The sequence below is a fragment of the Methanomassiliicoccales archaeon genome, from assembly GCA_036504055.1.
Taxonomy (GTDB): domain Archaea; phylum Thermoplasmatota; class Thermoplasmata; order Methanomassiliicoccales; family UBA472; genus DASXVU01.
This window is the reverse complement of record DASXVU010000034.1, coordinates 1-56,536: the sequence shown is the minus strand read 5'-3', so window position 1 is coordinate 56,536 and position 56,536 is coordinate 1. Positions and strand designations below refer to the sequence as shown.

Annotated in this window: 62 protein-coding genes (1 of these 62 cut by a window edge); 36 read left to right on the top strand and 26 right to left on the bottom strand. The window is 55.0% G+C overall.

From position 1 onward, the window contains the following. Positions 1–641 carry the 5' portion of a hypothetical protein gene (locus tag VGK23_08260; protein ID HEY3420530.1) on the bottom strand. Its footprint begins 28 nt before the window's first position, so 641 of the gene's 669 nt are visible here — the first part of the coding sequence; its start codon is at positions 639–641; the stop codon falls past the left edge of the window. A 316-nt stretch (positions 642–957) separates the two neighbouring features. Between VGK23_08260 and ccmA the strand changes: the two genes are divergently transcribed. The 14 genes from ccmA (at position 958) to VGK23_08190 (ending at position 15,052) form a co-directional block, all read left to right on the top strand. Beyond that, entirely contained in the window at positions 958–1,671 is a 714-nt protein-coding gene (gene ccmA / locus VGK23_08255) for a heme ABC exporter ATP-binding protein CcmA (GenBank protein HEY3420529.1), read from the top strand. Further along, positions 1,668–2,348, top strand: coding sequence for a heme exporter protein CcmB (locus VGK23_08250; GenBank protein ID HEY3420528.1), 681 nt, complete (start codon positions 1,668–1,670; stop codon positions 2,346–2,348). The genes ccmA and VGK23_08250 overlap by 4 nt, the downstream gene beginning before the upstream one ends. 1 nt (position 2,349) lies before the next feature. Next, positions 2,350–3,423: a cytochrome c biogenesis protein gene (locus VGK23_08245; GenBank protein ID HEY3420527.1), complete on the top strand. Its 1,074-nt coding sequence runs from the start codon at positions 2,350–2,352 to the stop codon at positions 3,421–3,423. Beyond that, positions 3,423–3,572, top strand: coding sequence for a CcmD family protein (locus tag VGK23_08240; protein ID HEY3420526.1), 150 nt, complete (start codon positions 3,423–3,425; stop codon positions 3,570–3,572). The genes VGK23_08245 and VGK23_08240 overlap by 1 nt, the downstream gene beginning before the upstream one ends. Next, positions 3,562–3,987 carry a cytochrome c maturation protein CcmE gene (locus VGK23_08235; protein ID HEY3420525.1) on the top strand — a complete coding sequence of 142 codons (426 nt, stop codon included), beginning with the start codon at positions 3,562–3,564 and terminating at the stop codon, positions 3,985–3,987. The genes VGK23_08240 and VGK23_08235 overlap by 11 nt, the downstream gene beginning before the upstream one ends. Before the next feature lie 65 nt (positions 3,988–4,052). Next, the gene (locus tag VGK23_08230; protein ID HEY3420524.1) at positions 4,053–5,327 is read left to right on the top strand and encodes an MFS transporter; all 1,275 of its coding nucleotides are present in this window, start codon (positions 4,053–4,055) and stop codon (positions 5,325–5,327) included. Between the two features lie 39 nt (positions 5,328–5,366). Next, positions 5,367–7,352, top strand: a complete 1,986-nt coding sequence (gene ccsA, locus VGK23_08225) for a cytochrome c biogenesis protein CcsA (protein HEY3420523.1) — start codon at positions 5,367–5,369, stop codon at positions 7,350–7,352. Between the two features lie 173 nt (positions 7,353–7,525). Then, on the top strand, positions 7,526–9,550 hold the full coding sequence (gene hyfB / locus VGK23_08220; protein ID HEY3420522.1) for a hydrogenase 4 subunit B: 2,025 nt from the start codon (positions 7,526–7,528) through the stop codon (positions 9,548–9,550). Positions 9,551–9,556: 6 nt separating this feature from the next. Then, positions 9,557–10,504 carry an NADH-quinone oxidoreductase subunit H gene (locus tag VGK23_08215; protein ID HEY3420521.1) on the top strand — a complete coding sequence of 316 codons (948 nt, stop codon included), beginning with the start codon at positions 9,557–9,559 and terminating at the stop codon, positions 10,502–10,504. Positions 10,505–10,514: 10 nt separating this feature from the next. Next, the gene (locus VGK23_08210) at positions 10,515–11,174 is read left to right on the top strand and encodes a hydrogenase (protein HEY3420520.1); all 660 of its coding nucleotides are present in this window, start codon (positions 10,515–10,517) and stop codon (positions 11,172–11,174) included. Further along, the gene (locus VGK23_08205) at positions 11,174–12,634 is read left to right on the top strand and encodes a hydrogenase 4 subunit F (GenBank protein HEY3420519.1); all 1,461 of its coding nucleotides are present in this window, start codon (positions 11,174–11,176) and stop codon (positions 12,632–12,634) included. The genes VGK23_08210 and VGK23_08205 overlap by 1 nt, the downstream gene beginning before the upstream one ends. Then, positions 12,631–14,217, top strand: a complete 1,587-nt coding sequence (locus VGK23_08200) for an NADH-quinone oxidoreductase subunit C (protein HEY3420518.1) — start codon at positions 12,631–12,633, stop codon at positions 14,215–14,217. Before VGK23_08205 ends, VGK23_08200 begins: the two co-directional genes overlap by 4 nt. Before the next feature lie 9 nt (positions 14,218–14,226). Next, positions 14,227–14,562, top strand: a complete 336-nt coding sequence (locus tag VGK23_08195; GenBank protein ID HEY3420517.1) for a 4Fe-4S binding protein — start codon at positions 14,227–14,229, stop codon at positions 14,560–14,562. Further along, positions 14,546–15,052: an NADH-quinone oxidoreductase subunit B family protein gene (locus VGK23_08190; protein ID HEY3420516.1), complete on the top strand. Its 507-nt coding sequence runs from the start codon at positions 14,546–14,548 to the stop codon at positions 15,050–15,052. The genes VGK23_08195 and VGK23_08190 overlap by 17 nt, the downstream gene beginning before the upstream one ends. Before the next feature lie 11 nt (positions 15,053–15,063). Here the strand turns inward: VGK23_08190 and VGK23_08185 are convergent, their stop codons facing one another. From VGK23_08185 to VGK23_08170, 4 genes are all read right to left on the bottom strand, one after another. After that, positions 15,064–15,441, bottom strand: coding sequence for a universal stress protein (locus VGK23_08185; GenBank protein ID HEY3420515.1), 378 nt, complete (start codon positions 15,439–15,441; stop codon positions 15,064–15,066). A 166-nt stretch (positions 15,442–15,607) separates the two neighbouring features. Next, positions 15,608–15,997, bottom strand: coding sequence for a universal stress protein (locus tag VGK23_08180; GenBank protein HEY3420514.1), 390 nt, complete (start codon positions 15,995–15,997; stop codon positions 15,608–15,610). Next, positions 15,997–18,741, bottom strand: a complete 2,745-nt coding sequence (locus VGK23_08175) for a PAS domain S-box protein (GenBank protein ID HEY3420513.1) — start codon at positions 18,739–18,741, stop codon at positions 15,997–15,999. The genes VGK23_08180 and VGK23_08175 overlap by 1 nt, the downstream gene beginning before the upstream one ends. Positions 18,742–18,809: 68 nt before the next feature. Beyond that, complete coding sequence (locus VGK23_08170; GenBank protein ID HEY3420512.1) at positions 18,810–19,253, bottom strand: GNAT family N-acetyltransferase; 444 nt, start codon at positions 19,251–19,253, stop codon at positions 18,810–18,812. 131 nt (positions 19,254–19,384) lie between these two features. Between VGK23_08170 and VGK23_08165 the strand changes: the two genes are divergently transcribed. After that, positions 19,385–20,809, top strand: coding sequence for a radical SAM protein (locus VGK23_08165; protein ID HEY3420511.1), 1,425 nt, complete (start codon positions 19,385–19,387; stop codon positions 20,807–20,809). Between the two features lie 7 nt (positions 20,810–20,816). Here the strand turns inward: VGK23_08165 and VGK23_08160 are convergent, their stop codons facing one another. The 3 genes from VGK23_08160 to VGK23_08150 all read right to left on the bottom strand — a co-directional run bounded on the left by VGK23_08160 (position 20,817) and on the right by VGK23_08150 (position 23,543). Next, a complete protein-coding gene (locus VGK23_08160; GenBank protein HEY3420510.1) occupies positions 20,817–21,428 on the bottom strand; it encodes an HNH endonuclease in 612 nt (203 codons plus the stop codon). A gap of 25 nt (positions 21,429–21,453) precedes the next feature. Continuing rightward, positions 21,454–22,653 (bottom strand): DUF362 domain-containing protein, encoded by a 1,200-nt coding sequence (locus tag VGK23_08155; GenBank protein HEY3420509.1) that lies wholly within the window; start codon positions 22,651–22,653, stop codon positions 21,454–21,456. Between the two features lie 125 nt (positions 22,654–22,778). After that, the gene (locus VGK23_08150; GenBank protein ID HEY3420508.1) at positions 22,779–23,543 is read right to left on the bottom strand and encodes an exodeoxyribonuclease III; all 765 of its coding nucleotides are present in this window, start codon (positions 23,541–23,543) and stop codon (positions 22,779–22,781) included. A 116-nt stretch (positions 23,544–23,659) separates the two neighbouring features. Between VGK23_08150 and VGK23_08145 the strand changes: the two genes are divergently transcribed. After that, positions 23,660–25,108, top strand: a complete 1,449-nt coding sequence (locus tag VGK23_08145; protein HEY3420507.1) for a tetratricopeptide repeat protein — start codon at positions 23,660–23,662, stop codon at positions 25,106–25,108. 54 nt (positions 25,109–25,162) lie between these two features. Here VGK23_08145 and VGK23_08140 read toward each other — a convergent pair whose 3' ends face one another. Next, the gene (locus VGK23_08140; GenBank protein ID HEY3420506.1) at positions 25,163–25,471 is read right to left on the bottom strand and encodes a hypothetical protein; all 309 of its coding nucleotides are present in this window, start codon (positions 25,469–25,471) and stop codon (positions 25,163–25,165) included. A gap of 53 nt (positions 25,472–25,524) precedes the next feature. After that, positions 25,525–25,968 (bottom strand): PPC domain-containing DNA-binding protein, encoded by a 444-nt coding sequence (locus VGK23_08135; protein HEY3420505.1) that lies wholly within the window; start codon positions 25,966–25,968, stop codon positions 25,525–25,527. A 223-nt stretch (positions 25,969–26,191) separates the two neighbouring features. Between VGK23_08135 and VGK23_08130 the strand changes: the two genes are divergently transcribed. Further along, on the top strand, positions 26,192–26,698 hold the full coding sequence (locus VGK23_08130; protein ID HEY3420504.1) for a hypothetical protein: 507 nt from the start codon (positions 26,192–26,194) through the stop codon (positions 26,696–26,698). On the opposite strand, the gene VGK23_08125 is transcribed toward VGK23_08130, so the two are convergent. Both VGK23_08125 and VGK23_08120 read right to left on the bottom strand, forming a co-directional pair. Next, the gene (locus tag VGK23_08125; GenBank protein HEY3420503.1) at positions 26,699–27,019 is read right to left on the bottom strand and encodes a rhodanese-like domain-containing protein; all 321 of its coding nucleotides are present in this window, start codon (positions 27,017–27,019) and stop codon (positions 26,699–26,701) included. Between the two features lie 16 nt (positions 27,020–27,035). Further along, a complete protein-coding gene (locus VGK23_08120; GenBank protein HEY3420502.1) occupies positions 27,036–29,411 on the bottom strand; it encodes an AAA family ATPase in 2,376 nt (791 codons plus the stop codon). Positions 29,412–29,518: 107 nt separating this feature from the next. On the opposite strand from VGK23_08120, the gene VGK23_08115 reads away from it, so the two are divergent. The 3 genes from VGK23_08115 to VGK23_08105 all read left to right on the top strand — a co-directional run bounded on the left by VGK23_08115 (position 29,519) and on the right by VGK23_08105 (position 31,973). Then, positions 29,519–30,274, top strand: a complete 756-nt coding sequence (locus VGK23_08115; GenBank protein ID HEY3420501.1) for a hypothetical protein — start codon at positions 29,519–29,521, stop codon at positions 30,272–30,274. Positions 30,275–30,376: 102 nt separating this feature from the next. After that, entirely contained in the window at positions 30,377–31,168 is a 792-nt protein-coding gene (locus VGK23_08110; GenBank protein ID HEY3420500.1) for an ATP-binding cassette domain-containing protein, read from the top strand. Continuing rightward, entirely contained in the window at positions 31,125–31,973 is an 849-nt protein-coding gene (locus VGK23_08105) for an ABC transporter permease (protein HEY3420499.1), read from the top strand. Before VGK23_08110 ends, VGK23_08105 begins: the two co-directional genes overlap by 44 nt. Here the strand turns inward: VGK23_08105 and VGK23_08100 are convergent. Beyond that, on the bottom strand, positions 31,950–32,906 hold the full coding sequence (locus VGK23_08100; GenBank protein ID HEY3420498.1) for a DUF523 and DUF1722 domain-containing protein: 957 nt from the start codon (positions 32,904–32,906) through the stop codon (positions 31,950–31,952). The genes VGK23_08105 and VGK23_08100 overlap by 24 nt on opposite strands. A gap of 277 nt (positions 32,907–33,183) precedes the next feature. On the opposite strand from VGK23_08100, the gene VGK23_08095 reads away from it, so the two are divergent. The 3 genes from VGK23_08095 to VGK23_08085 all read left to right on the top strand — a co-directional run bounded on the left by VGK23_08095 (position 33,184) and on the right by VGK23_08085 (position 35,804). Beyond that, a complete protein-coding gene (locus VGK23_08095; protein HEY3420497.1) occupies positions 33,184–34,185 on the top strand; it encodes an SRPBCC family protein in 1,002 nt (333 codons plus the stop codon). Positions 34,186–34,257: 72 nt separating this feature from the next. Continuing rightward, the gene (locus VGK23_08090) at positions 34,258–34,821 is read left to right on the top strand and encodes a dihydrofolate reductase family protein (GenBank protein HEY3420496.1); all 564 of its coding nucleotides are present in this window, start codon (positions 34,258–34,260) and stop codon (positions 34,819–34,821) included. Positions 34,822–34,991: 170 nt separating this feature from the next. After that, on the top strand, positions 34,992–35,804 hold the full coding sequence (locus VGK23_08085; GenBank protein ID HEY3420495.1) for an NYN domain-containing protein: 813 nt from the start codon (positions 34,992–34,994) through the stop codon (positions 35,802–35,804). Positions 35,805–35,806: 2 nt separating this feature from the next. Here VGK23_08085 and VGK23_08080 read toward each other — a convergent pair whose 3' ends face one another. The 3 genes from VGK23_08080 to VGK23_08070 all read right to left on the bottom strand — a co-directional run bounded on the left by VGK23_08080 (position 35,807) and on the right by VGK23_08070 (position 38,191). Further along, positions 35,807–36,232 (bottom strand): universal stress protein, encoded by a 426-nt coding sequence (locus tag VGK23_08080; protein ID HEY3420494.1) that lies wholly within the window; start codon positions 36,230–36,232, stop codon positions 35,807–35,809. A 248-nt stretch (positions 36,233–36,480) separates the two neighbouring features. Beyond that, positions 36,481–37,422, bottom strand: a complete 942-nt coding sequence (gene ligD, locus VGK23_08075) for a non-homologous end-joining DNA ligase (protein ID HEY3420493.1) — start codon at positions 37,420–37,422, stop codon at positions 36,481–36,483. Position 37,423: 1 nt separating this feature from the next. Then, a complete protein-coding gene (locus tag VGK23_08070; protein HEY3420492.1) occupies positions 37,424–38,191 on the bottom strand; it encodes a Ku protein in 768 nt (255 codons plus the stop codon). Positions 38,192–38,303: 112 nt separating this feature from the next. Between VGK23_08070 and VGK23_08065 the strand changes: the two genes are divergently transcribed. Then, complete coding sequence (locus VGK23_08065) at positions 38,304–38,636, top strand: hypothetical protein (protein HEY3420491.1); 333 nt, start codon at positions 38,304–38,306, stop codon at positions 38,634–38,636. Positions 38,637–38,717: 81 nt separating this feature from the next. Then, positions 38,718–39,833, top strand: a complete 1,116-nt coding sequence (locus tag VGK23_08060; protein HEY3420490.1) for an acyltransferase family protein — start codon at positions 38,718–38,720, stop codon at positions 39,831–39,833. Between the two features lie 92 nt (positions 39,834–39,925). On the opposite strand, the gene VGK23_08055 is transcribed toward VGK23_08060, so the two are convergent. After that, the gene (locus tag VGK23_08055; protein ID HEY3420489.1) at positions 39,926–40,387 is read right to left on the bottom strand and encodes a GyrI-like domain-containing protein; all 462 of its coding nucleotides are present in this window, start codon (positions 40,385–40,387) and stop codon (positions 39,926–39,928) included. Positions 40,388–40,580: 193 nt separating this feature from the next. Here VGK23_08055 and VGK23_08050 point away from each other — a divergent pair, with 193 nt between their 5' ends. The 3 genes from VGK23_08050 (at position 40,581) to VGK23_08040 (ending at position 43,676) form a co-directional block, all read left to right on the top strand. Then, a complete protein-coding gene (locus VGK23_08050) occupies positions 40,581–41,129 on the top strand; it encodes a TATA-box-binding protein (GenBank protein ID HEY3420488.1) in 549 nt (182 codons plus the stop codon). 198 nt (positions 41,130–41,327) lie between these two features. Continuing rightward, positions 41,328–41,984 (top strand): TetR/AcrR family transcriptional regulator, encoded by a 657-nt coding sequence (locus VGK23_08045; protein HEY3420487.1) that lies wholly within the window; start codon positions 41,328–41,330, stop codon positions 41,982–41,984. A gap of 24 nt (positions 41,985–42,008) precedes the next feature. Further along, a complete protein-coding gene (locus tag VGK23_08040; GenBank protein ID HEY3420486.1) occupies positions 42,009–43,676 on the top strand; it encodes an MDR family MFS transporter in 1,668 nt (555 codons plus the stop codon). An 80-nt stretch (positions 43,677–43,756) separates the two neighbouring features. Here the strand turns inward: VGK23_08040 and VGK23_08035 are convergent, their stop codons facing one another. Then, on the bottom strand, positions 43,757–44,047 hold the full coding sequence (locus tag VGK23_08035; GenBank protein HEY3420485.1) for a DUF2769 domain-containing protein: 291 nt from the start codon (positions 44,045–44,047) through the stop codon (positions 43,757–43,759). Positions 44,048–44,350: 303 nt separating this feature from the next. Here VGK23_08035 and VGK23_08030 point away from each other — a divergent pair, with 303 nt between their 5' ends. From VGK23_08030 to VGK23_08020, 3 genes are read left to right on the top strand one after another with little or no spacing between them, the layout of a single operon-like run. After that, positions 44,351–45,001, top strand: coding sequence for a hypothetical protein (locus tag VGK23_08030; protein HEY3420484.1), 651 nt, complete (start codon positions 44,351–44,353; stop codon positions 44,999–45,001). Positions 45,002–45,008: 7 nt separating this feature from the next. Beyond that, complete coding sequence (locus tag VGK23_08025) at positions 45,009–46,406, top strand: cytochrome c biogenesis protein CcdA (protein ID HEY3420483.1); 1,398 nt, start codon at positions 45,009–45,011, stop codon at positions 46,404–46,406. Between the two features lie 55 nt (positions 46,407–46,461). Next, entirely contained in the window at positions 46,462–47,142 is a 681-nt protein-coding gene (locus VGK23_08020) for a phosphoribosyltransferase family protein (protein ID HEY3420482.1), read from the top strand. A 38-nt stretch (positions 47,143–47,180) separates the two neighbouring features. Here VGK23_08020 and VGK23_08015 read toward each other — a convergent pair whose 3' ends face one another. Further along, the gene (locus VGK23_08015; GenBank protein ID HEY3420481.1) at positions 47,181–47,966 is read right to left on the bottom strand and encodes an SDR family NAD(P)-dependent oxidoreductase; all 786 of its coding nucleotides are present in this window, start codon (positions 47,964–47,966) and stop codon (positions 47,181–47,183) included. Positions 47,967–48,092: 126 nt separating this feature from the next. On the opposite strand from VGK23_08015, the gene VGK23_08010 reads away from it, so the two are divergent. After that, on the top strand, positions 48,093–49,049 hold the full coding sequence (locus tag VGK23_08010; protein HEY3420480.1) for an endonuclease III domain-containing protein: 957 nt from the start codon (positions 48,093–48,095) through the stop codon (positions 49,047–49,049). 21 nt (positions 49,050–49,070) lie between these two features. On the opposite strand, the gene VGK23_08005 is transcribed toward VGK23_08010, so the two are convergent. The 3 genes from VGK23_08005 to VGK23_07995 all read right to left on the bottom strand — a co-directional run bounded on the left by VGK23_08005 (position 49,071) and on the right by VGK23_07995 (position 51,040). Then, complete coding sequence (locus VGK23_08005) at positions 49,071–49,820, bottom strand: RIO1 family regulatory kinase/ATPase (GenBank protein HEY3420479.1); 750 nt, start codon at positions 49,818–49,820, stop codon at positions 49,071–49,073. 173 nt (positions 49,821–49,993) lie between these two features. Next, a complete protein-coding gene (locus tag VGK23_08000; protein HEY3420478.1) occupies positions 49,994–50,416 on the bottom strand; it encodes an SHOCT domain-containing protein in 423 nt (140 codons plus the stop codon). Between the two features lie 60 nt (positions 50,417–50,476). Then, positions 50,477–51,040 (bottom strand): DUF998 domain-containing protein, encoded by a 564-nt coding sequence (locus VGK23_07995; protein ID HEY3420477.1) that lies wholly within the window; start codon positions 51,038–51,040, stop codon positions 50,477–50,479. A gap of 140 nt (positions 51,041–51,180) precedes the next feature. Between VGK23_07995 and VGK23_07990 the strand changes: the two genes are divergently transcribed. After that, complete coding sequence (locus VGK23_07990; protein ID HEY3420476.1) at positions 51,181–51,645, top strand: GNAT family N-acetyltransferase; 465 nt, start codon at positions 51,181–51,183, stop codon at positions 51,643–51,645. 79 nt (positions 51,646–51,724) lie between these two features. Here VGK23_07990 and ygiD read toward each other — a convergent pair whose 3' ends face one another. Together ygiD and VGK23_07980 are read right to left on the bottom strand one after the other, a co-directional pair. Beyond that, positions 51,725–52,528 (bottom strand): 4,5-DOPA dioxygenase extradiol, encoded by an 804-nt coding sequence (ygiD, locus tag VGK23_07985; GenBank protein ID HEY3420475.1) that lies wholly within the window; start codon positions 52,526–52,528, stop codon positions 51,725–51,727. 34 nt (positions 52,529–52,562) lie between these two features. After that, on the bottom strand, positions 52,563–53,438 hold the full coding sequence (locus VGK23_07980; GenBank protein ID HEY3420474.1) for a pirin family protein: 876 nt from the start codon (positions 53,436–53,438) through the stop codon (positions 52,563–52,565). 107 nt (positions 53,439–53,545) lie between these two features. Between VGK23_07980 and VGK23_07975 the strand changes: the two genes are divergently transcribed. Next, positions 53,546–54,115 carry a flavin reductase family protein gene (locus VGK23_07975; protein ID HEY3420473.1) on the top strand — a complete coding sequence of 190 codons (570 nt, stop codon included), beginning with the start codon at positions 53,546–53,548 and terminating at the stop codon, positions 54,113–54,115. Positions 54,116–54,126: 11 nt separating this feature from the next. Here the strand turns inward: VGK23_07975 and VGK23_07970 are convergent, their stop codons facing one another. Further along, positions 54,127–54,540, bottom strand: a complete 414-nt coding sequence (locus tag VGK23_07970; GenBank protein ID HEY3420472.1) for an SRPBCC domain-containing protein — start codon at positions 54,538–54,540, stop codon at positions 54,127–54,129. Between the two features lie 81 nt (positions 54,541–54,621). On the opposite strand from VGK23_07970, the gene VGK23_07965 reads away from it, so the two are divergent. Both VGK23_07965 and VGK23_07960 read left to right on the top strand, forming a co-directional pair. Further along, positions 54,622–55,380 (top strand): DNA/RNA nuclease SfsA, encoded by a 759-nt coding sequence (locus tag VGK23_07965; protein HEY3420471.1) that lies wholly within the window; start codon positions 54,622–54,624, stop codon positions 55,378–55,380. Beyond that, entirely contained in the window at positions 55,377–56,195 is an 819-nt protein-coding gene (locus VGK23_07960) for a pyrroline-5-carboxylate reductase dimerization domain-containing protein (GenBank protein HEY3420470.1), read from the top strand. Before VGK23_07965 ends, VGK23_07960 begins: the two co-directional genes overlap by 4 nt. A 47-nt stretch (positions 56,196–56,242) precedes the next feature. On the opposite strand, the gene VGK23_07955 is transcribed toward VGK23_07960, so the two are convergent. Next, positions 56,243–56,536, bottom strand: a 294-nt coding sequence (locus tag VGK23_07955; protein ID HEY3420469.1) for a DUF2299 family protein, incomplete at its 5' end; no start/stop codon positions are given.

The window sequence follows — 56,536 nt, the reverse complement described above, 5'->3', positions numbered from 1 at the left end:
CTCACGATGATTGCCAACATGATCACGACCGTTGCCACAATGGCAAAGATCCCCGGACTTATGGGGGTGGAGGACTGCGTGGTCGATCCACCATTCGATGGAGTTGTCGACGCAGAGACAGTGAATGCAATTCCCAGAGAATAGGTCGTAAAGCTCGGCCCGTCGTGGAAGGCCTGAGCTACGAGCTTGTAGCTACCCGCCGTCGAGGGAGCCTTCAGCACCCAGTGGTAGGGGGTCGGTCCGGTACCTGCATTCCGCTGGTTCTCGTTGAACCCTGTACCGTCAGGATCGCTGACAATGGACCATCCTGCCGAGAGGGGGTCTGTTCCATTCCCGGTGGTCGTCCCTGATAACAAGATGACCGCCAGGGGGCTGGTCTCCTCATTGCCTCCCTCTCCACCGGCCCCGTTCCGGGTGACGTTGACCCATACAGAGACGGTCTGGTTGGCGGTCAATGAGGTCGATGAGGCCTGCATGGCCATGGTTAACGAGTTGTCAGGTTGATGGCATCCGGGCTGGAAACCGCAATCGGCACCCCTGTTGGAGTTCGGCACACCGGTCTCCGGGAATGCGGCAACGGTCATCATCGTCGCTAGAACGGCAAAAATGGTAATCAACGATATCGCGACCTTCCTTTTCATCGGGGTTCAGCCTCTGGTCGCTGATTACCATTCGAGCCTCATCTTTAAAATGTCTTTGCCTCGGATGGCGATACATCCGGTCGCAGGATGGTGTGTGGATGCTCGGTTTCAGGCTGTAATATTGTAGTCAGTGATGTGCTACATTCTGTGTATGTCGATCATACTGCACATCGAGATATGCCTGCCAAAAGGGGATCGATCGAGCCGACCTTCACATCGTGATCATCGATGCACGCCCCTGTCCATATCATATACCAGGAAAGATTTGATAACTGAATAGCTGTAATACGAACCTTCTGAGGAGAAAAGGCCATACATGTTGCAGGTGAAGGACCTATGGAAGTCCTATGGCAGGAAAGAAGTCCTGAAAGGCGTCAGTCTTTCCCTTGAGAGCGGGAAAATGATGGCGATCCTGGGGCCGAACGGGGCTGGAAAGACCACGCTACTCAGGATCATAGCCACCTTATCGTCAGCTGACAAGGGGCAGGTCCTGATCGACAGTATCGACATCAGGGCGGATCCGGTGGAGGCCCGGCGAGCCATCGGGGCGGTGATGCATGCTCCGTTGATATACGACGAGCTCACCGTCATAGAGAATCTACGTTTCTTCCATTCGATGGCAGGCCGACCATCATCACAGTTCATGCCCCGAGCGGAGGCTCTCCTGGAGGATCTGGGCCTTGGCCTGAGGAAGAACGATATCAGCGCGACCCTTTCGATGGGGATGAGCAGGCGCCTGTCCATAGCCAGGGCGCTCATAACCTCGCCCCGATTGCTACTGCTTGACGAACCATTCTCCGGTCTAGACCTGAAGAGCATAGATCTTCTTTCCGCCATCCTACAAAGGGAAAAGAACGATTGCGGCGGGGGTTTGCTGGTGACCCACGATCTGGAGCTGGCCTCATCCTTTGCTGACCAAGGTGCGGTGCTCGATGGAGGCGTCATCACGGCGACCTTCTCCCGGGAAGAGATGGCAGCGCCCGATTTTCGTAGGTCCTACCAGAGCTCCTTGCGGACGGTGGAGCCATGAGAGGGACGCTTGCCCTGACCGCAAAGGACCTTCGGGTCGAACTCCGCTCGAAGGAGATGCTGGGAGTGATGTTGCTGTTCTCCCTTCTGATCATCCTTGCTTTTCGGTTCGCCTTCACCGACTCAGTGCGGGCCGGCACCATCGACATGGCCGAGCTTTCTGCCGCTTCCCTATGGATCTGCTTCTCGTTCGCCGCCGTCACTGGCATATACGCCACGTTCGAGAAGGAACGACAGAGGGGTACGATGGAGGCGCTCATGCTGTGTCCAGTGGACCGGGGGACTTTGTTCGCCGGAAAGGCGCTGACCAACTTCTTGCTTGTAACCGTGGTCAACTCGTTCTCCCTGGTCATGTTCTCGGTATTCTTCGATTACGGCTACTCGGGGGCGGCGGTCGATCTATACCTGGTCATGATGGCGGGCACGGCGGCGATCGTGGCTATAGGCACCCTGGTGGCGGCGATCGTCTCGGCAACGCGCTCAGGGGCTGCGCTTTTCCCCATCGTGTCCATACCGTTGGTCATCTTCGCCGTCATCCTTCCGGCCGTCTCGGCCACCAGATTTGCCATAAAAGGGGATACATCGGCGATGCTGTCTCAGCTGCAGCCAGTACTAGGATTCGCAGTCCTTTTCGCCGTGGTTGGATACTTGCTCATCGATTATGTTCTGGAGGTATGAGATGAACTTCAAGAGGCTATTCATTCCGCTGGTCGCAATCTCGGCCGTTCTGATACTTCTCACCGTATATCTCGCCATGTTCTACGCCCCTATTCCGACCAGCGGGGTCAGGTCAGCTGACAAGGTGCTGCAGTCGGTGGAAGGGTCCCGAATGAAAGTGACCGGTGTTGCGATGTTCACCGAACAGAACGCTGGCGGATCGGACTATGAGTTCTTGCTCATCGACCACTCCGATTATCTCCTTTGGAAAGGCAGCAACTACACCAGCGGTTCGATAGCCCGGGCGGACGGATACTTCTACGGTCATCCGTTCTTCACAGCACAACCGGTGCTCGTTGTCCTTCCCTATGATCCAAACTACTCCATCCAAGCCGGAACGAATCTGACCGTCGACGGCAAGGTCACATCATCCGGTGCGATCTCCAGCGACAGGAACGGCATCGATTCATCGTTGGCCGGGGCTAATCCCGAGGTCCTTACCGCCCCGCTCGCGCAGAAGATATTCTACTTCCATATGCCAGTGGCCTGGGTGTCCTATCTTGCCTTCTTCATCACTTTCATTTGCAGCATCGTCTATCTATGGAAGAGGGACGAGAGGGCGGACACGATCGCTTTTGCGGCCGCCGAGATAGGTATCGTGTTCGCCACCCTGGCCCTGCTCACCGGGCCGGTATGGGCAAAGGAAGAATGGGGCGTCTATTGGCGCTGGGAGGATACGAAGCTGGTGACCACTTTCATACTGTGGGTCGCATACGTCGGTTACCTGATACTGCGTCCATCGATCAGTGAAACGGTGCGCCGTGCCAGGGTCAGCGCGGTATACGGCATAGTGGCGTTCCTCACTGTTCCGATCAGTCTCTTGTCCGCCCGCATAGCCCCGCTCCTTCAGTCTAGCCATCCAGAAGTGATCGCGTCCAGCACAGGGAGTCTATCCTTAGAGGCAGGAATGACCGTCATGGTATCTGTGATAGGTTTTTCTTTCCTTTTCTTTGCGATGCTTCTGAAAAGGGTTGAAATAGAAGAGATGAGAATCGAACTTGAGGACATGAAGCAGAAGATGGGGGGCGAATCCTGATGGCCAATGAACTGGTCCCGATCTACATCGCCTACTCCCTGGTCTGGGTCGGACTGTTCCTGTATCTGTTCTACATCGACCGAAAACAAGGCTCGCTCAAAAGGGAATTGATGGAGCTGAAGCAGAGGTTCAAGCAAGATGGAAAGTGAGCCGAAGTCGAAAAAAAAGGGCATGCCTCGCAAGAGGAAACGCCTCCTGATGGCAGTGGCCGTGATCGCCCTGGCCATGGTGATCATATTCTGGGGCTGGGACACGACCGGAAAGAGCTTCCTTGAGGTCACCTCCGTAACGTCGGACGCCATCGCCATCGGGGCCGGGACCTCCCATTATGTCGGCAAATACCTGGAGGTCCAAGGCAATGTCAACAACTGGTTCGGGACCGGGAACTTTACGTTGACTGACAGGACGAACCTTAACGACACGATCCATGTGACCATGAATGGGACGCTGCCTTCGGGGTTTGAGAACGGAAAGAGCGTGGTCGTCAAAGGCATCATATCTGCCGGGCTGCCGGTGACTTTCCATGCCAACGAGGTCACCGTGGGTTGCGCCTCCAAGTACTGACCGCAGTTAGACTTATCAGGTCGCCAACGGCTCCGGTCAATGTATAACGGACCGAGGCGTTCAGGTTGATAGACAGGCTCCTACTGCGGTACATCATAAACCAGGCGGTGCACTGGTTCATACCGGGCATGTTCACGCCGGTTATGGTGCTGCTACTTTTAGACCAAGGGCTTGGCCTGATCGAGGTGGGGACGGTGTTGGCCCTTTATTCAGGAACTGTGATCATCCTGGAGTTGCCCACCGGCGGAATGGCCGATGCGATCGGGCGGAAGAGGGTCTATACCGCATCTCTTGGCGTCTCGATGCTGGCCCTCATCTTCCTTCTGTTCGGTCGGGACTTCATTTCCCTTGCCATCGGGTTCGTGATCTATGGGGTTGCCCGGGCCCTTTCCTCCGGCTCCATCGATGCCTGGTTCGTGGACGAGTTCAACCGGGAGCATCCTGAAGGCAATCTACAGAAAGCCCTCGGTACCGCCAATGTCTTCATCCCGATTGGTCTGGCCCTGGGCGCTTTGGTCGGTGGGCTCATCCCTACATTGTTTGGTGAAGCGGCATCCGGTCTCACCGGAATGGGAAGGTACTCTGCGAACATTCTGGCCATGATGCTGATGGTAGTGGTCCAGATATTGCTTACCTCCGTTCTGATAAAAGAGAACATGATCAAGGTTGGCCGAAAAAGCGTTGCCCAGGGTTTCAAGGACGTTCCCCATGTACTGCATGACGCGGTCGAGTTCGGCATCCGCGACAGGAACACCCGACTCCTCCTGACCGCGACTCTGGCGTTCGGGTTCGCACTGTTCAGTCTGGAGCTGTTATGGCAACCGCGCCTCAAGGGGATCATAGGGTCCGACTCTCAGTCCTGGATATTCGGAGTGGTAGCTGCTGGATACTTCGCCATGGCCTCAGTGGGCAGTGCCCTCTCTGGCAAACTGGCGGACCTTTTCAAAGGGAACCTATACCTGACCCTCGTGGTCGTTGCGGTCGGGATATCGGCATCGATAACCATCCTGGCCCTTCAAGAATCGGTCATCGGTTTTGTCGCGTTATATTTCATTGTTTACATGCTGATAGGTCTGATGGGCTCTCCTCACGCCGCAGCCTTTAATGCCGGAATTCCTTCTGAGAAGCGCTCGACATTGATGTCCTTCGATTCTCTGGTCTCCCAACTAGGAGGGGTGGTGGCCTCGGTCACCCTGGGTGTGGTGTCCGGTCTCTTTTCGATCGAGGTCGCCTGGTTCATCAGTTCCATTGTGCTTGTCGTCTCCTTTTTGGCATATTTTGTGCTCTGGCGCGGATCGTTGGGTGAAGGGATGCCGAAGCCCAAAACAGGGGAACATTGATTTGATAGATGATGCAATCTAGTGGCTGGCGGTTGATTCATGGGACTGGGAGACATGTTACTGATATTGGGAGCGGCCTTGATGGTCGCTTCCGCCCTATGCGGGATCGCCAAATTGTATCTGAAGGCGGACAGGCTGTCAAGGATATTCGACCTCACATTGGTCCTCTCCTTCATCGCGTTCACTCTGTCCATGTTCTACCTTATCTACGCATTCCTGATGACCGACACCTCGCTGGCGTATGTCTGGTCTAACTCGTCCACCGACCTCGATGTCGTGTACAAACTATCAGCGATCTGGTCCGGCCCTCCAGGTTCATTCCTCCTGCTCACGTGGCTCATGTCGCTGGTTATTGTTTTAGAGCTCCTCAGAGAAAGAAGGGCTAAATCGGATGCTGTTGTTTTCAGCATAAGGTTGAGGCTGATCGCCATATCGGTCACCGCAATATTCGCCATTGTGCTCTTGACGGTGAACCTCTTCGCATCGAGCGACCCGTCGTTGGTGGCACTCTACCCCAACGGCCAGGGAATGGTCCTGTCACTGCAGACACCGGAGATGGCGATCCATCCGATACTCGTCTTCGCCGCCTACGCGTTGCTTATGGTGGTGTTCGCAGCTGCCCTGTCTAACCAGTTGGGCAAGGATGAAGGCTGGACCAGGATCGCCCTCTCATGGGCCAGGCCAGCATGGCTTTTGCTGACCCTCGGGATCGTCATAGGCGCCGTTTGGGCTTACTACGTCATAGGGTGGGGCGGATACTGGGGCTGGGACCCGGTAGAGACCTCCTCGCTTTTGGCATGGTTGATGGCGACCGCCCTGGTCCATGTCCTGCTGCGCAACCTGACAGGAAAGCAATACCCGGTCGTGGCAGCACCGCTAGCGATGATAACGTTCTCATCCGCTCTACTGGTGACATTCATTACTCGGGCAGGTGGGATATGGGCGGCTTCGGTGCATTCGTTCGGGACCGGTGCGGTGACTTCCGCCCCAGAACGGTTGTCTGCGGCCCTTCAGAAGGATGCAGTTGTCGCGGTCACCTTCGCGGTCTTGATGATGATCTTCCTGGCCGGGCTGTATTTCCTCTATCGTAACTATCGTGCCGTCCCGAGGTCCGATGAGGAGGAGGGGGAGCTTTTCACCGACCGGTCCCTCATGACACTGGCGGTCGTTATAATGGTATTGGCGGCAGCAGTCATCCTGCTCATAATGGTCAAGAACGTGGACATGACCATGTCCTCGAACTTCGCAGAGTTCAACCAGAAGATGTCGTTCTTCATCGCGGCCATCCTGATCGCTATGTCCCTGTGCCTGATCCATCGGTGGGTTAAGGGTAGATGGATGACCTGGCTGGCGGTCGGTCTGGTCGTCTCGTCGATCGTGCTGGGAACGGTCATGTCCCTGTTCGGTTATGGCCTGGAGATCGGCCTGGTTGTGCCGTCAGCCCTCACGGCGATCGCGATATCCGTCGAACGCATAATGCGTTCCGGGGTACCTGGTTCTTTACGCAAGACGCTATACCGGGCCGGACCCCAGGTCATGCACTTCGGTGTGGCCTTAATGCTCCTGACATTCGTCGTCTCGAACAACGCCCAATCATTGCCTGCATCAGGCGAGTTCAATAAGGTGCCGATCGGAGGAAGCGTCGGCGTTGGAGGCTACACCGTCACAGTGACCGGGATCGATATCGTCAACGTGACAGGAGTGGCCGGACAAAGGTATGATCAGGTCCGAGAGGCGACGGTCGACCTCTACCGCTCCGGGCAACTGATCCAAGGCGGAGTGGTCCTCAAGGCCATGTATCTGTCGTTGTTCGGGGATCTGGGAAAGGTCGATGTCATGGTGTTCGTCTACAGTGCATCTTTGGAGGACATCTACCTCACATATGACTGGGTCGACAATTCCACCGCTAATATCCAGATGAAGGAGATACCGCTGATGTCGTTCCTCTGGACCGGAGCAGGGCTATTGGCGGTCGGAATGGCCATGAGGTTCTTTGCTGCGGGAAGGGCTCCAACTGAACAGTAATGCCGAGAACCGAACAGACGAAATGTTTGAAACTGGGTAATTTAGCAACGAAAGGTTAAAGGTCAGAATTGATTTTGCCCTAAAAACACAGAAGGTCTTCACAACGAGTGCGAACTTCAATTGGACGTTGGATACGCAAGAAGAGACCATGATGAGAGCAGAGGGGGCATCCTTTGGACGCTGATCTGTTCTTCTTTCTACTCATAGCAACAGGTATGGCCGGTGCCTTATTGGCGGTGGTCCTGAGGCATCAGGACAGGACATGTGCCTCGGCATCGTTCGGTGCCGCTGCCCTATCGGCGCTCTTCGGGACCATCGTTTCAATCCTGGTCCTTACGGGTTCGCCGATGAGTCTGCAGTTGCCGTTCGACACTCCGTTCGGGCATTTCGGTTTCACTCTGGACCGGTTAAGCGCATTCTTCCTCCTTGTGATCTCGGTGGTTTCGTTCGCAGTATCCATCTATTCGATAGGATACTCGAAGGAATATGACGGCAAATACAGCATCGGTTTGCTGGGATTTCTCTTCAACCTATTCCTGCTGTCCATGACCTTCGTCATATCAGCGAGCAACGCCATCTTCTTCCTGATCGTGTGGGAGGCGATGTCCCTTACCTCTTACCTTCTGGTGGTGTATGAGAACCGGAAGGATGGGATCGCGTCTTCCGGTCTGCTTTATGTCGTGATGACCCACCTTGGAACGGCGCTGATCATGATCGCCCTCATCATGATGGGCCTATACACTCAAGACCATTCGTTCGATTTCTCTTCCTACTCAGGGGTCGGGGCACTGATGCCCAGTGCGCTCAAGAGCACGCTCTTCGTGCTTCTTTTCATCGGTTTCGGAACCAAGGCCGGGATAATACCGTTGCATGTGTGGCTGCCCTACGCGCACCCCGCCGCTCCGTCGAACGTTTCGGCGCTTATGTCCGGTGTGATGGTCAAGACCGCGATCTTCATGATGATCCGCACGTTCTTCGACTTCCTCGGCGTCACCGATACCTGGTGGGGCCTGCTCGTCCTGCTCGCTGCGTCGATCTCTGCCTTGCTGGGGGTGATGTACGCCTTGATGGAGACGGACATCAAACGGGTGCTAGCCTACTCCACCGTGGAGAATGTGGGCATAATCCTCATCGGTCTCGGCGCGGCAATGGTCTTCCAGTCCTACAATCTGTCCTTGCTGGCTGGATTAGCGCTCATCGCAACCCTTCTGCATGTCATGAACCATGCCTTGTTCAAAGGGGCCCTGTTCATGGGAGCAGGTTCTATCCTCTTCGCCACCCACACCAGGGACATGGAGAAGCTTGGAGGGTTGGCGAAGAGAATGAAATGGACCGGGATAATATTCTTCATCGGAGCTTTGTCCATCGCTGCCATTCCCCCGTTCAACGGGTTCGTGAGCGAGTGGTTGATATTCCAATCGCTGCTTCAGTCCTTCCAGATAGCGGACGTGACGGTCAAGATCCTGTTACCGGTGGCCATCGCCGTACTGGCGCTGACCGGCGCGTTGGCGGCGGTGTGTTTCGTCAGACTGTTCGGCATCACCTTCCTGGCAAAACCCAGGAGCGAGCACGCTGAACACGCCAAGGAGGTGCCCAGGACCATGCTGGTCGGCTCCGGGATAGTTGCCTTCCTCTGCATCGCCACCGGTGTGATGTCCTTCGCCATCATACCCTACGTGGACCAGGTGACCACTCCGCTGGTGGGAGTTTCTGCGGCCTCTTCTATAGTGAACGGTTTCGTCATCAGCCCTACCAATGACCAGTTCTCGACCATGTCGCCGTTCGCGGTGGCCATACTCATAGCCATCATGGTCCCGCTGGTCATTGTGATCTCCAATCGATACGGTGGTAAACGCACGACAGTGGTGGAAGACACCTGGGATTGTGGCACTCCGCTTACCGCCCATAATCAGTACACCGGGACCGCTTACTCAAACCCACTGGTCAGGGTCTTCAGCTACATCTACCGGCCCAGGCCTGAGGTCAGGACCGAATCTACATCCTCACCCTATGTGAAAAAGAAGGTATCCTATGCCTTCGTTGTCGTGCCAGTCTTCGAAAAATACCTGTACCAGCCGGTGGTAGGCTCGATGGTCTTCATTGCGCGCCGGGTCACGAGGATCCAAGCGGGCAGCATCCAGGCCTATCTGGCCTATATCTTCGCCACGCTGGTGTTCCTATTGATAATATTCAGGTGATGTGAATTGGACCAGATTTACATCGATATAGTGTTGAGCGTTCTGCAGGCTCTTCTCCTGCTCGCCGTGGCCCCACTGATCACCGGCATCATCAGGAAGATCAAAGCATACGCTCAGCAAAGGCAAGGGGCGAGCATCCTGCAGCCGTACCGTGACATCGCCAAATACTTCCACAAGGATTCGGTCGTGTCCAGGGAGACCTCCTGGATATTCTCGGTCACTCCGTACATCTCCATGGCGGCGGTGCTGATCGCCGCACTTATTGTCCCGGTATTCATAACCAGGACCCTCGGCTTCGTCGGCGACCTCATCGTCGTGGTATATCTTCTGGGGACTGTACGGTTCTTCACCGCATTGGCCGCGCTAGACGCGGGCAGCGCCTTCGGAGGTATGGGCTCCAGCAGGGAAATGATGGTCTCATCGATCGTCGAACCGACCATGCTGCTCTCGATATTTGCCATGGGCCTCATATCTGGCACCACCAGCCTGGGATCGATCGCCAGCGCCCTCTCCATCTCGGGGATCGACCTGGTTCGCCCGGCACTCTTCCTGGCGTCCGCCGCCTTCCTCATATCGACCATTGCCGAGAACGCACGTGTGCCCGTCGACAACCCGACCACGCACCTCGAACTTACCATGATCCACGAGGGCATGATCCTCGAGTACTCCGGCAAGAAGCTGGGCCTGATGGAACTCTCCAGCATGACCCGGTTGGTCCTATACTTCACGATACTCTCCAACGTGTTCTTCCCCTGGGGCATCGCCAACGACCTGTCCGTCATCAGCCTCGGTGTCGGTCTCGTCGCCATCCTGGGAAAGGTGCTGTTCCTGGCTCTGGTCATCGCCATCATAGAATCGTCGATATCGAAGCTTCGGCTGTTCCGTCTGCCCAACCTATTGACCGTATCGTTCACCCTTGCGCTGCTGGCGGTGATGTCATTCTACATTCTATGAGGCGAACAAGATGAGCGACGTACTCCTGACCGATGTGATCAACGGGCTGGCCGCCCTGATCTTGCTGTTCGCGTTCGTCATGGTCGCTGGCGCCCGGATGCATCAGATCATCCGGGCCTATACCCTCGGGTCACTGGCATTAGGTCTATTGGCCGCAGCGGTGGCGTACTATACCCAGGCGGACCACATATACATCGTGGCGATATTGACCATCGTGCTGAAGGTCATCGTGATCCCCCGGTTCCTGGACTACACGGTGGACCGCATCAAGGTGAAGAAGGAGGTAGAACCGCTGGTAAGCATACCTGGGTCGCTTTTGATCTGCGGGGCGCTCACCTTCATCGCCTATTACATCACCTCACCCATCATAGCCCAGGGAAGCGTCATCACCAAGAACTGCCTGGCTATCTCACTAGCGGTGGTATTGATCGGATTCTTCGTGATCATCGCCCGGCGCAAGGCGATGACCGAGATCGTCGGGCTGCTGATGATGGAGAACGGTCTCTTCCTGGCAGCGATCTCGCTCACCTATGGTATGCCGATGATCGTCGAGATAGGCATCTTCTTCGACGTGTTGGTGGCAGCGATCATAATGGGAATATTCGCCTTCAAGATCAACCACACCTTCGAGACGGTCGATACCACTTTCATGAGGAGGCTGAGGGACTGATGATGATCGAACTGATGGTGGCCATCCCCATTGTTACGGCGTTTGTGCTCTTCTTCACCAGGACCCGCCGCCAGATGGAACTGGTCTCCACGGCGGGGATAATCGCGCTGTTTGGCCTAGCCTGCTACCTGGTCTACGATGTCATGACCAATGGCAACATCGGGTACAGCATCTGGTACATGGATTCGCTGAGCGCGTACATGCTCTTCATCATCTCTTTCATCGGCCTGATGGCCGCCATCTACTCGATACCGTACATCGGTCACGAGGTCAAGGAGAAGGAGCTGACGGTGGACCGGGTCAAGTATTATTACATGCTGTTCCACATCTTCATGTTCACCATGCTGATGGTGGTCGTCAGCAACAACCTGGGGATCATGTGGATCGCCATCGAGGCGACCACGCTCGCCTCAGCCTTCTTGGTCGGTTTCACGGAGAACGACACAGCCGTGGAGGCGGCGTGGAAATACCTGATCATCTGCTCGGTCGGGATCACCCTGGCGCTGTTCGGCACGATCCTGGCCTATGCATCGTCCGTCGGATATCTGGGCGAATCCTCCGACGCTCTCAACTGGTCCACGTTGATGGCCAACGCATCCCATCTTGACCCGACGCTTCTGAAGATATCGTTCATCCTGATCATGGTCGGCTATGGCACGAAGGTGGGTCTGGCTCCCATGCACACCTGGCTTCCGGACGCTCATTCACAGGCACCGACTCCGGTCAGCGCGCTTCTTTCCGGCGTCCTGCTGAACTGTGCCATGTATGGCATTATCCGATTCCACCTGATCACCTCGGTCACCGTTCCCGGATTCTCATCCACGCTGCTTGTGATCTTCGGACTGGTTTCGATCGCGGTGGCTGCAGCATTCATCATCATGGCCAGGGATTTCAAGCGGCTTCTGGCATATTCGTCGATCGAGCATATGGGCATCATCGCCTTCGGTTTCGGGATCGGGGGGTTCCTGGGCATATTCGGTGCACTACTGCACATGCTGAACCATGCCCTCACCAAATGCCTTCTTTTCTTCGGCGCGGGCAACCTGTTGCAGAAGTTCAAGACCCGGGAGATCGCCGGTATCAGAGGCGTTTCCTCGCTGATGCCGATGACCGCCGTCCTGTTCATTGCAGGTGCACTTGCCATAACCGGATCTCCGCCGTTCAGCATATTCCTGTCAGAGGTGACGATATTGACCGGAGGCCTCTCCGCGCCCAACTATCTCGCGGCCGGAATCTATATTGTGTTGCTGTCGATGATCTTCGCAGCCTTCATGTACCATGTGAGCAAGATGATGTTCGGTGAGCCGACGGAAGGCATAGCCAAGGGAGAATTGGAGCGTTCCAGGTTCCTGCCGATGGGCGTGCTGCTGGTCATGATACTCGTCATGGGCATCTTCATCCCCTCCCAGCTTCATGATCTGCTTGAGAATATCGCGAATTTGTTCGGGGTGCATCCATGAGCGAAGAGTATCTGACCGAGATCGTGGAGGACCTGCCGCCGAACGTCGCCGTCGGGGTGACCTCCACATCGTTCGAGGGCAAGAACCTGCGTATCGATGTGACCAAGGACTCGCTCCTCAACATGGTGGCCCATCTGAACCGGCGCTACCATGTGACCCTGATCTCGCAGCATGCCACCGATGAGCGGGAGTTCACATCGAACTTCTGCCTCTATACCATATTCTCCCTTCCCAAGAAGGACCTGTTCCTTACCCTGGCAACGAAGATCGATGAGTCCTTGCCCGCCTACCGCACGCTGACCTCCGAGGTATTTGCCGCCTACTGGTACGAACGCGAGATCATGGACATGTTCGGAATAACCGCCCTCGGCCATCCAGACCCCAGGCCCTTGGTGCTTTGGGATGACTGGCCCCTTGGTTATTATCCCCTGCGCAAGGACTTCGACATAGAGTCGAAGGTGGAGAGGATCAAGACCGATTATCCCTATCGCCCGGTCGAAGGGGAGGGGGTGTTCGTCATACCGGTCGGTCCGGTCCATGCGGGAGTCATCGAGCCGGGACACTTCCGATTCAGTGTCGCTGGCGAACCGATCATCAATCTGGAGATCCGGATGGGCTATGTCCACCGCGGCGTGGAGAAGTTGTCCGAATCCACCTCCTACCACCGCGGCACTTTCCTGGCGGAGCGGATATCGGGGGACAACGGCTTTGCCCATTCGACCGCCTACTGTCAGGCCCTGGAATCGATAGCCGGGGTCCAGGTGCCCGAAAGGGCGGAGAACATAAGGACCACGATGCTGGAACTGGAGCGCATATACAATCACCTTGGTGACCTGGGCGGGATCGCATTGGACACCGCCTTCAACGTCGGTGCGCAGCAGGCCTACATCCTCAAGGAACGCATTATGGACCTGAACGATTGGCTTACCGGGAGCCGATTCTTGCGCTCGGTCAACGCTCTGGGCGGCGTTCGGAAGGACATCAGCAAGGAGCAGGCGGTCAAGCTCGAGTCCACCCTGGTCAAGACGAAGCTGGAGCTCTCCGAATGGGTGTCCATGATAAACGACATGCCCTCGCTAATGGACCGGATCGAGGTCACTGGGACGATCTCCTATGATATCGCCAAGAACATGGACCTGGTGGGGCCGGCGGCCCGCGGGAGCGGTGTAGACCGGGATGTCAGGCGAGACCATCCATATGCAGCATACAAGCACATTAGCTTCACGGTGCCAGTTTACCGGGAGGGAGACATACTGGCCAGAACGAAGGTAAGGATCGACGAGATCAACGAGTCGGTGAGCATCATCGAGCAGGCGCTTGACCTGATGAAGGGCTCGGAGATAGCCGTAAAGATTGGCGATGTGCCAGAGAGGAAGGTGGGGATGGGTCTGGTCGAAGCCCCTCGCGGTGAGGCGATGCACTGGATCATGGCCGGGCAGGGAGTGCCGTTCCGTCACAAGGTCCGGGACCCATCGTTCAGCAACTGGCTGGCGATCGAGTTTGCGGTACTGGGGAACATAGTCCCGGACTTCCCGTTGGTGAACAAGAGCCTCAGCCTCTCCTATGCTGGGAATGACCTGTGAGGTGAGAAAATGTTCAGATGGTACACCAATGGAGTGATGAAGAAAGGCGTTGTGACCATCGATTACCCGGATCGGCCCTACACGCCCTACGACGGTCATATGGGGATGCCCGAGGTCGATGTCCACCTCTGCCGGATGGACAAGGGCTGTGTGGGGGTATGCCCCACCGGAGCCATAGACGAAGGCTACAGCACCATATCCATCGACATGGGCAAATGCATCTTCTGCGGCGAGTGCGCCAGACATTGCCCGGAACAGGCGATCAAGATGTCAAAGAAGTTCGAGCTGGCCGCTAAGGACGCTCAGAACCTTAAGGTGGTGTACCGGATTGACCGAAAACAGTGAGGAAGTAGAGGTGTTGGGGCGGCACTTGGACCAGAGGATAAAGAAGGTGCTGGGCCGCTCACTCTCGATCCGGGAAGTGGATGCCGGCTCGTGCAATGCCTGCGAGGTCGAGGTGAACGCGCTCACCAACGCCATCTATGACATAGAGCGGTTCGGTCTGCACATCGTCGCCTCGCCCCGATTCGCGGACATGCTTTTGGTCACTGGTCCGGTCACACGCAATATGGAGCATGCGCTTCTCCAGACATACAAGGCCACGCCGACCCCCAAGATCGTGGTGGCAATGGGGGTCTGTGCCATAAGCGGCGGCCTGTTCGCGGATACCTATGCATGCTCGAACGGGGTGAACTCGGTGGTGCCGGTCGATGTCTTCATACCTGGGTGTCCGCCCCGGCCCCAGGCGATCATCCAAGGGATCATGGTGGCGTTGGACATCATGGAATCAAGAATGATCAAGACCGGCGATCCGACATCGAATCTCAGATCCTGATCGGAAGAAGCTTACCGGACGACGATGACGGTGCATCGGGCATTCCGCACTATGTATTCTGAGACACTGCCGATGAGGACCCGGTCGATGACCGTCTTACCAGACGTTCCGACCACGATCTCGTTAGCGCTCACCCGGTCCGAGACCTTAAGGATCGTATCGTAGGGTGATCCCGCCTCGAGAAGGGTCTTTACATCGATACCTTCCTTGGTGGCCATGTCCTTGAGGCGGTCCAGCTCGTCCAGGCCTAGCCTTATCATGCGTTCCTTGTCCTCATCCGCCTTGGGGCTTACAACGAACACCACGAAAAGTGTAGCCTTATGGTCCTTCGCATGGTCGAAAGCGTACCTGACGGCCTTGGCCGAGTGTTCTTTCCCGTCCGTTGCCAATAGAATGTTCGTATCGCCACCTTCCTACGGGTAGCGATTGGCGAGCCCTCCGATATAACTTTTCAAATTACATTTTGGAGATAGCTCAGCGGAGAGCTGTATCCAGCATTCATGACTGGCAGGTTCGGCAGCAGGCGAACCTATGCTCGATACCGTTCAGTGCGGATCATTTCACGATCACGACAGGGCACTTCGCTGCCTTGATAAGTCCCTCGGAGACGCTGCCGATCATGAACTTGTCCAAGCCGGTCTTGGCGGTCGGGCCGAGAATGATGGCCTTTGCACCGATCCGGTCCGCCTCGATGAGGATGATCTCCATAGGCGATCCTTTTTCAAGCAAGGTCTTTGCCTCTACCCCTTCATCCCCTGCCTCCGTCTTTATGCGGGACATGACTATCATTGTGAACTTGACGAGCCGAGGGTTCTCCTCCATGTCCTTCTTGCTCAGGACCGACATGACAAGCAGGTCCAGTCCTATGGCCTTCGCATATTCTATGGCATACTTCGCCGTCTTGCTGGAGAATGATTGTGCATCGATGGCCAGGATGACATACATTATTTCTCGGCCCTCCCTTGGTCGATAACGGAGGTGTCGCTCATATAACTTTTACTGACCTCTTCCTTGAAACGATAGCATCCAGTCGGCACCTTGATGCGGAACAGCGCTCCTTTTCCGGGAAGGCCGATCTCGTCTATCTCCATTCCTGTTATTCGAAGCACCTCTTGAACGAAGTTCATGCCGTGGCCTAGCCTGCGCTTGTAGCTCCTATCGAACAACTGCCCCTTCGTGTCCGATGGGATGCCGTTCCCGTCGTCCCTGAAATAGATCTCCACTGAATCGTTCCCTCTGAGATAGGTGATCGTGATTCGAGAGACTGTCATGCCATGCTTCACCGAGTTCTCCATGAGGTTGCAGAATACTTTTTCTATCATCGGATCGGCGAAAACGGACAGTCCTTCCAGATCATGAGAGATGCCGATGATGCCCAGATCGGTCTTTGATACTGCCCTGCCCACCAGAGGGTCCATGTCGACCCATTCCGGTTCCCCGATCCCCACTCCCTGGTATTCCTTTATGAATTCCATCTGCTCCCCTATGGAGCGAGCCGCTATCGCAGCTTTCTCCGCATAGCGACGCAACTTTTCGTCCTTTTCGTTCTTGTTGATGAGCTCCAGGTATCCGGACAGCATGGTGACCCGATTGAGCACGTCATGCCTGGTCAGATCCCCGAGCAAGGTGAGCTTCCTGTTAGCCAGTCCCACGTCCTCCTGGGCCTTCTTCCTCATGGACACATCGGTGATGAATCCTTCCAGGCCTACGAATCCCCCAGCCCCGTCGAACACCGGGCACCCTCGCTCCCAAACCCATCTGACGGCCCCGTCCCTTGCCATAATTCGGTACTCCACGTGGAACTGGGTTCTTCCATCCACGCCCTTTGTCACTTCATCCGACACCAGTTTTCGATCTTCCGGGTGGATCAGGTCCTTATAGCTTAGGATTTTGTTACCGATGAGGTCCTGGGGCGGATAGCCAGTAAGTATCCGGCAGCCTTCGGAAACGAATTCCATGGTCCATTCCCTGTCATTCCGACACCGGTAAGCCATACCGGGCAGGTTACCCATCAAGGTGGAAACCTTACGTTCGCTCTCCCTCAGCGCCTCCTCCGATCTCTTGAGATCGATTGCCAAAGCCACGTGGTCGGAAACGAACATCAGAATATCCAGGTCAAGATTGGTGTATGTGACGGTCCCAGTGTAGTTCTGGACCACCATAACCCCTATGGTCCTCCCTCCGACCTTCAGAGGGGCACCCATCCACTGGATGGGCAAGGATCCGGATGGCACGATCTCTCCTTCGGCGATCAGCTTGGCCCAGAGGCCCTTGTCCATGAAAAGGGGCTTGCCGGTCCGGATCACGTAATTGGACGTGGTCCTGCACCTGCAAACCCTGCCAGGATTTGGGTCCCTCTCGTCCACGAAGTAAGGGAAGGTCATCGATTCGTTGTCGTCCGCCACCAGGCCGATGAAGAAATTCTTGGCCGGCATAAGCCCGGACAGTATCTGATGGATGCTGCCATAGAGCGCATCCAGGTTCGGCGATGACACGGTCGCCTGGGATATCTGGTAGAGGGAAGATTGGATGTTCTCCGCCTGCCTTTTCTTGGTCACGTCCTCGACCATGGCGAGGGCCAGGTTCCTTCCGTTATCCCTGATCCGGGAGAAATGCACGTTGGCCCAGATGGCAGACCCGTCCTTGTCCCGATACTGGTTTTCCCTGGTGTATTGGTCCAGCTCACCGTTCATTAGGTGGTCGAACTCGATCCGGTCGTCCTTCGCCCTCTCTGGGTCCATAAGGTCGTAGGCTATGGTCCCCCGGAGATCCTCGCACTTCCTATGGAATGTCCGGCCCAATGCCTGATTGCATTCCAGGATCCTCCGGTCCGAGTCCTCCAGAGCGATCCCGGTGGCGGAATTCTCAAAGATCGCTCGGAACCTCGCCTCCCGTTCCTTCGCTTCCTTCTCGGAACGGTGCCTTTCCCGCTGGTCGAGGACGATGGAGATGGCGTGACCGACCCCCTGGATCTCCACGACATTGGTCTTCACCATACTGGGGATCATTTCGCCGGATCTGGAGACCAATGTCAGTTCGACGGAGGTCTCCCTTTTGTCAATGAGCGGCCCCTTGGGAGCAAATCCCGCATCGCTGTATTCTGGTGCCAAGAGAACGGTCCTGTTCATGTCGAGAAGCTCATTGTGGGAATACTCCAGCAGCGAGCACGCTCTCTCGTTGACATCGACCAAGTGACTTTCGTCGTCCAGCCTCCAGACCATTATTGCATCGCGGCTACTATTGAACAGCCTTCGATACTTTATTTCGCTCTCCTTGATCGCCTGTCCATTCCTCATGTGCTCGACGCTTCGCCGTAGCATGTTGGTCAGTTCGGCAAAGAGCGGCCTGACCTGGACACCTTTCTGAAGGTAATAGTCCGCTCCGTTGTTGAGCGCTTCCATTGCCACCTCCTCCCGACCTTTGCCGGTGAGAAGGATGAAAGGGATATCGTTTCCTTGGGAGCGGAGGGTCTTCAGGAATTGGACGCCGTCCAGTCCTGGCATCTGGTAGTCTGAAACGACTGCATCATAGCTATTGGAGGCAAGCCTCTGAAGCGCCTTGAGCGGGGACGCTTCCACATCGACGGTGAACTCTGGAACCTGTTCCAGGAACTCCCGGGCTATCTCTAGAAGGGTTGTCTCATCATCTACAACCAGGATTCTGATGGATGAAGCCTGGGGTTCGGGCATTCCCATGTGATTTGCCTTATCCGGAGATATATTGTTCCCTCGTTTTCCATGACATGATAATTGTCGCTTCAGACCTCAGGGTCGATCTTCTTTGAATAGTACAACACCTCTGGGTGACGGTCGTAACCGATCCTTTCGAATAGTGATCGGGACGGCCCGTTCTCAGCATTGATCAGACAGGAAAAGATCTTTAGCGAGCGGGATCTGAATCTATCCTCCATCATTTCCACCAGGTCCTCGGCGATGCCCATGCCTCTGTGGTCAAGGTCAACTGCCAGCCGGTTCACCCATCCCTTCCGGCCATCGTTGGTCCCTATGATCGAACCGATGATATGATTTCCCTCCAAAGCTACCAGGAAGTCCACCTCTGGGTCTGTCATCTCCCTTTCCAAGTTTTCTCTGGAATCCCTTCCATAGGGTTTATGGTGCAATCCAGCATTGGTCCAGAGAGCGATGATGATATCATAGTCCTCCTTTACGGCCTTCCTAACCTCGAATACCCGGCCATGCATACCGGTATCTCATCATAGGTCATTATTAACCTATTTCTGGCCATAGATTGGAAGGCAAAATGTTTTAGACTGGAAAAACCACTATTATCTTTGCGCCAATTTTGATCTAAAAAAGTCGGGATCTGAAAGACATGAAGATAATTCTCACAACTCCACCATGGAAGACCGCTGAGCTATGGCCTCCGCTCGGTCTTCTATACATAGCGGCAAATGTAAAAAAGTACCGCAATGACGACATCAAGGTGGTGGACGCCTTCTGCCTGAACATGGAAAGCGATCAGCTGGTCGAGCTTGTGGCGAGGGAAAAGCCGGACGTGTTCGGGATGAACTGTTCCACCCACACCTTTCTCAAGGCCATTGAAACGATCCGAAAGGTATCGGAGCGGCTCCCGGATACAGTGATCGTCCTGGGAGGCTATCACGCTACCTTTGCCTCTGAACCGATCCTGCGCGGATATCCGTTCATAGACTACATCATCAAGGGGGAGGCAGAACAGGCCATGGTCGATCTGCTCGATTGCATCGAGTCCGGCAGGAAGCCGGACAAGGTGGCTGGCATAAGCTATTTGGATGAGGGAAGGCACATCTCGAACCAGATCGCGATCATCGAGGACCTCGACGCCCTTCCGATGCCAGACCGGAAAATGCTCTCCGGGGTCGAGTATGGATACACCATGCAGGGCATTCCACTGACCTTCGGCAAGTTCACCACTATCTCCACCTCTCGGGGATGCCCCTTCAATTGTTCGTACTGCTCATGCGCGGCCTTCTCGCTGAGGAGATGGCGCTATCGCAGCGCTGAGAATGTTGTCAACGAGATGCAATTGCTGTACGACGAAGGCTATCGGAGCGCCGTTCTGGTGGACGACAACTTCACCCACAAGGAGGAGCGGGTGGACAAGTTATGTAGCCTGATCCGCGAGAAGGGGATCAAGATGAGGTTCTATTGTGAGGGTCGGGTGAACAACGCTTCGCTGGCCATGCTTAGGACCATGAAGAAGGCCGGATTCGACGTGATGTACTTCGGGGCCGAGTCGGCCTCGGAGACAGTGCTCGACTATTACAACAAGAAGATCAGGCCCGCCCAGATAGTCTCCGCCGTGGAGAACGCAAAGGAGGCCGACATGATCGTTGTCACCTCGTTCATACTTGGTGCGCCGGTGGAATCGGACGAGGAGATAAGAAAGACCATCGACATGATATCCCGGCTCAGGCCGCATGCTGTAGAGATCAACATCCTCGACTATCTGGTGGGAACTCCGCTTTGGCAGCAGATGGAGAAGGAAGGGACCATCGGGCCGGATGAATGGAAGCGTAACCACCGCGTCTACGAGTACGTAGGGAGCAAGGACAAGGACAAACTGGAGGGATTGGTACAGCAGGGCTATGACGCATATCTGAACGCCTGGAAGAACAAGTCCGGCGTGCTGGAGCTCATGTCTCTGCTGGCCCACAACAAGACAGCGCGTCATGTGGTGTTCAGCAACATCTTCAACCCCAAGGCGCGCGAGGTGGTGAGCAACGGACTGAAAGCGTTCGGTGAGAAACCGAAGTAGGCCCGGCCTACTTCTTGAATAGGATTGCCGCCTGGTAGGCCTCATCGGTGCGTTCGATACGGGAGAGCAGCATCTCGTCCGTGTACTTACGATGGCATTCGATGCACAGCGTTTTCAGATTCGCCGGATGATCGCCGCCACCACGTATCCGGGGGATAATGTGATGAACCTCGGTGTACCATTTCGGCAGGTGGGTAAGCTCCCTCCCGCAATCCTGACAGACGCCCCTATCCCGCTCCACAACGGCATTCCGGAGCTTCCTCCACATGTTAGCCCTGATCATCAGCGGCGCAGCTTCGAAAAGATCGTCCACGCTCCCCGCCTCAAGGTACGCGGGTGAGCTTCTGAACGCCTCCTCCATCCGGCAGCGGCAGACGCATCCATATTGTTCCGCCAGGTTTTCGTGCCTGCCGTTACAGCCGGGGCAGGAATCTGTCAACAGAGATCGCTGCCTGACGACCTCCAACCTAACATCGACGTCCCACGCCCGATACTGGCATCTTTCTTCTCGATGCTCGTCGCAGGTGCGATAATGCGGCTGGCGTTCCCGTTGCTGGCACAGGACCCTTAGGCAAACGCTCTTCCTTCTTGGAACATCCTGGAAGTGGCAACCCTTCACGTGCTCATCCCTCAGCCGTCCGCTATCACTTCTTTCTCTCCATGAAAACGGCCATGGCCTTTCCGCCAAGGCTTCTCCTAAGGAGTATGGCATGGCTATCGCAGAACTCGTGGCAGGAATAGCAGCGGATGCACTTGCTTTGGTCGACCTTGGCCTTGCCGTCCTTCATGCTGATCGCCTTCATCGGGCAACCGCGGTAGCACTTGCCGCACCCAACACACATGGACCTTACGATGCTCGGTCTCAGGGCATAGACCTTGATCAGGGACATCATAGCCTTCATCGTCCTCCCCCCGCTCCTTTTCCTGCCCATGAAGGTCGACGGCCTTTGATAGTCCGGGACGACGAATCTATCCAGCTCTTCGCCGATCACTTCCACATCCGAAAGATCTTCGGCCAGAAGCCCGCGCTCGACCGCTGCCCTTATCGTGCATATCTCGGTCGGATCGATCGACATGATCCTTGAGGCCACCACATCGAGCGCGGAATAGGATCCGCTGGCCAGGATCGCCCCAACATGCCTTGGAGTTCCCGACTGGGGCCCATCACCTTCCATCGCGTCCACCGCGTCCATGATCTCCAAGGTCGGTTTGACGAATTCGTTGATGTCCACAATCATCCTGGCAAACTCTTCGGTCCTCTGCAATCTGGCATGGAAGGTGGGCTTCTCCATTCCAGGCACCAGGCCGAACGCGTTCTTGGCGGCCCCGGTCATATACGTGAAAAGGTGCGTCTTCATTTTGGAAACGACCACGACGGCATCGACGTTGAAGACCGGCTCGATGAGCCTCAGCCGCTTCATCAAAACGCCGTTGGGGTTGGCCACATCCCGTGCCCCCACGTCCTCGTTGAGCTCTATCCCCAGGTCCTTTGCGACCTGGTCATAGCCGACCTTCTCGTATGCCTTCCTAAGGTTCGCTGCGCTGTACACCATCCCTGCTCCTGGGCTCTCAGCGATGATCACTTTGCAGCCGTTGTCGACCAACAACTTGGCCACCGCATAGACGATGTCAGGATGTGTCACCACGCACTTGTCAGCCGTGGAAGGCATCAGTATGTTCGGCTTCAGGAGAACCCGCTGTCCAGGTTTCGCAAAATGTCCTATGCCCCCGATCAGGTCCACGGAGCGTTTGACCGCGTCGAGTGCCAGGTCCCGGCCATAACCCTCACATGCGACAAGAGCAACTTGTTTCGGCTCTTTCAAATCAGCACCTTCTGGCTGCATACAGTCCCTCCTCGGTTATTAAATCATGGCGGCTTCCTTCGTAGTCCTGAACATCGCATAAATTGCCATCTGCCATCATACATGAATGATGTTCCCTTCTGTTGTTACCAAGTCACTCCGGTCGACTATTCCATCTCGATGCCCACTGGACAGTGGTCTGAACCGGTCACTTGATCCTCGATGAAGGAATTGGACACACGTGGCATCAGGTCTGCGCTGACAAAGAAATAGTCGATCCGCCAGCCCACGTTCCTTTCCCTGGCGCGCGTCTTCTGGTCCCACCAGGACCACTTCACCTCTCCTGGATGCTGTTCCCGGAATGTATCAATGAATCCGTTGGCAACTAGCCGGTCCATCCATTCCCTTTCTTCCGGCAGAAAACCAGACCGTTTCATATTGTCCTTCGGTCTGGCGATGTCGATCTCCTTGTGGGCGGTGTTGATGTCCCCGCATATGACCACCGATCTTCCCTTAGACCTCAGTTCATTGACGTATCGGAGGAACTCCTCATAGTAGTCCATCTTGTACCTCAACCGTTCCGGGGAAGCCTTGCCGTTGGGGAAGTAGATGTTACACAGGACAAAATCTGGATAGTGGGCTATCATCGTCCTGCCCTCCGTGTCGAACCGATCGATCCCGATGCCGTAATCGACCTTTTCCGGGTGGGCCCTGGTGTAGAGAGCCACGCCGCTATATCCTGTGCGCTCTTCAGCCGAAGTGAAATACGGTTCATAACCTGGGATATCGCAAAGATCCTTTGGCAACTGTTCACAGCTGGCCTTTATCTCCTGAAGGCAAAGGATGTCCGGCGAATCCTTGCGGATCCACTCCAGCAACCCCTTCCGATAGGCCGCCCTGATCCCGTTCACGTTCCAACACACCAAGCGCATGGATCAAGAAAGGGGCACTGGAGGTAAAGAATATTCCTTGTGGTCGTTATCAAGAGTCGTCCTCCATACTCCAAATATAAATTGTAGTTGCTACACTTTAATCGGTGGAAGGAGACATGGAAGAGGTGAATGCGATGGGAGATCTCTACAACAGTTTTCCATTCCAAGAGTTCACCCGATATTTCGATTTCATGAGGAATTGGGGGGATCTCCATGAGAAGTTCGTTCAATGCGCTTCCCCACAATTCGCAGGACTTCCGGCGCTGAAAAGACGGGAGTTCCTCGCCAACGCAGTGGCCGAGGACGATATGCTGGTGTCGATGTCGTCTGACCTAGGGCTGTTCCGTGAGGTGACCAAACGCCTGAAATCCAAATCCTGGTTCGCTGGGGACCTTGAGGCTCTTGCCGCCGAGGTGGCGGTCGACCTGATGTTCCCGGGAAACAGTTATGACGGAAAGGAGAGGGACAGGCTCCTCGGATTGTATCCAGAGCTCTTCTTCAAGTTAGGGGACGTTAGGTTCGGCGAACAGAAGAGCTGCCCGCTCCAGCTAAAGGACGTGGAATCGGACATCGTGCAACTGGACGACCTAGATACCGCACTGACCTGCGTACGTTGGTCTGCTGTGTCCAAGGACGTGGACAGTGAGGAGGGCTTCATTGCCTTGATGCAGGAACTGGTGGACCACGGGCTAAGGCTTAGAGGGGTGGACCCTATCTCATTGGAATCGCTTTCAGATTTCCAGGAAATCTTGGACAGAAAAGCAATGGAGGTCACCGCAAAGATGGGTCTTCCGGACGACCGGACATCGTGGATCCTGTTTGCCATCCAGGACCGGGTCATGGTCCCCGAGACGCTGCATTTTCTGATCATGCAAGCGATGGGCCTCAGGATGTTCCGGGAGATGGAACATGGCTCCCGCCACGAAATGATGGACCAGGAATACAAACTGCAACTGGGTCCGGCATACGCTACCCGTTCGGTACTTCTGTTAGGCGACTACTACCGCGATATGGTCCAGGCCCCGGAAAAGATGCTCAAGGCCATTGAGGCGCACGTGAGGGACGGAAGGCCGCAGTTCGCGTTGGAACTCTGCTTAGAAAGCATCAAGAACCTGCCTATGGAGGCCGAGCACAAGGATCAGATGGCGCTCACTCTCGGAATACTCTACCTAGCGAACGACAAACCCCGGAAGGCCGCAGAGTCCTTCCTCCGTTCACTTGATTCTTCTAGAAAGACGTTAAATCCGGCCAGAGAGTCGGTGGTCTGTGCCTATCTCGGCTCATCTTATGCCCTTATGAGGAGGAAGGAGGAAGGCCACAGGGCGTTCGAGGAATCGTTGGCGATCGCTTCGAAGAGGACGGATGATGCGCCGGACCTGCTCGAGGAACTGATGCTCATGGCCGATCTCGCACACGATTCGAACGAGCATAGGGTGGAGAAAGGCTTTCTCCAGAAGGCATTGACGGTGGCTGATGGCATGGCCGATGAGACCAAGCTCAAACAGCAGATATCCTTGATGATCGAGGCCGCCGAAGCCCATTTAGAAAATAGCATTCAAGTTTGACCGGTCGACGATCGTTGGTCTATCCGGAAGGGCTACGTTCAGGGAACTAACCGGTCATAGATGTTCATTTCCTTCGGGGTGGGCTTTGCTGTTCCTCTTGTCACGAGCCTCCTCCTTGGTATTCCCTAATTGCGCGAGCATCAAGGGCATAATGCTCCCGATCAACTCTTTTCTGTCGTCATGGGTCATTCCTATCATCAGCCGATCCACGATATCTGGGAGGACCATCCTCACCATCTCCTTTCTTTCTTGCGGGCTCATGCTGGAGATGAACTCCTCGGTGATCATTCTGACCATTGACTGCTTTTCATCACTGTTGAGTCCCTTTACCATCTTGGACACATACCATTGCTCTAGGCTCAACCGCCTTACCTCAGGATGAGAGATTCGGCCTGCCGCCTAATAATCATTACTGCTCAGGGTTCGAGCAATTCGAATCCAGTCGCTTTGTCGAGTTTGCGTGTCGCACTCGAATCGATCAATTCGAAAATGACCACTTCGGCGACTAGCCAGACCTTGACCCCGTTGCGTACGCATCCGGTGATCGCCCTCTCGTTGCGACCGGTGGAGATGTGCATATGCAATTTGGGCACCCCCTCTTCATCCAGGAAGATGGTTCCAGTTCCTGTCATCTCATGAACATCCCCTAGGACCGTCTTCATCGGTTTTATCTTCTCCGAACGCCCATCCTCCGGCCCTACGACCAGGTTGCTGCCTTTATCAGCTCCTCCCAGAACGATGACGGCGGCGGCTTTGATGGCCTTCTCCTCGGCGAAGCTCTCGACGGCCTCATGAATTATTTCTCCATCCTCCAGCCTCAGAACGAACACCCGACCTTGCCTTGCTTCTGAGTATTTCATTTCACACCTATTACCGGAATGCCATCAGTAAATACCAATTTTGGCCCGCTCCCCACTTTCAGGGAGGAAACCTTCCTTTTGATGTCGTACCCAGCTCGGATATTCCAGTGTCGGCGCTCAACACTCACTTTCGTCCCCCTCTCACGGCAATGGGGATAACCCCGTGTCGATATTCTAGATCATCGAAGCGGACATGAGATCAATTGTCAGGGAGCGTGACGGCTTGGAAACAGAACATATGATGGCAGCGCTGGCTACGTACTTCGTGCGGGAGATCGAGCGCATGTTACCAGTCCGACCCATGGGAAGGAGCAGATTGCAGAAACTGTTCTATCTGCTCTCCAGAGAAGGCCATGTTCGTCTAGCTTTCGACCTTTTTATGAACGGACCTTACTCCGAATCGGTAGAGAACGCTCTCTGCCTGGCAGTGGAGGCGGGCATGGTGACAGCAGTGAAGGAGCACGGCAGAAGCAGCATCAGCGCACGCGGGGGTGTCTCGGTCGATATCCCAATGGAGATCAAAGAAAGGGCGAACTGTTGCATCCGGTCCTATGGTCTCTATGATGAAATGGACCTGGCGATCCTGACCACGGCATTCTTCTTGGAGGACCGTATCGGTTTGGGGCCGGAGGAACTGATAATGTCGGTGCTGGAGGTCAATCCCCATTTCGACCCTAGAAGGGTATGTTCTCTCCTAGACCGGTCCGAAATCCTGTTCCGCTCCTGGTGATCAGTCGGATACCAGACGGCCAGGCCAACGTTCCAACCCGCCTTCAAGTATCAGCAGTTCGCCTTGGTCTCCTCCGGTGAGTAATGGCAGCACTCGAAGGCAACGTTTTCCAGTGCGGCAATATATGACCAGGGGCTTTCTTCTGTCGAGTTCCTCCGCACGCTTCTCGAGTTCTTCGACCGGCATCAGCATGGCACTTGCGATATGCCCGGTACGGTATTCGGCCGAGGAGCGGATATCCAGCAGTAGGCATTCGCCCTTCTCGATCATCGGCATCAGCCTCTCGAGCTCGGCCGGCATGATGAACCTGGCGCCGGTCATGGAACTTCGTCCATAATCAGGCCTTGTATTCCTTTACCCGATCCGCCATATCGTCCAGGCGTTTCTGCACCCGTGCATTGATGGAATCCTTTTTGAACGTGCCGTCGGCGTTCCTCTTTCCTGCCGGTACGTCGGTCAACACCTCGATGCCCTCGGCGATTGTGCTAACCGGCCAGATATGGAACTTTTTGGCCTTTATGGCGGCGATCACCTCTTCCTTTAACATCAGATGCTGAACGTTTGAACTGGGTATCATGCAGCCCTGCTTGCCGTCCAGTCCCCGGGCCTTGCAGATCTCGAAGAACCCCTCGACCTTCTCGTTCACCCCGCCGATCGCCTGGACCTCCCCTTTCTGGTTGACGCTCCCGGTGACCGCGATGTATTGTTTGATGGGGGCGTCTGCTAGCGCCGATAGTAGGCTGTACAGTTCGGTGGATGATGCAGAATCTCCATCGACCCCTCCATAGTTCTGTTCGAAGACCAGCCGGGCCGAGAGAGAAAGCGGCTTTTCCCGGGCATAGGTGTCGTTCAGGTATCCAGAGAGGATAAGGACCCCCTTGGTGTGGGACGGTCCGGACATCTGTGCCTGACGCTCTATGTCCATCACACCCTCACGGCCTACGGCGATCGAGGCGGTGATCCTGGAGGGGTTACCGAACATGAAATCACCGGTGGCCAGCACTGCCAGGCCGTTTACCTGTCCGACCGCCTTCTCCTCCGTATCGATCAGAATTATCCCCTTGGCGATGAATTCCTCCAGCTTATCCTGGATCATGTTCGATCGATAGAGCTTCTCTTCTAGCTGTTTTTGGATGTGCTCCTTGGTGATGATTTCCGACTTGGCCTCCCTGGCGTAGAAATCAGCCTCCCGGACCGTGTCTGAGATGGTGGCGAACTGTGTACTGAGCTTGCTCTGGTCATCCGCTAACCTGGATGAGTATTCTATGATCGCCGCCAACCCAGTGCTGTCGATCGGCAGAAGGTTCTCCTTGGCACAAAGGGAACATATCTGGGTGACGTACTGCTTTATGTTCTCATCGTTGCGTTCCATACTGGTATCGAAGTCGGCCTTTATCTTGAACAGCTCCTTGAAATCCTTGTCCGCGGTATAGAGGATATCATAGATCCTCGGGTCACCGATGATCACGATCTTCGTATCGAAAGGAATGGCCTCGGGCATGAGCGATTTCGTGGCTATGAAACCCAACCTGGCCTCCTTCTCCTCGATCTCCAGCTTCTCGCTCGAGATGGTCTGCTTTAACGATATCCAGATGGTCGGATCGGTGAACAGCCCTTCCACAGGCATCAGGATGAAGCCGCCGTTCGCCTTGTGCAGCAGTCCGCTCCGGATCATGGTGTAGTTGGTGACCAATGCGCCGAACCGGGCCTCCTTCTCGATGGCGCCGAAGAGCTTGTAATATGATGGGTTTAGCTCTATCTCCACCGGCGCTCCCTTTAGCTCAGAGTTGTCCACGATCAGATTGACCTTGTAGTTGGCCATCGGGTCAGGGGCCTCCATGAAGAAGGGGAGCTGTTCCTTGTTCACCGGTGTTAGGAATTTGGCGAGATTGTCCAGTATGTCCTTCAGAACATCATCGATGTATTCTATGACCTCGTTATTGCTGCCATATTTCTTTTTGATGGTCGAGAGCATGGGGTCAAGCACGTACATGGCCACTTCGCGGTTCAGGTCCCCTACCGTCTTTTCCGCCTTCTCCTCGAGCTCACGGAACTGAATGAAAGGTTTCTGCAGTTTGGCCTGCAGCTCGTCCTGTTTTACCTTCATTCTTTCCTTGACACCGTTTGACAACTGGTTGAACTCCTCGGGGGTGAGCGGCTTATCATCCACGATGGGAACCAGGACCATGCCGATCGGGCTCTGCTGGATCTGGAAACCCGCCTCCGAGGTCATGCGGTTGATCTCTTTCGTGAACTGCTCCCTCTCCTCCTCTATCGCCTTCATGGTGTTCTGGCGTTTCTTGGCGTATTCTTCAGATTCGAACGCGTTCCTCAGCGCGACCGGAACTCCGCTGACCAGTTTCTCAACGTCGTCCTTGAACTCCTTACCCTTGCCGGCTGGCAGGGCCAGGGCGTTGGGTTTCGATGCCTCATGGAAATTGTAGACATATACCCAATCAGGAGGCACCGGCATATCCTTCGCCAGATCTTTGACGAAATCAACGGCCGCAGACCGTCTTCCGGTCCCGGGCATCCCGGCTATGTAAATGTTGAAACCCTTGCTTCTGATCCTAAGGCCGAACTGCAGGGCCTTCACTGCACGGTCTTGCCCTATGATCTTGTTCGAAGGTATCAGGTCCTTTGTTGTCCTACAATCGAATGGCAGTTCGGGGCAAGCACGACGACATTGTTCCGGAGAAAGTTCCTTAACCATGACAACAAGCCTTCTTCGGTCCGATTCTATGCGAACCCTTCCTACAAATATGCTGTGCTCGTCGGACCATCAGGTCTAAGTAAGGGAACCATGGTCCGTGGGAAGCTATGATGATGAGGGGAGCCGCCCTTGTGATAGGTTCGCTGTTATGGGAGGACCATTACCAGGGCAAGGACCTAAGGCGAAGTATGTGGAGGGAGAACTGGCTCAATATGGATGCCGAGATCAAGGTATCCTTGCCCATCCACTACGGCCGATATTCCGCAAAGCGCAAATGCTGCACCACCACGTTCTTCCCGGAGGATGAGTTGAAGGGCAGGGCCATGGGCGTCGGTTATGCGATACCGTTCAAACTTAAGTTCTCAAAGATATCCGAACTGGAGTCGGCAGGCATAGCCATGGCCCGTGCCGAGGGAATGGAGGGCAGGCATCTGCGCACCGACTGGATGACCACTGCTATAGTGGTCAATCCAGAGTTCAAGGAACGTGATCGCATCGAGTTCGCATGGTCACGTCTGGTCAAGAAAAAAACCGACAAGATGACGGACGGCAACGATGAACATTTCGGTTTCGATCCCAACGGATACCTCCGTTCAGGCTGGCCGAAGGAAGCGGGATCGGGACAGCTCTTGAAGGACCTGGACCTGGTAATAGCCGCAGTGCCGGTCCCAAGGGAATTGGACCGGAGGCTGATCGCACCGACCACGGAAGAGGTGGCCCGGTCCATGAACAGCCCCAAGGGCAGGGAATACTTCTCCAAGAACCAGCAGAACGGCATCCTGACCTACCAGGACGAGGCCATCTCCAGATATATAGCGGAACATGAGCCGGCGAACCCTCCGAACACACCCGATTACGACTAGGCCTCCAGAACCCCAGGATGAACGATGTTTTCGTGGGTGAGCGTTAAATAATCAGCGACCGCTTCCGTCATCCCATATCGATACACCGAACGAGGCGCACAGTTGCCGGTCATCACTACCAGAAATCTCACTCGGTCCTTCGGAAAGTTCGTCGCGGTCGATTCGTTGGAGCTGAGCGTGGAAAAGAACGAGGTCTTTGGACTGCTGGGACCGAACGGCGCCGGTAAGACCACCACCATCAAGATGCTTACCACACTGCTACCGCCCAGTTCCGGCACGGCATCGGTGGATGGGTTGGACGTGGTGAGCCGATCAGCGCAGGTCAGAAGCATCATCGGTTACGTCCCCCAGCTCCTATCGGCCGATGCCAGCCTTACCGGTTTTGAGAACCTGCTCATCTTCGGCAAGCTGTACGACGTGCCCCGGGACGAGCTGGTCCCCCGCATAAGGCAGGCCATCGACATGATGGGACTGACCGAGTTCGGCGACAAGTTGGTCCGCACCTACTCGGGAGGGATGATCCGACGATTGGAGATCGCCCAGTCGACATTGCACCGTCCAAAGGTACTCTTCTTGGACGAGCCCACCGTCGGCCTGGACCCGCTCGCACGTCATGCCGTATGGGAGATGATCGCCCGCCTCCGCGAGGAGTTCGGGACGACGGTGTTCCTTACCACTCATCTGATGGACGAGGCTGACGCCCTTTGCGACCGCATCGGCATAATGCACCGTAGTAAGATGGTAGCGCTGGGAAGCCCGAAGGAACTGAAAGAACAGGTTGGCGCTGATAACCTGGACCAGGTGTTCATCCATTTCACTGGGGATTCGATACAGACTGGAGGCAATTACCGTGACATCCAAAGAGAGCGGCAAACGGCAAGACGCCTCGGTTGAGCAAGGTGGATGGGACGCCGCTGCCCTTGGATATCCTTTGAATTTCATCAGGAAAGCGTTGGTGATCACTGAGCTGGAGGCCAGGAAGCTTCGTCACGACCCGAGCGAGCTGTTGACCAGGGCAGTCCAGCCTGCACTGTGGCTCCTGATCTTCGGTGTGGTCCTCTCGTCGGTCAAGGCCATCCCGACCGGCGACATCCCGTACATCGATTTCCTGACACCGGGCATACTGGCTCAGAGCGTGCTCTTCATCTCGATCTTCTACGGGATATCGATCGTCTGGGAAAGAGACCTGGGCATAGTGCAGAAGTTCCTCGCAAGTCCAACACCCCGTACGGCGATCGTGGCGGGAAAGGCGATCTCATCCGGTCTGCGGGGCCTTTCCCAGGCACTCATCGTCTACGTCCTGGCCCTGGCCATCGGGGTCAAGTTGAACTTCGATCTGTTCACTATACCATTAGTGGTCCTGGTGGTGGTCCTGGGGGCGGCCATATTCGCAACCTTGTCGCTCATAATCGCCTGCCTGGTCAAGACCAGGGACCGGTTCATGGGAATAGGCCAGATGATAACCATGCCGTTATTCTTCGCCAGCAATGCCATCTATCCGGTGTCGCTGATGCCTGACTGGCTGAAGGTGATCGCGTACGGCAATCCGCTCACCTACGTGGTAGATGCGCTGCGGGGGCTGATGATACAAGGCGGTGTTTATGAACACGGGTTGGGTGTCGATCTGCTGGTCATGATCGGCGTGGCCGCTGGACTGGTGATAATCGGAGGCCGGCTATACTCCAGGGTCGGCCAATGACGCATCGATCAATTCTTTCGGGAACGGTTCGAAGAAGGTTTGGCGCGAAAGGTATTCGTTACCGAACCGTTGGTTGTATGAACGCATGAGGGACAGGCAATTCTCAAGAGGCTTTCCTTCCTCACGGTATACCCTGAGGGCTTCGAGGAATCTTTCCTTTTCCTGGGATTCCAGTCGGTCCTTGTAATGACCCATGGCATGCATCATCACGTTGACCGCGCCCCCCCTTGTTGGCCGGTTCTCGAACATGGAACCGAGCAGGGACCGGTATTGGACGAACACGTCCTCCACAGCCCTTTTGTCGCGGTTCGAGGCGATATTGCCGAGCAGCCTCATCTTGTTCTGCCCATAGGCCATCAACAGCAGCTTGTTGTCCGCTTGGTACTGCATCAGCGCGCCCTTCTCCTGGTTCAGCTCGCGGAACCTGGCGAAGGCGTACAGCTTGGTGAGGAAATGTTCCGCTATCCCCATGTCGTTCAATCGGACCTCATCCTCTACCGCCAGATCGCTGAACCTGGCGAGGACCGCCTCGCCTAGTAGTCCCGGGCCCTTCTGGGGCAGGGGAGATACGGATTTCTCATCCAGATAGAGGCCGGCATCCCTGAGGGCACATGTGGGTGAGCGCGATTTCATTAGGAAACCGTCCACCTGGTCCAATCCCAAAAGGAAGGAACTGCAATATCGTTGCGATCTCTCGGTCAGGTCCAGCCCCGTCGATGGCTGGACTAGCTTGCGCTCCGCGTTCCTAAGTGCGATGAGCCGTATCGGTTCCCGGGGAACGCCCAATCCGATAGCCGTCTCCGGGCACACTGGTATCAGGTCCACCCTGCCCTTCATGCGGTTCACCAATCGGGACTCTATCATCTTGCCATCGTACCTGCAAGCGTCGAGCCCGATACATTTGGAGATTACTAGCCTTGGCCTGACATCCACGGCCTTTCCAAACACGAACAGGTATCTAAAGGTATTATTGAGGCAATATCAACAGATCGATCCAGTTCATTACGATATAATTCGTTCATGCCAGTATCCCAGGCTTTCCGCGTTGTGGACGAGTTTTGGCAAAAACAACGCAATCAGCCTTTGGCAATATTCATATCCTCCGCGTTCGGGTCGATTTATGTGTGTCCTGCGTGCGTATCGGCCATTTGATTTGCTGGAGAAGGCAGGACCTCGTAACATAGACTACATGAATAGAGGATGTGCAAGAATGAACGCCCAATCTACGAACCAGATGATGCAGGAAAAGCCGAGCAAGAGCATTGATCTAGTCATTACCAGAACCTTCGATGCACCCAGGGAATTGGTATGGAAGTATTGGACCGAGCCCGAACGGGCGATGAAGTGGTGGGGTCCAAAGGGCTATACCTGTCCCAGCGCGGAGATGGATGTGCGGGTCGGAGGCAAATATCTGCTGGCCATGCGCTCACCGGAGGGAAAGGATTATTGGAGCACCGGGACCTACAAGGAGGTGGCCGAGCCCTATCATCTGACCATGAGCGATTCGTTCTCCGACGAGAAAGGCAACGTGGTGCCAGCCTCGTTCTATGGCATGCCAGGAGAGTTCCCAATGGAGCTATGGGTCTTCGTCAGCTTCGAAGAGCACGGCGGCAAGGCCACCATGACCCTGGTTCATTCAGGCATGCCTCAGGGCGAGACCAAGGATGCCGAGAGCGGCTGGAACCAGTCCTTCGATAAGCTCGCTGACGCGATCCACGATGAGATCTTCGTGCAGATGAAGACCTTGGTGCTTGTCGAGCCAGGCCAGCAAGCGGCCACCATCATAAGGGTCCAGGATGCGCCGCGTGAACTGGTCTTCAAGGCACAGACCGACCCTGAGCTATTCCCACAGTTCTGGGGACCGGAGCGATACACCACCACGGTGGAAAAGATGGATGTCCGCAAGGGAGGGATATGGCGCGTCATCCAGCGTGACGCGGAAGGAAAGGAGGATGCTTTCAATGGTGTCTATCATGATGTGAAGGCCCCAGAGATGATCATGGACACATGGGAGTGGGAGGGCATGCCGGGGCACGTCCTCTTTGAAACCATCACCTTCGAGGAGATCGAGGGAAAGACCAAACTTACCAACGTATCGGTCTTCCAGTCCGTCGATGACCGGGACGGGATGTACAAGTCCGGAATGGTGGAAGGCTCAGAAGCGACCATGGACCGTATGGCCAAACTGCTTAAGAAAATGCGATCGGGGTGATCGAAATGGGGGGGACCCACCCCCGTCTTTATATTATCGGTGGACCAATAAACATCTGGAGAATGATCAGAATTGAGAAAGATCATCGTATCGAACATGGTCTCTCTGGACGGTTACATGGCCGGTCCGAACGGAGAGATCGACTGGTTCGTTTGGGACAGGGAACTGGAGAAGTACACGATCGAGATGATGGGTACTGTCGACACCATACTATTCGGCAGGGTGACATATGAGATGATGGCTAGCTACTGGCCAACCGATACGGCTAATAACCCATACGTCAAGGAGAGGATGAACAATCTGCCCAAGATCGTTTTCTCCAAGAAGCTCAAGAAGGTCGATTGGAATAATTCCACGCTGGCCGCCGACATTGACCCAGAAAGGATCATGCGAATGAAGAGGATGGCCGGCAAGAACATCGTGGTGCTAGGCAGTGGGGCCATAGTATCGGCCCTGGCCAAGCTTGGCCTTGTCGATGAGTATCGCATCATTGTCAATCCTGTCCTGATCGGCGGCGGGATATCCATGTTCCGTAACCTGGGCGATAGGCAGAAACTAAAGCTCCTGGATGCCTGGCAGCTTGGATCGGGAGTGGCGATCCTTACCTACCAGGCGCTCAATCAACGTAACGAGTAGGAGATGTGTGAACCCTTTGCAACGGTCTCCTCGATCTTCAGATGACCCAGGTCGATAAACCGAGATCAACGAACCCGGAATGTGTCAATGAGGTACGCTGGTGGTCTTAGAGGCAGAGCATATACGCAGATTGGTTAAACATGAAGTTCGATGTACCATAAGAGGACAAGATGGCAGAAAAGGAGATCGCTGAAGGCCCGATAGCTTTCTTGGTGGACGGGGATAACGCCAATTCGGACATGGTCGGTGAGATGCTGAACGAGGCATCGAAATATGGTTCAGTGATCATCCGGCGGGTATATGGGGATTGGAGCAGTCCGCAATTGGTCTGCTGGAAAAAGAAGCTTCACGAATTCGCGCTTCTGCCCTCGATGGTCATCCCCAACCGGTCAGGCAAGAACGCCACCGACATCGGTCTGGTCATCGACGCCATGGACATAATGCATAAGCACGTGGTCAAGGGGTTCTGCATCGTCTCGAGCGATTCTGACTTCACCTATTTGGCCATGAAGATAAGGGAGGAAGGTCTGTTCGTCATCGGCATGGGCAACGAGAAGACCCACCCGACGTTCCAGAAGGCATGCGACCGTTTCATTTTCATAGAGAACCTTCTGCCCGTCGAAGAGGAGCTGGAGTCGGAACACTGTCCCGAGCTGGCCACCGAAGAGCCGAAGAAGGTAGAGCGGCATGCACCGAAGAAAGGTCTCAGCCCGGAGAAGGCGCTCGACATGCTCACCAACGCATTCCGCAATAAGGTGGGAGACGACGGAAGGGTCAACCTGGGAAACCTGGGGGAGGCTCTGTATCGAATAGAGCCGGCCTTCGACCCTAGGACCTATGGAAAGAGCAGCCTGGTAGGGTTGATCGCCGCGCTTCCCGGAAGCTTCTCCATTGAAAGGGAAGGGCTTGGTATCTGGGTCAGGATGAAGGAGGGGGCTGATTCCTCCAAAGGCCGGGGCAAACGGCGTCCCCGTTCCAAATAAACCTAAGGTACGACCAGCACCGGCGTCTCGGCATGCTGCACCACCCTGGTGGAATTGCTGCCGATCAGGAACTCCGCCACCTGGCCAACACCCCTGGAACCGACCACTATCAGATCACAGTTGCCGGCCTTGGCCAAACGGATCAATTCCTTCCATGGTGTGCCCAGCTCGATCTTGGTCTCGACCTCGATCTCCGGTCTCTTTATGTCGTCCTTGACCGCTTCGACAAGGTCGTCATGGAATTCCTTCAGCGACTCAATGAAGGCTTTGTCCTCGACCGCCAGTGAATATTCGCTGGGCTTGACCACAGATACCAGCGTGACCTTTCCCTTGAATATTTCTGCCAGGTTCGCTGCCACTTCCGCAGCCCGCTTCGAATTCTCCGAGCCATCGATTCCAACAATTATGTTCTTGAATTCCACGATCATCACTGCTGTGAGAGTTGGTGCAATGGCATCATAATATTATTGGTGAAAATCACGAGTCGCATCGCTTGGGACAGCTCAAATAGCATTCTGCATTTCTGTATATACACCCATTTCCTGAAAGGTTTCTCCTTCGGTCCGATTGAAATAGGGCGGTTCTGCTGTTATGTTTCGAGGAGGAAGCCCACCGGGCTGGTGCGGCCGATTCTGTCATAAGGTGGGTCGTTCTGTCCCTGAGCATTAGCTTTCCTTTACGCACCAGCCCCCTCACCCAACTGTTCGATGACACAATCCCTGACGTCCTTGTCGTTGCGCAGCCGGCGAAATGACGGCGCTCGGAGGTGGTTGTCATGGGTCAGCTGCAGCACCTCCACCTCGGCTATCAGCTCAGGCCTCACCCAGGTGATCACCGGTTCGTCTGGATAGCTGGATACGGGAGGAGATACTGCCAGCATTCCATCCAGGATGGGCCTCAATTCCTCCAGGTACTTATCCGTGAAACCCGTGCCCACCCGTCCTACATACCTTAGCTCGTCGCCAAAGTAGAGACCCAACGCCAACGCCGAGATGGTCCTGATCTCTGAGGTGTATCCGAGGAGGACGCAATCCACCGTCTTCAATGCCTTGATCTTCAGCCAGGCGTCAGACCTTTTGCCCGGTTCATAGTACGAATTGGAGCGCTTTGCCATGACTCCTTCGAGCTTGCGCTGTTCGACCACTGACCACAGCTTCCTTCCGTCCTTGGTATAGGCGATGCTCTGCAGGTGATGGCCTTCGCGCAGTACCGCATGCATTATCTTCTTTCGCTCCTCCAACCGGGTATAGAGCAGGTCCTTGCCCTCCAGTTCGAGTATGTCGAAGATCACAAAGGTCGCTGGGTGCTGGATGCTCAGGAACTTGGCGATCGATGTCTTGGACTGCTCTCGCTTCTGGAGCAGATGGAATGAAGGATTGCCTCGTTTGTCATAGACAACGAGCTCCCCGTCCAACACGCAGGAACGGGCCTTTATCTGGTCCCTGAAGGAGAATTCAGGGTAGCGATCGGTTATGTCGTGACCGCGGCGGTTGATGAACTTCATGGTCGAATCGACGTAGCAAATGGCCCGCGTACCGTCCAGCTTTGGTTCGTAGATGTATCCTTCCCGTTCCAGGTCGTCCTTGCTCCCCATCGCCGCCAGCATAGGTTCGTACAAGTTACGCCTCCAAGCTCTGTTTCAGCGCATCGATGAGGTTCTCCTCGGTGGTCTCGGGCTTTTCCTTCTCGATGATGACCAGTTCCTTCCGATCGCGTTTCTGGATTGCCGTCTTTAGATGTTCGGCGAACTGGTCCTTGTACTGGGAGATGTCAAAATGTGCCGCACTGAGCTTTTCGATCAACTGTATGGCCAGATCCAGCTCTTGTTGCTTGATCTCCACCGGGTCGGCTATATTCTCCACCCCTTTGATGCTTCTAAGTTCATATGAATAGTTCAGGGTGCTCAGCAACAGTCCGTTCTCGTATGGGGCGATGGCGCAGGTGTATTCCTTCTCCCTCATCATGAAGCGGCCGATGGCGTTCTTGTTCGAGGACTTCAACGCCTTGGAAAAGATGAAGAACGCCTTCTCTTTCTTCTTCTCCGGCCCAACGTAATAGTGTCCATCCAGGTATGGGCGGTCGATCTGATCCGGAGAGACGAACTCGACGATCTCTATGGCATCGGATTTTTCTGGACGAAGGCCGGCGAGCTCTTCTTTTGTGAACAGGAAGTACGATCCCGGTTCAACTTCCAGCCCCTTGACGATCTCTGACCAGGGGACCTCCGTGTCCTGTTTCTTGCAATATTTCCGATACTCTATGGGGCTCTTGTCCTCCACATGGAGCAGTTTGAAGCCTGGCGAGGCGGCATGCTCGACTATGGAATAGAGCTTGACCGGGATGTTGACCATACCGAACGATAGCGATCCGGACCAGATGGATTTCATGTAACCACTGGAGATGCAATTGGTGCGATGAGTGGAAAAAGATTTGGACGACCCTTCTGTATCGAAGAGCGAGGCATGATTTAATATACATTCATCTGAGGATGGGGGTGTTATGGTCGATACATCTAATATCGTGGTCCTGCTGGTCGCGTTCCTTGTCTCAACTATCATCATCTATGCCGTCACCAGGATGATGGGGGAGCGTGAAAGCATAGGCCGGGCCATGTTGGCCGCGGTGGTGGGGTGGCTTGTCTATGCATTTGCCTTTTGGTGGCTGGGGAACGGTCTGATCCCGGCGATCGTCGGCGGCATATTCTGGCTGTTGGCGTTAAAGGCGCTCTACAAAATAGGGTGGGTAAAGGCAACGGTCATCGCACTGCTCATATGGGTCCTGCAATCCATCATCGGACTGTTCCTACCAACTCTCACTGGGCCGATCTTGTAGTCATCGGATGATGCTATCGCCGTATGTAGAATCCTTCAAAGGAAGGGTTTATTCAGCATCAGGACCACTTAATTTTCCCAGATGAACCCGAGCACCGGTCGTCTCCACTACATAGACAACCTTCGATGGACATTGATCATTCTGGTCATTGTTGTTCATGCTTCGGCGACCTATGGGCCGGTGGGTGGCTGGTTCTATTACGATAGAGCTTCCACCGATGCTGCGACCGGAATGATCCTCACCTGGATCCCCACCGTTTCTCAGACCTTCTTCATGGGACTGATGTTCTTTCTGGCCGGGTATTTCATTCCGTCATCATTGGAAAGAAAGGGAAAGAGCCGGTTTGTCGCCGAGAGGCTGAAGCGGCTGGGAATACCCGTGATCCTTTTCATTATCATGATAGGGCCGGGGATTGTCTATTTTCTAAATTATTACGGCACTTCGTTCTTCGATTATTACCTGGCATACTTGGTTGACCCGGAGCGGTATCAGCCCGGACCACTCTGGTTCGCCATTGTGTTGCTGATTTTCACTTTGGTTTATGTTGGAGTGAGAAAACATCTACCTATTCTCCAGAAAAGAACTTATGGTAATCGCGAATTGCTCGCGTTGGGCCTGATGATGGCTGTCGGTTCTTTCATGGTCAGGATAGTATATCCCATTGGGTCCAATGTTTGGATAATGCAGGTACCATTCTTCTTCCAGTATGTCATCCTGTTCGCTCTGGGCATCATGTCCAAGCAAAATGGATGGCTTGATGACCTTCCGATGAGAGCGGGCAAGATATGGAAATACCTGACCATTGTGCTCGCCATATTGGCATGGCCCGTCCTTGTCTTTTCCAGCGGGATGATGGACAGCGACTACACCTCCTTCATGGGAGGGCTGAATTGGCAGGCACTGGCACTGGCGATCTGGGAGCAGACGTTTTGCGTGGCTGCATCCGTTTCGCTGTTGGTCTGGTATAAGAACCGAATGAACTTTCAGAGCAGAAGCACAAGATTTCTTTCTGAGAATGCCTTTGCAGTCTATTTCCTCCATGCCCCGATCCTGGTGGTGATCACGCTGCTGCTCGTCAACATCGATCTGCCGATCATCTTGAAATTTGTTAGTGCAGTTGTTCTTGCCATCATCATCACCTACTGTTTATGCGATGTTCTACGCCGGTCACAGGTATTCCATGCGGTCTTCGGATGATCGGACGGATCATACTCTTATTGCGACTGCCGTGTTTCCAGGATCGATCCCATCCATTTATTGACTCATCCGATATTTGCGAATCCCTTCATTCAATCGATCGGCCAGTAGATCTCGGTTACCAGCTCATTCTGGTCCTTCACCGTCGCCGGGTCGTTGATATATCTCTCCCACATGACCTTCTTCGGTTTGAGCCCCTCTTTGTGCATGAATTCCTGGATGATCTGGTAGGTGTCCATGATCTTCTCGTAGGGCCCGACATGGGTGGCCATCACGCATTTACCGCCAGGGACGGATGAGGATAGGATGTCGGCCTCTCCCTTCTCCGGCTTCACCGTAGGGAATCCGCATTCCATGTCACAGGTCTGTTGGTCATAATCATGATAGACGGCAAACGGTGGGCCGGCGACCTGGATCTTGTTCTTCTCCATGTACATCCAGAGTTGTCCGAACATCTCACCCATCTTGGATTTGATCGCGGTGTTTTGGATCTTCTCTCTCATCGAAAGCATAGGAACGGGTGTCTGCTCTACTATCTTTATTTCTGAGGACATGAGGAAAACATGAAAAAGAGTCATACAAGTAGTTTCTCGACGGTATATTGAAACAAAGGGCCTAGGCAACACCGTTTTCATACAAAATGAGCAAAATCATCGCCTAATGTGGATTAACGCTGTTAATAAAGCGATTTTAGCGGGCAAAAGTTAGTATATATAGGTTATATACTAGGCTTGGTCAGGTGTTCCTATTTCCAAATACAAGATAGAGAATGTGGTAGCCTCCGCCTCGCTCGGAACCGAGTTGGACCTGCAAGCGTTGGCGGTCTCATTGGATGGTGCGGACTATGAACCGGAGCAGTTCCCCGGTCTCATATACCGTTTGAAAGAACCAAAGACAGCGACACTGCTGTTCCGCAGTGGAAAGGTCGTATGCACTGGGGCTAAGAGCCTGGACCAGGTAAAGCTGGCCATCGACAAAGTGACGACCCAGATCCGCAAGGCGGGGATCAACTTGGACAGCGAGCCGAAGATCGAGGTCCAGAACATAGTTGCTTCGTCCGACCTAGGGCAGAAGATCAACCTGAACGTCATAGCCATCACCCTTGGTCTGGAGCGCGTGGAGTACGAACCGGAGCAGTTCCCCGGCCTGGTCTACCGTCTGGACGAGCCAAAGGTAGTGCTGTTGCTGTTCGGCTCAGGCAAACTGGTATGTACCGGTGCACGGAAGCCGCAGGACGTGGAAGCGGCGGTCGACAAGATTACCGAAGAGCTGAAGGCCGCCGGCCTACTGTTGTAAGGCTTTACCAAACCGATGGAGGGCAACCCCCTCCCGACCCATCCTTTTCAATAAATTATAAACCATCTCACCGGGACATGTAAAATGGTCAACTGGTCGATCGATCCCGACATCATTTCCGTCTCGATCATTGGTTCGGCCTCGAAACAAATATATACATAACTTTGTTTACTGACTGACGGTCAGTCAGGTAATACGATGCCTCGCTCTACTAAAGCCGCCTCCGATAGACGCCTGGAGTTCATCAACGCCGCCGAGGCGCTGTTCAACGAAAAAGGGTTCGAAAACACATCCATAGACGATATCGTCCAGAGAGTTGGGGTTGCCAAAGGGTTGTTCTATTACTATTTCAAGTCCAGAGAGGAGCTGCTGTCAGCGATAGTCGACCGGATATTGGCGGAGATGGAACAGATCGTGGTGGAGGCTGTCAACCGTAAGGGATTGACGGCGATGGAGCGTTTGAACGCCATGACCCCACCGGCAGACGTAATCAAGGTTCGCGGGGGAAAGCTAATGCAATATTTCCACGAAGAGCGTAACCAGGCGTTGCACTTGCAGTTCCAGGCCCGTACCATGAAGTTCCTGGTCCCAGCCTTGGAATCGATCATTCGTCAGGGGGTGGATGAGGGGGTCTTCAACACTCCCTATCCCCGGGAGACGGCCACGGGATTGTTCGCGTTGAAGAGCGTGATCGACCACAGCGAGAGCGGTGCCGATTATTGCGAGGACAAGGAGCACAACGTAAAGGTGGTATCTTTCCTGGCCGAGCGCTTGTTAGGTGCCAAGGAAGGCACATTCCTGGAGTTCCTGAGAGAAAAGCAGAACCACCGCAATGAAGCCTGCTGCGGAAAGTAATTCACGACCAACCAAGGAAGTGTCATGATGTTTGGAAGACCAAAGAAGGAAAAAGTAGAAACCAAACCTCTCACCGCTGAAGAGCGGACCAAGAAGAGGGCCCGTACTTTCATAATGCTGGGATTGGCCCTAGGCATGCTTATCGCCTCACTGGACCAGACGGTGGTCGGAACCAGCCTGCCAAAGATCGTGGGTGACCTGGGAGGCATGAGCCTGTTCTCGTGGCTGTTCACCGCCTACATGCTCGCCGAGACCGTCACCATCCCGATCGCCGGAAAGATGTCCGACCTATATGGCCGTAGGCCAGTGTTCCTGGCCGGAATGGGCCTGTTCCTTGGCGGTTCGATCCTGGCAGGGATGTCCGGGTCGATGGAGCAGCTGATCATGTGCCGGTTCATTCAAGGTCTTGGTGGCGGTGCACTGATGCCGGTGGCCATGTCCACGGTCGCGGACCTGTACGCCCCCACCGAGCGGGGCAAGATCCAGGGAATGCTGGGTGCCATCTTCGCGGTGTCGAGCATCATCGGACCTTTCATGGGTGGATTCATCGTCGACAACATGGACTGGCGCTGGGTGTTCTACGTGAACCTGCCGGTCGGAGTGGCCGCGATACTGGTCACCTCGTTCAAGTTCCCCAAATTGGTGAACGCAGAAAAGAAGAGGCTAGACTTTGCCGGCATGGCCGCATTGACCACATCGCTGTCGGCGTTCCTGCTTCTGCTCACCTGGGGCGGATCGACCTATCCCTGGGAGAGCATCGAGATAATCGGCCTGGGTGTGCTGTCGATAGCATCGGTCGTTGCATTTGCGTTCATAGAGCGCAGGGCCGATGACCCGATCCTCCCGCTTCACCTGTTCAAGGAGCCGATATTCACCCTCGGCTCGGCCGCACTGTTGCTGATGTCGTTCGGTCTGTTCGGCATCATCGCATTCCTGCCGCTGTTCCTGCAAGCGGTGATCGGCATGTCGGCCACATACAGCGGCGAGGTACTGATACCGCTGATGATGGGAGCTATGGGAGGTGCGATGGTCTCGGGGTTCGCCATCAAGAAGACGGGATACAAGGTATGGCTAGTCTCCGGTCCGCTGATCGGGGCGTTCGGCCTTTACTTGCTTTCCACGCTTCATGGAGGCTCGACCGTATGGGATGCCGTCATCTATCTGATCATAACCGGCCTCGGACTTGGGTTTGTCTTCGCCAACTACATCGTGGCAGCGCAGAACGTATGCCAGAAGTGTGAGATCGGCATCATGACCAGTGCCATGAGCCTGTTCCGCGGTCTCGGTGGCACCATTGGCGTCACAATACTGGGCGTGATCGTGAACAACACTATGGTGACCCAGCTGAACCAGAACCTGCCGGCCGGAGCGATGTCGGTGCTGCCCACAACGGACGTCAACAGCCTGGGAGGGTTGCTATTGACCCCAGCCGCGGCGACCATACCAGCACCGGTGATCGAGGCCATCCGCCTCTCGCTGAGCAACAGCATCACCTACATGTTCCTCATTGGAATGGTGTTCGTGCTCGCCGCCTGGGTGGTCAGCATCTTCATCCGGAGCGTACCGCTTCAATCGGCCGAGGAGTATCACAACGGCACCGAGGTCAATGGGGAGGCTTCCGAGTCCGAAGCGACCAAGACACCGGAGCAGAATGTGGCTGTCCAGCTGGCGACCGATGAGATCGTCAAGTGATGTCTCTGGAGAAAAACACCTTCAACTTCCTAAACCGCAGACCCAGAAGCCTGGCATCCTCCAGGCCGGAGATCTGTGGCTTAGTCTCCTTTCCTTATATCCATCTCCGTGCCGTTCAGGCAGTAATAGATGTTCGTCAATCCAAAGTTTGCTTTGACCCGGCATCCGGGACAGTGGCATCCCTTTGAAGTGGTGATGCAGCTGCTTTTCCCCCCGAAGCAGAACACCAGCTCCTTTTTCTTTTTGGCGCAATCGGCATACGTGGGACAGGTTGGGCAATTGCATAGGTCCCTGTTCTGACCCTCCAGCTTTTTCTTGTCTTCATCGCTCATTCTGCCCCAAGCGGCCATCGATTCTTCGAACGCGTCCATCAGGATCCCTCAGGCAAACATCATCAGCGTTCACCGGAACCGCAGCACTTGCTCAGGTTCTCTCGGGTTCTTTCAGCCAGATGATCGCCGTAATATTGGTGTGAGCCCCTGGTTAATATCGGTTGCGGATGACCGGCTTCGGCATGAGGCGCCTCAATGTACAATCTTCCACAAAATTATCATAACGAACGTCATTGTATTCGTTACCGTAAGCTATCCGAGCTAGTGTCTTTGATATAGGAACAACCATTCAAGCCTTCACCACACCGATCGTCAACGGCGACGGACGGGGGGAGCGACGCCATGACCACGGACCTTGAACAAAAATGCAGGAAGTGCGGGACATCGATAGCACCAAGGGCTATGAGATGTCAATCCTGCCGGAGCCTTTCCGGACGCGGCAACAGGACCATTTCATTGCTTGTGGTCTCATCCTTGATCGTGGTCTGCCTGATCTCATTCACCATCCTGAGCGGCTCCCCGGTCCAGGATCCAGCCACATTCACAGACCGTCAGACCGGATCAGGGGCTAACGATTTCTGGGTCTCAAATCCATCGATAGGGGTTTCCCTGAACTCGACCATGCCACATCCATCCTGGGTGATCTCCGCTTTGGATAATGGCCCGGTGATGATCTTCGCCCATATCGAGGGTTGCATGGCATGCGCCGTTCAGGAGCCCATCTGCGTCGAGGTGAACGGATCGCATGAGGGCAATCTCACCTATTTTGACCTACTGGGGGGAAGGGATGATGCGGCATTGAACGAGGCGCTTAGCGTGTACGACCCATCTGGGGGTTCGCACCTGGTCCCGCTGGTCGTCGTGATAAACCAGATCCGAAGCGACGATGGCAACACGACTGTGGTCTGGCATAGCTGGGAGGGGATCGTCAGCCTGACCCTGCTCAACAGTTGGATCAACGACGCCATCGCACACCATTCGATCGGCAGCTAGGAGGAACATGAGATCTCGAATCAAAGGGGCTGTCGTGATCGTTGTCATCTTCATGCTTGCCCTTGCGATGATGTTCCTCACCTTCGGGATCCAGACACAACCTACAGAGAAGATCAAGCCAGCGTCTGATTTTATCGCCATGGACCGGAACGGTCAGAACTTCTCGCTTTTCGATTTCAGGAACAAGATCGTAATATTGCATATCACCCAGCTGGAGAACCCGCTTTGTTTGGAGTGCGAGAGATCCATTGCGGGCCAATTGAATGAGATCAAGAGGCTGGCCGACAAGGGCGATCCCAACATCGTTGTGGTCACCTTGAACCTGCGGAAGGTTCCCAGCTCAGAACCGGGATGGGAGATCGCGCAAAAGGATTACGGTATCGATGTCAAATGGCGATGGGTCGAGGAATTCGAGCCCTACCCGATCGGCAAGGATTATCTGGAATATTGGCAGGTGAACGGGGCCTTTTCCGATCCATCGGTGCTCATCATCGATGGACACCAGAACGTCGCTGCCGCCTTTCATATCTATGTCGTGGGGAGAGGTGTGATGGATGGGGTTCAGACCGCCGACGGGCTGATGTCGGTATCGGAAGCCATCGCATCTGGAAAGATGGGGGACACCATGTTGGGAACCACTTCACAGACCGCCCTCGGTCTTACAAGCGTGGTCGGCCTGGGGATCATCACATCCTTCTCGCCGTGTTCTCTGGCGCTGCTATTCACAATGATGATGTACATAGGCTCCGCCAGCGGAAGGAGGCCGTCCGAGGTAAGCTCCAAGAAAGAGCTGATGCAGAACATCGGAACAGGGGTGGCCTTTACTCTCGGCATGTCGGTGGTGTTCCTGCTTATCGGGTTGACGATCGGTTATCTGAGCGGGTTCTTGGTGTTCTCTCCGCTGTTCTATCTTCTGGCCGGAGCAGTGCTGATCATCCTGGGAGCCAACAGTGTCTGGCCTCTGGGGGGGCTGATATTTGGGGCCAGGAACCGGCAGGGAGAAGGACCTTCCTGCGGTAACGTTCCCGAAGGAGGAATTAGGAGCAGCGGCAAACATCTGCTCACTCATTTCAAGGGACGGTCAAGACCGATGGCCGGATTCTTCCTCGGGATCCTGTTCTCCATCGGTTGGGCGCCCTGTGCCCTTTCATTGGTATTCCCGATGATCCTTCTCATCTTCGCACTTGGGGTGCCGGCCCTTCAGAGCGGATTGCTTTTGTTCGCCTTCGGACTGGCACATGGTTTTGTGGTCATTCCATCCTGCGCTGTCTCCGGTGAGGTCAGGAACCGCCTGACGAAAGGCTTCACCAGCAACGCCTTCATGATAAAGGCTGGGTTCGCCGGCGCGGTGATCGTCATGGGCCTGTTCTTTGCGCTAAGGTACTGGGGGATATTGCTCTGGTGACCGCTATACAAGACATCGTGCCCTCAATGGTGACTCAAATTTCTGTGGTGGTATTATGGGATTGATCGTCGAGGACATGCAGCTAAGGCAGAAACGTTTCGTGTTCAGGGACCGGGCCGAATCGGGGATGGAGCTGGTGAAACGCCTTGAAAAGTACCGGGGTAAGGACCTAGCGGTCCTGGCGATACCTTCGGGGGGTCTACCCATAGCGGCGGAGATCGCCGAAGGTCTAGGTGCGGTCATGGACGTCATCATAGTGCGAAAGCTGCACGTCCCTTTGAACCCGGAGGCAGGATTCGGAGCAATGTCCATGGATGGGGACGCGGTCCTGAACAATGAGCTGGTCTCGGACATGGCACTGACCCACGGGCAGATCGAAAAGGCAAAGGGGGATGCCATGAGGGAAGGGCTCTCGCGGGAGAGGGCCCTTCGGGGTGTTCGTCCTTTTCCCGATCTTAAAGGTAAAGTGGTGATCCTGGTGGATGATGGTCTGGCTTCTGGCTATACCATGCTGGCAGCGGTCCGTAAGGTGAAGCAGGCGCATCCGGCATCAGTGGTAGTGGCGGTCCCGACCGGTTCGGACCGGTCCGTAGAAATGGTGGCTAGAGAGGTGGATGAGGTGGTGTGCCTGAACATACGGGGTATGCCATTCGCCGTTGCTGACGCCTACCGCAACTGGTATGATATCGACGAGGAGGAAGCTGTCCGGATAATGCGCTATGGCAATCGGCCATAATGAGGTGGACCGGTCCAGGCCCGGGCTCATCGCAGATCTTAGAAGCCCCTGTTCATGTTGTTGAAATATTCCTCAAAATTACTCTTAGAACTGGCCTTGAGACCCTGGGCCATCCCGATGGCCAGCTCATAGACATCGGATCCGAAAGCCTGCAGTGTGGCCTTAGCCACCTCACTGGGCGGAATGCCCCTGTTCGTTTGGCCTCTTGCGTTGCGCTGGCCTTGGTCCAGATCGGTATCGACAATGGGAGGGATTATCTCAAAGACCTTCACCGATGTGTTCCTCAACTGATGCCTGAGGGATACGCTGAACGAGTGAACAGCAGCTTTCGTGGCCGAGTAGACAGGGGTTATCGCAAGGGGGATGAAACCGAGACCTGATGAGATGTTGACAACTGCCGCTTTCGGCTTCTTCATAAGGTCAGGGACCAAGAAGGCGGTGAGATAGACATAGGCCTTCAGGTTCACATCTATCTCGTCCATCCCATCGGATGCGCGGTGGCTCAGCAGATCTGTCGCCCCCTTTCGGAAATCGATCATCCTTTGTATACCGGCATTGTTGACCAGGATGTTCACTTCGGGATATCTGGATACGACCCAATCGCGCAGAGCCTCACACCCATCGGGTCTTGAAAGGTCGCACCTGTGGATGTGCAGCTCTGGGAGCTTTTCCCGGGCCTTTCGGAGGTTCTCTTCGGTCCTTGAGCAGACGATGACCTCATTTCCTGCGATGATGAACGCCCCCGCCAGCGCCAGACCAATTCCGGTCGCCCCGCCTGTGATCAGGACAGTATTGCCCGTGATGTTCATATTCCCAGTCTTCATGCAGCCTTTGCATCCGCTGATTCATTATGGTTGCGACGAAGGGGACATTCGACAGCATGCCGAGGTCTATACAAGGTCATGGTAGGCGTTAAATGGATGGTATTCCGCTTGAGCTATGGTGTCCTATTGAAGCTAGTGTCCGCCTTCACGTCTGAGATCATCCCGAAGAGCCCATACGATTATATGCTCACGGTCAGGAAGCCAGCCGGATGGCCCCTGTTCACTCCCTCAGAGATCTTCGAGACCGGCACGCTATGGACAGCCACCCACATCGAAGGCACGCTCGTCGGGATCAAGCTCAGTTCGAAGGGAACGATAGACGAGCCCGCAGTCGTTGCCGAGATTTATCTTGAGCGGAAGCCAGATGCCAGTCAGCTTCGGACGATCAACCGGTCCTTGACCCGGAGCATAGGTGCGGACGAAGATCTTACCGAGTTCTATGCCATGGCGGAAAAGGACGACATTCTGAAACACACAGTGGCCGACCTGAAGGGCATGCACAACACCATGCCAAGCACGATATTTCCGGACGCCGTCCTGGCCATAACATTGCAGATGACCACCATAGCAAGAAGCAACCAGATGATGGAATGTCTTTTGAACACCTACGGGGACGTGGCCGAGTTCGACGGAAAAAAGGTGAACACCTGGCCTCGGCCGAGCTCTCTGGCTTCGGTAACCCCTGAGGTGCTAGCGAAGTCCTGTAACATGGGATACCGGGCCAAGCACCTGGTGAGGTTGGCGAAGAAGATCGAGAACGAGGGTTTCCCTGGTATCGAGGAGCTTGAACAACTTTCGCCGGAAGAGGCGAAGGGGAAGCTGCTGGAGCTCCCTGGCATCGGCGACTATTCCGCGGACATCATCAACCCCAAGGGCGGATTTCCCATCGATGTGTGGTCGGCCGATGTGTTTGGGCTCCTCTTCTTCGGCAACGAGCCGATCAACAAGGACAAGGAGCTTCAGCTCATCAAGAAGGAAGGGATCCGGCGGTGGGGAAAATGGTCCTGGATGGCCTTCTATTATGTTGTCCAGGACCTGGAGAACCTATCCGACCACCTTGGGATCAGGCTCAGGCTGATCTGATAACCACACACGCTCCAAATATCATCCTGGTCGTTCCCTCACATTGAACCTGTCCAATGATGAGATGATCCTCTCTACGAAGTCATCATCGCGGTTCGTCACTCCATACTTGAGGAAATGGTCCTGGATCGTCCTCAGACCGTGTTCTAACGCTTTCTTTGCCTCGTCCAGTCGTTGCCAATGGGAATAGCCTAACCGGTCCACCCTTATCGCCTCCGACAGATCGATGAACCACGGCCTGCCTTCGAAGACCAAGATGTTGTAGGGACTCAGATCGGAATGGACGACACCTGCCTTGGCCAAGGACTCGATTCCCTGAATCACAGAGATCATGAAGGTCTCGGGGTCATCCAATTCAGCGTCGACCAGCCTGGGGGCGGTTCCCAGCTCGTTTCCCAGGTAGCGCATGGAGAGCATGTTCTCCACCCGTTTTGCTGGTGTGGGAACCAGGGCGCCTCCCTTCCAGGCTTGGTACAACATATCGAACTCGTGCGCCGCCAGCCTGCCAGCCGAATCAAGCTTGATCGGTCTTCCTCCCCTGTGCGACGTGCGGTAGAGCCGGTACATCTTCACTGCTATAGGGGCGTCGTTGTAACCCGCCAGGTAGACGTCCGCCTCCTTGCCGGTGCTGATGAGCCCCTTCACCTCCGTGGCCATACCCGATTCTATGATGTTCTGTGAGGTCGTTCTAAAATCTGCTTCGCGGAACTCTAGGTTGCCTGTCCTGATGCGCCACGCGACGCTGGCGTCAAGATACGGATCGTTTGGCATTTCTTTTGTGATGTTGCGGTTGCGTTCGAATGCTGGCTGAAAAATACCTGCATCGGGAACATAGCGATCACGCGGTTCCCGGAGTGGCTGAGAGAACAGTGGCTGACATAATTCCGGGAACCTCCTGGTACTGCGACCAGGATTCGAATTGTCCAAAGGGTAGATAAACCATCCTACATTTTCGGAGGATGGTCGGTTCCGGGGGAGCTGTCCCGCTGCCTCCCCTTCCTTATATCATCCAGCATCTGTTGGTATTGCTCCCTGGTGATCTCGCCCCTGGCATATCGTTCATCGAGTATGTGCTCCGCACCCCTATCCGGGTATTCCCAATATCTCCCATGCCAGTGTCTGTATCTGTCGAAATCCCTTCCATACCGGTCATAGCCAACGAAGGTCCAGAACAGGACCCTGAAGATGAACCCGATCAAGATCATGATGAAGATGAATCCCAGGATCCACCAGGGAAAGTAATATGTGCCATCGTTCCGGAAGAAGTTCGATGGGCTGGTTATGATCTCTACCAATAACACTCCCAGGAGTAGAATGATCAGCGCACCGATGATCATACTGATTGCTCGTCTCGGATGGTCGTCCATGAAAGATAAAGCCGGTCGGTCGGTTCTTAAAACTTGACCGACGGCAGGGCGTGGACGACCTCATTTCTTGCATCTTTCAATGGATATGAGATAGACCCCGTAGATCAGCACCCAGAAAATGGCCGGATAGTAGATCATACGTTCCATCCCCCCCGGACCCAATCCCAGGTAGATCTTCGTCCCCTGTAGGCACAGTGCGATCAGACCGGTAAGGCCAAGAGTTGCGAAAACTATCGAAAGTGGTCCCTTGACGGTGCGCGAGGATACCAACGCAGCCATGCTGCCAACGCCGAAAGCGAGTCCGGCGAACACCAGGTGGACCACCCCCCAATGCTCGTCGAACACCCCTACGCCGATGGTGCCTGCTCCGGAAAGGCCCACCAGGATGGGGACCTCCCAGGCGGGCCCTCCCCGAAGGTAGACCGAGGTGGTTATGAGGATGCCGAACGCGATTATGGCAACGGTGAATATGGTACGGCTGGGATCCGGTCCGACACCGAGGTCACTGATGTAGTTCTGGGAGACATTGTAGCCAGGATAAAGGATCTCGGCCAGATGCACTAGGAACAAAAGTTCCAAGGAGCCCAACATCATCAATAGGCCGGGGCTCCTCCAGTTCGTCATGGCCCTTCCATGCATCGGTCAGTTGATAAGGGTTATCTCGCGGTTCTCTTATCATGACCTAAGGGGTCATATTTGTGATCGTTAGTAAGGCCGCCAGTGGATAGAAATAGCTCCCATGCCTAAGTACGGTCGGTCGGAGAATGAAGGTCATCCGAGGGGATGCATCCCATCTGGAACAGATCATGGAGATCTGGAAAGGGTTCATGGAGTATCACCAGCGCATCGACTCCTACTATGGAACCGTGGAAGGGGGTCACCTCAAGTTTGGCGAGTACATCCGGGAACGGATGGGACGGAGCGACTCGTTGGTCTTGGCGGCAATGGACGGAAAAGATCTGGTGGGCTACTGCTTATGCTATGTTCAGGAGCGGCCGCCGATCTTCACGGAAAGGACGGTCGGCATCCTCTCAGATCTGGCGGTGAAAGAGGAACATCGAGGGGGCGGGGCTGGCGGCGCCCTTTTGGAGGAATCGCTTGGCTGGCTCCGGAATAACGGGGTCAAGAGGGTTGAGCTGAGGACCTCGGCCAGGAACCACCAGGCGATAGAGTTCTACGAGAAGCATGGTTTCTGGATATACGATCATATGATGACCCGTGAGATCTAGGCTTTCCCAGTATGGTCTGCCCTGATCGTTCCTTAACTGGGACGAACGACGCGATAGTCCGAAAACTCGATTACGTGCATCACCTTATGATGAACGATCGCATCGAGATGGACTTATTCTGGAATCCCTCATGGACGAACTCCAGTGATTCTCCAGGCTGTCTCATGCCGATAGCGTAGATCATAGGGAGATAGTGATCCAAGGTCGGCACTGCCAGATCTCCCCCAGGCATGGTCCGGTAATCGATCAGATGGTCGTCATCACCGGAAATAAGGTGTTCCTTGAGTTTATCATCGAATGCCTTCGCCCACTCATATGGGGCGGCATCGAGGTGGTTGAAATCGATCATTCGCAGATTGTGAACGGCATTGCCAGATCCCATTACCAGGACGCCCTGCTCCCGGATCGCCGCCAGCCTTTTGGCAAGGTCGTAATGGTATCGGACCGGCCTCTCGTCGAACGTTCCGGGAAAGTAGTCCAGGCTGAGCTCGAATACCGGAACATCAGCGTTTGGAAATACGTGTTTCAGCACAGCCCACGAGGCATGGTCCAACCCCCATGTCAGATCGCACTTCACCTGGTCGGGGGAAAGCTCGGAGAGCATCTTGGCCTGGGCCGGAGCTCCCGGTGCAGGATACTGGACCTGGTAAAGGGGACGCGGGAAACCGTAGAAATCATGTATCGTCTCCGGTATCTGGAGGCAGCATACCGAAGTGCCCTTGGTCAGCCAGTGTGCAGATACCACCAGAATCGCATCAGGTCGGGGGATGATCCGTCCCAATCCGGTGAGGCTCCTGGTATAGTCGTTATCCTCGATCGCGTTCATGGGCGATCCATGACCGATGAACAAAACCGGCATCCTTTCCCCGTTGTTCGCTGCCATTTTCAGCTCCGTTGAGCCGAATCGTGTTCCGCCATTATTTCTTTCCTCCCTCGATGGGGGCCGCGGTCTTTATGAAAGTACCATTATGGATCTCGCGGAAGGCCGTATCCAGCTCCTCTTCGGTGTTCATGACCACCGGGCCTCCCCACGCGATCGGCTCTTTGATCGGTCTCCCGGAGACGAGCAGAAATCGCGCACCATCCGGACCTGCCTCGGCCATTACCCCGTCCCCTCTTCCGAAGATGGCCAGGTGCTCAGTCTCCACCAGCAGCCCTCCCTCCATGAATTTCACGCTGCCTTCGAATACATAGGCGAAGGCGTTGTTCTGCGACGGGATCTCCCTTTCCAGAGATCCTCCTCGGTTCAGTGTCACGTCCAGAAATTCCACCGGTAGGATCAGGTCGCGGACCGGGCCAGGTGTGCCCTTTACCTTGCCCGCCACTACCTTTACCTCAGCCCCGTTACCGATTTCCACCGTAGGTATCGTCTCTTTCCTTACGTCCCGGTATCGCGGGTCCATCATCTTCCGGGCCCGGGGCAGATTGACCCATAACTGGAATCCATTCACCCCGGTAGGAGACAGTCGAGGCATCTCCTGGTGCATGATCCCGCTCCCTGCGGTCATCCATTGGATATCGCCGGCGTTGATGGCTCCGGTCCTGCCAGTGCTGTCCCGGTGATCTACCGTTCCTTTTAGAATGTAGGTGATCGTCTCAATGCCTCGATGAGGGTGCATCGGGAAACCGGCCATATAGTCGTCCGGATCGTCTGAGCCGAAATGGTCCAGCAAAAGGAAAGGATCCAAGAGATCTGCGTCCTCCGGTCCGAACGCCCTCTTTAGTCGGACCCCCGCTCCATCGGAAGTGGGGTTCCCCTTCGATGATCTAACGATCTTGCGGATTTCCTGCATGTTCTTCCTCACCTGTCGATTTGAGCGACAGACTAATAAATCAATCTGAACCCCGCTCTAGAGCAAGGAATAATTCACAGTTCGTTCATATTGATTTTCTGATATCCATGGAAAAGGTCCAGATAGGAAGCCACGCTCCGCCGATGGCCATGCCAGTATGCTTGGTCGGATCGAACATCGATGGCAAGGCGAATTTCTGTACGGTCGCCTGGTTCACAATACTCGACGATGAACCCCCGATGGTCGCGATGGTGCTGGGAAAAGGCAGGTTGACAATGGAAGGCATCAGGCAGAATGGCTGCTTCAGCCTCAACATCCCCAGCGAGTTCAACGTGACAGCGGTCGACTACTGTGGCATCAATTCTGGACATGATACGGACAAATCGAAGGTCTTCGGGGTGTCGTATGGAACGCTGAGGACCGCCCCCTTGGCCAACGAATGTCGTATCAGCGCCGAGTGCAAATTAGCCAAAGTGATCGAGTTTCCCGGCACAGACCTGGTCATAGGGGAGGTGGTCCAGCTCCATGTAGACAAGACCCTTGTCAAGAACGGAAAGGTCGACGTGGAGGACTTAAGGCAGTTGCTATACGCGTTCCCCGGTGGCCCCTACCTCTCGATAGGGCCAGCCGTGGCCGAGGCATTCAAGGTCGGGAAGACCTTCACGGCCAAGAAGTGAATCCCCGCTTTTCAACCTTCCTTTTTCTTCCTAAAGTATTCTACCATCAGGTCCCAATAATATTCCTTCCACCCTTCGGCATAATCATCAGCCTGCTCATCTGGAACCTTCGAATGGGTCATGGTCAGTTCGGTACCTCCCTCGACCTTCCTCAGGTCAAGCTCCAGGATCGAGGGCGGATACCCCTCCGGCCATTCCGTGGTGGTCCATTCCTGCACGATCTTCCTGCCCTTTTTCAATTCAATATTCTTGGCCGAGATGTATCCATCTCCGGCCGACACCTCCCCCCCTACTTCCTGGCTGCCCGTGGTCTCGGTTTGGGTGAACTCCGAATGTTTTTCTGGGTCCATGAAAGCGTCATAGACCTCTTCCGGGGTGGCAGGGACGATCACTTTCTGGACGATGGTCCGGGTCTTCATGGTCATGTGGGTCCAATTGACAGTACGCAGTATAATTCTCTTGTTCCATCAATCGATTTGATATGGTATGCTGACCTCTTCTCCTCGATGGGCGCCGATAGATACAGGTTCCGTGAAGAGCTGGTCGAAGGCCTGATCACCTCCAGACCGAACCGTTTCATAATGAACGTTATGCTCGACGGGAATGACCACAGGTGTCATTGTCCCACGACCGGACGCATCGGTGACATATCTTTCAGGAACGTGCCATGCCTGGTGGAGAAAAGCAACGACCCCCAACGGTCCACTTGGGGGACCGTCGAGGCATTCTCCCTCGACCCTCCGGAAAAGCCCGATAAGTCGTGGGTCGGGATCGATCAGGGCCGCGCGAACGATTTCGTCTCGTTCTTCATCGGTTCGGACCAGATGCGAAAGCTGCTGGGGCCGGTCAAGACCGTAAAAAGGGAGGTCAAGATCGGTGATTCCCGGATCGATTTCCTGATCAACGGCGATACCCTCGTTGAGGTGAAGACGCCGCTTCATATGCTCAGGGTCAAAGGATATCCAGACCATGTCTCGACCGAGGGATTTACCTCTTTCGAACGGACCATGCGGCACTTCACCGAGATCTCCGAACATATTTCGGAAGGTAAGAGAGGCATCGTGCTGCTATGCTTCATCTTCGATGCCCTTCGATTCCAACCCCCCAATGCAAGTGGGAAGCTGTCGGAGGAGATGCAGAAGGCGGTCGGCAGGGCGATCGATAAAGGCGTTGAGAACTGGCAGGTCAATCTGCGGTTGGACCGGACAGGGGTCGAATTGCTCAACTATTTCAAATTGGGTCTGTTCCATGGGGGTGACCGATGAGGTATGGTTTCGTCGGATATGGGAACATGGGAAGTATGCTGATCAAAGGCCTTTTGGAACATGGAGCCATGGCCGAGCAAGAGACCGTGGTCACCAATCGCAACAAGGAAAAGCTGGACGCCCTCAAACAAGGCCATCCAGGGGTCGATGTGGTCGCCCGACCATCGGATGTGGCGAAGGCGGATGTAATATTCCTTTGCGTGAGGACCGGGGATGTCAAATCTGCATTGGAAGAGATACTGCCATATCTCCGTCCCAAAGCGCATATCGTCACCATAAACGGTGGACTTCAGATCAAGAATTTGGAAAAGGTGTTTCCGGGCATGATCACCAAGGCCATCCCTTCCATGACCCTGGGATCGGGTCACGGAGTGACGCTCATCTGTCATAACAGGTGCGTGGACACCCGGTCAGCCAGGATCATCGAAGGTATGTTCGAGAGGGTTGGGATGGTCCAGATCGTCAAGGAAGACCAGTTTGAGATCGCCGCCGACCTCACCAGCTGCGCTCCAGCCTTCATCACCGCCATGGCCCAGCATTTCGCGGAAGCCGGCTCCAGGCGCGGCGATCTTGAAAGTGGTACCGCTATGCGGATGGTGGTGGAGACATTGCTGGGCACGGCCCTGACGCTTTCCTCAGGTGAGGTGGGGCTCGACGAGCTGAGGTTGAAGGTGGCAACAAAAGGCGGGATAACCGAGCAGGGGTTGGCGGTCCTCGATCGAGAGCTCCCTCGGATATTCGACCAGGTCTTGGAGGCCACGACGGCAAAGCACGAACTGGTCAAGGACGCTATGACAAATCAGTTTGAAAAGTAGAAGGCGTTTACCTAGGTCCAGGCGACTGGCTGGAGCTCAAGGACCGTTCACTGGTAAATGCCATGATCCAGGGTCTTCGGGCTCTCCCCGAATGTCTGGATCATCTTCCAGTTCACAAAAAGTTTGCACCGGTGGACCATTGCAAGAGAATCCATGAGCCCTTGTTTTGTGAGCCCGTCCTGGAACAGCCCTCGGGTGAATTGGAACGTCTGCAGGTCGATCTCGCTTGGCAGCATGACGAAATCGCAGGGCTGGAACAACAATTGGAACCTCATGTCCCAAAGCAGTTCGTCGCGTTTGGATTTGGGCAATCCCCGTAGTAAATCATGGTGCTGTTGGCT

Excerpts from the sequence above, each read along its gene's own strand:
- ccmA (HEY3420529.1), top strand. The coding sequence starts at position 958 with ATGTTGCAGGTGAAGGACCTATGGAAGTCCTATGGCAGGAAAGAAGTC.
- VGK23_08250 (HEY3420528.1), top strand. The coding sequence starts at position 1,668 with ATGAGAGGGACGCTTGCCCTGACCGCAAAGGACCTTCGGGTCGAACTC.
- VGK23_08245 (HEY3420527.1), top strand. The coding sequence starts at position 2,350 with ATGAACTTCAAGAGGCTATTCATTCCGCTGGTCGCAATCTCGGCCGTT.
- VGK23_08240 (HEY3420526.1), top strand. The coding sequence starts at position 3,423 with ATGGCCAATGAACTGGTCCCGATCTACATCGCCTACTCCCTGGTCTGG.
- VGK23_08235 (HEY3420525.1), top strand. The coding sequence starts at position 3,562 with ATGGAAAGTGAGCCGAAGTCGAAAAAAAAGGGCATGCCTCGCAAGAGG.
- ccsA (HEY3420523.1), top strand. The coding sequence starts at position 5,367 with ATGGGACTGGGAGACATGTTACTGATATTGGGAGCGGCCTTGATGGTC.
- VGK23_08210 (HEY3420520.1), top strand. The coding sequence starts at position 10,515 with ATGAGCGACGTACTCCTGACCGATGTGATCAACGGGCTGGCCGCCCTG.
- VGK23_08205 (HEY3420519.1), top strand. The coding sequence starts at position 11,174 with ATGATGATCGAACTGATGGTGGCCATCCCCATTGTTACGGCGTTTGTG.
- VGK23_08200 (HEY3420518.1), top strand. The coding sequence starts at position 12,631 with ATGAGCGAAGAGTATCTGACCGAGATCGTGGAGGACCTGCCGCCGAAC.
- VGK23_08195 (HEY3420517.1), top strand. The coding sequence starts at position 14,227 with ATGTTCAGATGGTACACCAATGGAGTGATGAAGAAAGGCGTTGTGACC.
- VGK23_08180 (HEY3420514.1), bottom strand. The coding sequence starts at position 15,997 with ATGTATGTCATCCTGGCCATCGATGCACAATCATTCTCCAGCAAGACG.
- VGK23_08175 (HEY3420513.1), bottom strand. The coding sequence starts at position 18,741 with ATGCCCGAACCCCAGGCTTCATCCATCAGAATCCTGGTTGTAGATGAT.
- VGK23_08170 (HEY3420512.1), bottom strand. The coding sequence starts at position 19,253 with ATGCATGGCCGGGTATTCGAGGTTAGGAAGGCCGTAAAGGAGGACTAT.
- VGK23_08165 (HEY3420511.1), top strand. The coding sequence starts at position 19,385 with ATGAAGATAATTCTCACAACTCCACCATGGAAGACCGCTGAGCTATGG.
- VGK23_08155 (HEY3420509.1), bottom strand. The coding sequence starts at position 22,653 with ATGCAGCCAGAAGGTGCTGATTTGAAAGAGCCGAAACAAGTTGCTCTT.
- VGK23_08150 (HEY3420508.1), bottom strand. The coding sequence starts at position 23,543 with ATGCGCTTGGTGTGTTGGAACGTGAACGGGATCAGGGCGGCCTATCGG.
- VGK23_08145 (HEY3420507.1), top strand. The coding sequence starts at position 23,660 with ATGGAAGAGGTGAATGCGATGGGAGATCTCTACAACAGTTTTCCATTC.
- VGK23_08135 (HEY3420505.1), bottom strand. The coding sequence starts at position 25,968 with ATGAAATACTCAGAAGCAAGGCAAGGTCGGGTGTTCGTTCTGAGGCTG.
- VGK23_08125 (HEY3420503.1), bottom strand. The coding sequence starts at position 27,019 with ATGACCGGCGCCAGGTTCATCATGCCGGCCGAGCTCGAGAGGCTGATG.
- VGK23_08120 (HEY3420502.1), bottom strand. The coding sequence starts at position 29,411 with ATGGTTAAGGAACTTTCTCCGGAACAATGTCGTCGTGCTTGCCCCGAA.
- VGK23_08115 (HEY3420501.1), top strand. The coding sequence starts at position 29,519 with ATGATGATGAGGGGAGCCGCCCTTGTGATAGGTTCGCTGTTATGGGAG.
- VGK23_08095 (HEY3420497.1), top strand. The coding sequence starts at position 33,184 with ATGAACGCCCAATCTACGAACCAGATGATGCAGGAAAAGCCGAGCAAG.
- VGK23_08085 (HEY3420495.1), top strand. The coding sequence starts at position 34,992 with ATGGCAGAAAAGGAGATCGCTGAAGGCCCGATAGCTTTCTTGGTGGAC.
- VGK23_08080 (HEY3420494.1), bottom strand. The coding sequence starts at position 36,232 with ATGATCGTGGAATTCAAGAACATAATTGTTGGAATCGATGGCTCGGAG.
- VGK23_08070 (HEY3420492.1), bottom strand. The coding sequence starts at position 38,191 with ATGAAATCCATCTGGTCCGGATCGCTATCGTTCGGTATGGTCAACATC.
- VGK23_08065 (HEY3420491.1), top strand. The coding sequence starts at position 38,304 with ATGGTCGATACATCTAATATCGTGGTCCTGCTGGTCGCGTTCCTTGTC.
- VGK23_08060 (HEY3420490.1), top strand. The coding sequence starts at position 38,718 with ATGAACCCGAGCACCGGTCGTCTCCACTACATAGACAACCTTCGATGG.
- VGK23_08055 (HEY3420489.1), bottom strand. The coding sequence starts at position 40,387 with ATGTCCTCAGAAATAAAGATAGTAGAGCAGACACCCGTTCCTATGCTT.
- VGK23_08045 (HEY3420487.1), top strand. The coding sequence starts at position 41,328 with ATGCCTCGCTCTACTAAAGCCGCCTCCGATAGACGCCTGGAGTTCATC.
- VGK23_08040 (HEY3420486.1), top strand. The coding sequence starts at position 42,009 with ATGATGTTTGGAAGACCAAAGAAGGAAAAAGTAGAAACCAAACCTCTC.
- VGK23_08035 (HEY3420485.1), bottom strand. The coding sequence starts at position 44,047 with ATGGACGCGTTCGAAGAATCGATGGCCGCTTGGGGCAGAATGAGCGAT.
- VGK23_08030 (HEY3420484.1), top strand. The coding sequence starts at position 44,351 with ATGACCACGGACCTTGAACAAAAATGCAGGAAGTGCGGGACATCGATA.
- VGK23_08025 (HEY3420483.1), top strand. The coding sequence starts at position 45,009 with ATGAGATCTCGAATCAAAGGGGCTGTCGTGATCGTTGTCATCTTCATG.
- VGK23_08020 (HEY3420482.1), top strand. The coding sequence starts at position 46,462 with ATGGGATTGATCGTCGAGGACATGCAGCTAAGGCAGAAACGTTTCGTG.
- VGK23_08015 (HEY3420481.1), bottom strand. The coding sequence starts at position 47,966 with ATGAAGACTGGGAATATGAACATCACGGGCAATACTGTCCTGATCACA.
- VGK23_08005 (HEY3420479.1), bottom strand. The coding sequence starts at position 49,820 with ATGCCAAACGATCCGTATCTTGACGCCAGCGTCGCGTGGCGCATCAGG.
- VGK23_08000 (HEY3420478.1), bottom strand. The coding sequence starts at position 50,416 with ATGGACGACCATCCGAGACGAGCAATCAGTATGATCATCGGTGCGCTG.
- VGK23_07995 (HEY3420477.1), bottom strand. The coding sequence starts at position 51,040 with ATGACGAACTGGAGGAGCCCCGGCCTATTGATGATGTTGGGCTCCTTG.
- VGK23_07990 (HEY3420476.1), top strand. The coding sequence starts at position 51,181 with ATGAAGGTCATCCGAGGGGATGCATCCCATCTGGAACAGATCATGGAG.
- ygiD (HEY3420475.1), bottom strand. The coding sequence starts at position 52,528 with ATGGCAGCGAACAACGGGGAAAGGATGCCGGTTTTGTTCATCGGTCAT.
- VGK23_07980 (HEY3420474.1), bottom strand. The coding sequence starts at position 53,438 with ATGCAGGAAATCCGCAAGATCGTTAGATCATCGAAGGGGAACCCCACT.
- VGK23_07975 (HEY3420473.1), top strand. The coding sequence starts at position 53,546 with ATGGAAAAGGTCCAGATAGGAAGCCACGCTCCGCCGATGGCCATGCCA.
- VGK23_07970 (HEY3420472.1), bottom strand. The coding sequence starts at position 54,540 with ATGACCATGAAGACCCGGACCATCGTCCAGAAAGTGATCGTCCCTGCC.
- VGK23_07965 (HEY3420471.1), top strand. The coding sequence starts at position 54,622 with ATGGGCGCCGATAGATACAGGTTCCGTGAAGAGCTGGTCGAAGGCCTG.
- VGK23_07960 (HEY3420470.1), top strand. The coding sequence starts at position 55,377 with ATGAGGTATGGTTTCGTCGGATATGGGAACATGGGAAGTATGCTGATC.